Below are 56266 nucleotides of genomic sequence, written 5' to 3'. Positions count from 1 at the left end.
TTGTTCGTTAACTTGAACACGTAAACGAGTAATACAAGCATCTAAAGAAGCAATGTTTTCTTTACCACCAAGTGCTACTAATACTTCACGAGGAAGTTCGCCTGCTTCTGTTTTTCCTGCACCGTCATTTGCATTTGCCTCTTCACGACCAGGTGTTTTTAGATTCCATTTACGGATTGCAAAGCGGAATCCGAAGTAGTAAATAACTGCTAGTACAAGACCAACAATAATTACCCACCACCATGCTGTACGGCCTGGTAGTACACCGAATAATAAGAAGTCAATTAAACCACCAGAGAATGTCATACCAATTTTAACACCTAAAATTTGCATTGTCATAAATGATAGACCAGCAAATACAGCGTGAATTCCGAATAATACTGGCGCTACGAATAAGAATGAAAATTCAAGTGGCTCTGTAATACCTGTTAAGAAAGATGTTAATGCTGCAGAACCTAAAATACCTGCTGCTAATTTTTTATTTTCTGGACGTGCTTCATGGTACATTGCTAAAGCTGCTGCTGGAAGACCGAACATCATGAACGGATACTTACCAGTTGTAAATGTACCTGCTGTTAATTCTACACCGTCTTTCAACTGTGCCATAAAGATTTTTTGGTCACCACGGATTAATTCGCCAGCTGCATTTGTATACTGACCGAATTCGAACCAGAACGGTGAATAGAAAATGTGATGTAGTCCAAATGGAATTAATGAACGTTCAATTAAACCGAATATAAATGCTGCGATTGTTCTATTTGCATCAATCATTTGATGTGAGAACGTGTTTAAGCCACCTTGAATGTATGGCCAAACGAAGCACATGATAATACCTACTATTAAAGAGAATGTTGCAGTTGCGATCGGTACGAAACGCTTACCTGCAAAGAAACCTAAGTATGATGGTAATTCAATGTTGAAGTATTTATTATAGCAATATGCCGCTACTATACCGACGATAATACCACCAAATACCCCTGTTTGTAGCGTTGGAATACCTAATACGTTTGCATACGCTGGATCTGCAAATCCAATTTTTACTGGGTCTGCTCCAGAACTTGTTACTTTCACTAGCTTATCTACTTCTAAGAACACACTCATCGTTTTGTTCATAATTAAGTAGCCGACGAATGCTGCTAAACCAGCTACTCCATCTCCACCAGCTAAACCAATTGCTACCCCAACTGCGAATAATAATGCAAGGTTAGCGAAAATAATATCACCAGATTGTTCCATAATTTTTGCAACCATTACGAACCAATCTGCTTTTAAAGCAGGAATAACATTTGTTAACTGTGGATTTTGAAATGCATTACCAAATCCAAGTAAAATACCTGCCGCCGGTAAAATCGCTACTGGAAGCATTAACGCTTTTCCGACTTTTTGAAGAACACCAAAGATCTTCTTAAACATGGAAACCCTTCCTCTCTTATCTATATTGATACCTTCCGACAAACGCCAAAAAGACATGAGGAAAAAAAGATAGAACGATAGCTATACAAAGGGTAGTATATCCCTTTCTCTAGCTTACATTCCTTACTTTTCTCCACTCATGCCTGATCGAATCAGTAACACGTGTCAAAAATAGGTTTACGTATAAGTTCACTATAATTAAGGCAAACGTTTTCGTTACTCACCTTAATGTGTTTGTCGAAATTTGTATAACTTTGCAATAGTTATTATACATAACTATTGTAAGCGATTCAATCATTTTTTTTAACGTTTTCATTTTAGACAAAAATATATGACTTATTACACATGCTCTGCCTTTACTAAGCGTTGCAAGTGCATCGTTAAATAAATACTTTCAGCTTCATATACAGGTAGTTGCAACTCTTTTTGCATGACCTTGACTAGCTTCCAAGCTACGTTATAGCAAACTGGATACTCCACCTTTAGTAAATCAGCAAAACTTTGCGATTCTTCTACTTTTTCTCCTTTTTTCACCCTCTCAATAGCATATTGAAGATGACGAATAAGGCGTAAATAATGAATGCTCTCTTGATCTAATGTAATTTGTAAGTTTGTCTCAATTAAAGAGACAAGTTGTGCAATGAGACGGGAGTTTTGATTAACTGAAGATAAATCAGAATTTGTAAGCGAACTGTAAATGTGAAGTGCAATAAAACCAATTTCTCCTTCTGGCAATGTAATTTGCAAACGAGAATTTAAAAGTTCTACAACACCTTCCGCAATTTCATATTCCTCTGGATAGAGCATTTTTGTTTCAACTAAAAAAGGATTATCAATTGTAAGTCCTTGTTTTAACCTTTTAATTGCAAATGAAATATGATCTGTTAACGCAATATGAATATGTTCATTTAGTGGAGATTTCGCTTTTTCTTGAATGTACAGCATAATATCGTTCATCAATTCAATTAATTTTTCACTAACATGCGGCACTAATAATTTATATTGTTCACGATCACGTTCATTTTTTAAGACAAACATTTTTTCGATTTGTTCTTGCTCCAATACATCTTTCGCTTTTTTCCCAAATCCAATTCCTTTACCAATCACTACTACTTCCTCGTGTTCAGGATGGCTAGCAATGATGACATTATTATTTAAAACTTTTTTAATTTCTAGATAATTATTCATATAACACCACCCTCGTACTTAAATAGCCTACTTTTATGTTACAGAATATTCTTCTTTGTCGTCAATGTAAAACATCTGCCATTTAATAAAAATTCATTTTTTAGACATGTTTATATATGATGCGTATAATGTAAGAGCAACTGTACATAGAAAGGAGATAACAGCATGATTAAAATGTTTGTAAGTGATATCGATGGTACAATGATGCAACACGGAGGTCTTATTGATGAACAAGATGTTGCGGCACTACGCAGCCTCGCCGAGCAAAATGTTATTCTTTGCTTCGCTTCCGGAAGACTTGATAATGAAATTGCAGACTTAATGAAAGCTGTAAATACAAATTTTCATCGCATTAGTGTAAATGGTGTTTTTGTATATACACATGAAAATAAACAACTATTATCTGCAACTTTTGATTCCAGCATACTTCCCGATTTGTTAGCTATGACGAATGAAAATCCTTATTTCCGTTATGTAAGTGATGGGCATAATTATTACATTGAAGAGAAAACACCTTTTATTCAAGAACTTGAACAACAAGTAACTATGACTTCTGTTGAAGAACCAAACTTACTACAGAAGATTGATGATACAATTTTCCCAAATAAAATTTCTGTCGGTGGAACAAAGGAGAGCTTGCAACTCCTTCAGAAAAAAATTGATGAAAAATTCCACGGGAAAGTTAGTACTTTCATCTCAGCAGAACAATGTTTAGATGTAATGCCACCGAATGTTAGTAAAGGCTCTGCCATTTCTGTTTTATTAAATGAGTTTCAAATAAAACCTGAGGAAATTGCTTGTATAGGGGATTCTTACAATGATATTCCTATGTTTTCTTTAACTCCTCACAGTTTTGCTATGTCGCAAGCAGATGATGCAGTAAAAAAACACGCTCACTATGTAGTAAATCACGTCAAAGATGCTGTTAACCACGTAATTGCTCATAATAAAAATACGACTCATTCCTTATAAGGATGAGTCGTATTTTTATTTCTTTACATGTTATCCATTTTCATTTCCACTGTACTTCACAAACTGAAATATACTATTTGTTACGTGCGATATTCGTAATAAATTTATAACGATCTCCACGATAAATACATTTCACGTACTCTAGCGGTATCTCACCTTCTGAATATGACCATTGACGCATTACAAGTACAGGCGCCTTTTTAGGAATATGCAGATGTTCAGCTTCATTTTCCGTCGCAACAGAAGCTTCAATTGACTGAGTAGCGCTAACAAGTTTAAAGCCCAGTTTTTTCTCTAAATGTTCATATAAAGATTGTTGCAATATCTCTTCGTTAATATCTTTTACAAGAGCTGGCGACAAATATGTCGTCTCAAAAGCAATCGGTTCATCATCAGCTAAGCGAATACGCCTCACTTCATAAACCGATTCCCCCTCCTGTATTCTCAACCGGTCTGCTATTTTAGCAGTAGCTGGAACTAGGCGGAAACTAAGTAATTGACTACTTGGGTTCATTCCACGAGAAATCATATCTTCTGTGAATCCCGTCATTCCTTGCAATTTTTGTTCCACTTTCGGAAGTTGGACAAATGTTCCAATTCCACGCTTCCGATATAAATAGCCTTGTTCCACTAAATTATTAATCGCCTGTCTGATTGTCATACGACTCACTTCGAACTTATCACAAAGTTCATTCTCAGATGGGATTTTATCTCCCGGCTTCCATTCGCCGTCCTCAATTAGCTGTTTCACCCACTCTTGAATCTGATAATAGATCGGAAATGGTGAATACTTGTCGATGTTCATCAGCAATCGCCTCACTGCATAAAGATAGAGCTTCTTGATCTGCGATTACGGTTACATTCGGATGACGTTGTAAAACTGTTGCCGGACACTCTTCACTATATTCACCTTGCAATAATTCTTTAACAGCTTCTGCCTTTTTAGCACCCATAGCTACAAGTAGAACTTGTTTCGCTTTCATAATGCTTCCAATTCCCATTGTAATCGCATGAGTTGGCACATCTTCTTCTTTTTCGAAGAAGCGAAGGTTTGCTTGGCGTGTAGATTCTGTTAATTCAACAATGTTCGTTGGAGAATTAAACGGTGTTCCTGGCTCGTTAAATCCGATGTGACCGTTTTCACCGATTCCAAGAATCTGTAGGTCAACTGGGTTAGCAGTTAGAATGCCCTCGTAACGTTTGCACTCTTCCTCTAAATCACTTGCCATCCCGTTTGGTACATAAGTTTGTTTAAATGGAAGATGATCAAACAACTGTTCTTGCATGAAATAGTGATAGCTGTTTTTATCTTCATGTGGTAAATTTACGTACTCATCTAAGTTTACAGTGGTTACACGGCTTGTATCAAGTTTATTTTTTCGCATTTCTGCATAAATACCTAATGGAGAGCTTCCTGTAGCCATTCCTAATGTTGGATTTTCTTTTGTTTTTACAACTTCTTCGATTAATTTATAACCTGCTTCTGCTAGTTCTTCTGGAGTTTTTACAACAAGAATATTCATTTAATTACTTCCCTTCCTTCATATGAATTCCTAAACGAACCGTATCATATACATGTAAATCTTCATTCATCACAACAAAGTCTGCATCTTTTCCTACCGATAATGCACCTTTATTATTTAATCCAAACTCTTCTGCTTGGTTAACTGATGTCATCAGTACTGCATCTTCGATTGAACAACCTGTAAATTCAATTACATTTCGGAAAGCTTGATCCATTTTTAGAATACTACCAGCTAACGTTCCATCTTCTAATCGAGCACTACCATCTTTTACATGTACTGGCTGTCCGCCAAGCTCATATAATCCATCTTCAAGACCTTTTGCGCGCATTGCGTCAGTAATAACACTTACTTTTTTCGGTCCTTTTAACTTATATGCTAATTTCACCATATCAGGGTGAATATGAATACCATCTGTAATTACTTCAACCATTACATCTGGATTTAATAACACATGACCAACAACTCCTGGCTCACGGTGATGTAATCCACGCATTTGATTGTATAAATGTGTCGCATGTGTAATCTTTCTATTTTTTAGTTGCGCATCAATTGCATCTGTATGCCCCATTGTGCCAACTACACCAGTTTCAGCAAGATATTGTTCAAACTCTAATGCTCCCTCTTCTTCTGGTGCATATGTTACTAATTTAATTAAATTCCCACTTGCTTCTTGCCATTGTTTAAATTGCTCAATATTTGCAGGAACGATATGTTCAAGTGGTTGTGCACCTGCACGTTTCTTTGAAACATAAGGTCCTTCTAAGTGAATATATTCGAAATGTGCTCCTTTTTCTTTTGCTTCTTTCGCAGCGGTTAGCGCTGCTTCAATTGCCTCTGGAGCTTGTGTCATTGTTGTTGGGAAGTAAGTTGTAACCCCTTCTTTTAACATTTCTTTACCTAGAGTTACTAACCCATCGCTATTTGCATCCATCGCATCAATATCGTATCCACCATGAATATGAACATCGATCATACCTGGAATTACAATCTTCCCTGTAGCATCAAAAACAGTTTCATTTTCTTGTGGTACATATTGAGCCATCAAACCAATTTCTTTAATGGTTTCTGCGTAACGGATAAATCCGTTTTCCACTATTTCTTGACCTGTGTAAATTTTGGCATTGATGACAATTTGCGTTTTCATTTTCATCGATCCTTTCCCATGAAATACCTACTTGTTATTATTACCTTATTCGCCTAGTTCCATCTTAATATATGCACGAGTAGTTGTCTATACATTCTAATGAAATTTCCTTTTTATTCAACGAAAAAGGAAATTTCTTACGTCCCTTATAATTATAATATATATTATTCATTTTTCCAAAAAGGGACAGTATCCACCCCTAATATAGAAATCACTTCAACAATGGCATTAACCCGCTAGACTCTAACATAACATGTTCACCATCTGTTTCTATTTCTACTGTACGTTTATTCGTTCTATATACCATTATACCGTGCCTTTTTAAGCGTTTTACTACACTTTGGTGAGGATGTCCATACGGATTACTACTCCCGTAAGACAGAATAGCAAACTGCGGCTCCACTTTTTTTATAAACGTTTCACTTGTTGAAGTATACGAGCCGTGATGCCCCACTTTTAAAACATCTGCATGTACATCAAATTGTTTTAATATTTCATGTTCTGTCCTTACATCCGCGTCACCCATTAATAAAAAATCCGCTTTTCCATATCGTACCTTTAAAACAATTGAGGATTCATTATTTTCATCTTTTGATTTCCCATTGTTTAATACCTGTATAGAAACATGTGGATCCAGCGGTATATATTGCCCTTCCTTTACTGAAACGAAAGGTATCCCTCTTTTTTTAATATTATTCCGATATGTATGATAAGTAAGAGAACTATATGTTTTTCCGCTATCTAATATAAGCGCTACCGGCATTTGCTCTACAATTGGAATTAACCCCCCTATATGATCCATATCGGGATGCGTACTGACAATTACATCTAAATGATTAATCCCTTTCTCAATTAATTTCTGAATAATAACCTCTCCTGCTTCATAAGGTCCACCATCAATTAACATTGTTTGTCCGTTTGGCATTATGATAAGTGTTGCATCACCTTGTCCCACTTTTAAAAAGCTCACTTTCATTTTACTAAGATGTTGCCGATGCATATGTAAAGGAGACGTAGTATGGATGGACATCATATACCTTTTAGCTGATGCGCTATTTAAAGAAAAACATAATAAAACAGAAACTAATAATAGAATAATCCGCATACCTCTCATAACTCGTCTCCTTTTTTCATTTAGTATGGCACTGTAAATAATTGATATACAAAAAAAGCTTAGCAAAATGCTAAGCTTTTATTTCGATATCTCTTGTAAGGAACCGAAGAATAAATCCGCTTCATTCATTTGTTCATTCTCTTCAGAAAGCGGCGGTAAATCATCTAATGTTTTCAATCCAAATGTGTCCAAAAATTCTTTTGTTGTTCCGTATAAAATAGGACGCCCTGGTCCTTCTGCTCTTCCCATTTCTTTTATAAGTAAATGTGAAACCAACGTTTGTAACGCCTTATCGGTTTTAACTCCTCTAATCTCTTCCATTTCAGTCCTTGTGATTGGTTGACGATATGCAACAATCGCTAACGTTTCGAGGGCAGCTTGTGAGAGCGAAGCAGCTGTTGGTGTATCTATCAATTTTTGATAATATGAAGCATGTTCTTTCTTTGTAGCAAAACGATATACTTTTGCATACTGTACAATTTGCAAACCACGGTTTGCACCTTCACATTCTTGTTGCATTTCTTCTAAAATATTAATTACTTCATTCATTTCAATTTCAAGAACTTTCGCTATTTGTTCTGGATAAATCCCTTCATCACCAGAAACAAATAAAAGGCCTTCAATAATTGACTTTTGTTCTTTCCTATCCATTTCACGAGCTCCTTCCTTCTATTTTCCCATAAAAATACACATCAAAAAACCGAATCACAATCAATGCGTTCGGTTCAATATTTTCTCTCTTGTTCCAAACGATACATTAAAACATAGCATGAAATAAAGTGTTTCTATCCCAATTTCACATACTTGCTCTATGCAGATTTATTAGAGCTTGATACGAAAATTTCATCAAAATTATGTTCTTGCTCAATTATGATTTGTTGATTTTTCATAAGTTCCAGAACTGCTAAAAATGTTACAACCATTATTTCACGTTCATCATCAACAAACAAATCATAAAAACTTTGGCGACCACCCTTTATTTTTAACTGCTTTAAAATATCAGTCATTCGCTGTTCAATTGGTATTTCTTGACGAGTAATACGTGTTGTTACAGGTTTCTTTGCCTTTTTACGGCGCATTAATTTTTGAAATGCCGCTAGCATATCATATAACGTAACATCAAGAGGCAAGTTTGTCTCTTCTTCTTGTTGCAACGATGTAAAGTCAATTGGTGGACGTGTATATAGCTGTGCTCTTTCTTGTTCTCTTTCTTTTAACTCAGTAGCAACTTGCTTATATTTCTTATATTCAATTAACCTCTCCATCAATTCTTGACGAGGATCATCTATAAAATCATCACCGTTATCAAGTACATCTTCTTCATGTTTCGGCAACAACATTTTACTTTTAATTTGTAATAACGTTGCGGCCATTACTAAATACTCACTTGCAACATCTAATTGAAGTTCTTTCATCGTATGCACATAAGATAAATATTGCTCTGTAATATCCGCTACAGGAATATTATATATATCAATTTCATAACGATGTATTAAATGTAACAATAGATCTAAAGGCCCTTCAAAAGCCTCTACTTTAAAATTATATTGCACAAAGCATCCCACCACATTTTTTCTATAACAACATAAGTATAGAGCATACTCATGTTCTATCCAACCTTTTTAAGAAATTTAATTAAAAATAGACCGATGCCTATGTCATCATGCCCACCACTTCATATGATAACAGTGTAGTAAGAACAATGTAGGAGGTCAAAAAACTATGGGTCACGTTGATTGTGGTTTTAGCGGTGGGTTCGCATTACTTGTTGTACTGTTTATTTTACTAATTATTGTAGGAGCAGCTTGCTTCTGCTAATATGAACAATAACGGCTAGGGGGAAATCTCCTAGTCGTTTATTGTTCATATTTCTATGATACACTTATATGTATAACCATTAGATAGGGGCGAGAAAACATGTATCCTACCGAATACATACAATTTTTAATTCATTTCCAAGGAGATTACGACTATTTTGAATGCCACGAAATACTAGAAGAGTACTGGAAGACAAAACCAAGAGGAAATCGTGACCATTACTTAGTAGGTCTCATTCAAATTGCAGTTTCTTTGTACCACCAAAGGCGTGCTAACTGGAATGGCTCCACAAAAATGATGAAAAGCGCAATCACAATTTTAGAAAAAAGCAGTGTGCCTTTACAACGTTTAGGAATTAATCAAGTACAACTTCTTTTCTTGCTCAATGAAAGATTGCAATCTATCCATAAAAAAGAACGTTTTGTACCTTTATTTTTACCCTTATCAGATCCATCGTTAGAGAAGCAGTGTATAGAGTTATGTCAAAAACAAAACCTCTCTTGGAAAGACTTGAATGCTATCCCAGGTGAATATATTATACACAAGCATACTTTGCGTGATCGCACAGAGGTCATTACTGAACGAAACGAACAATTACAAAAAAGAAAGCAGAGATAATAAACTACTTATCCCTGCTCTCACGAATGTATATTTTGTTCTAGCCCTTTACATTTTTCGCAAAAACTTGCTGTTTGCTCATTTCCGCAAATTGTAAACTCAAGAAATTTACTCTTTAACTCTTGAACCATCTTCGTTCCAATCCCCACATGACGATGAGACGGATTTACACTTAAATGCTGAATTTCTAATACTTGATTCTCTTTTTTTACAATCCCCATTATTCCAACAAAATCTTCATTTTGTTTCCACAAATACAATTGCCAATCATCTTTTGCTTCATATTCTTTCATTGTCAATTGTAATGTTTTTACATCTTTTTCAGTTGGCATAAACGAAAGAAGCCCCATTGCAATTTTTTCATAACTTTTTTTAAAACGAATTAACATAACCCTTATCCCTTCTTACAAAAGTTACAAACTAGTAATCCCCTCAATCACTCTTTTCATATCACATTCATTTTACAATATTTTCAACAGAGTGAGAAGAGTCTAAAACAACTTGATAATCATACAAAGCGAAAAGAAGAAAGTCAAATCTATGTTTCAGCACTATTCCTTTAATAAATAGAGTTAAAAAAATAAAATTTTATATGGAATGAAAAGAAACATATCATTCAACATCACTTCATTAATAGTTACCCTAAAACAGCACAATTCTAGCACAATTAATATAACAAAAAATATTTGTTGAAACATATAATGTATTGTATTCTATGTAATTTGTTAAAGGTTTGTTCTCACAAGCAATATATTTTAGCAACAATACTACTTGTATGATGCTGTTGAAGAAGTACTCAATCTCATTAAAAATAAAAAAGAGAGCAAAAGCTCTCTTTTTCCTTACCTTATTCTTCCCAAACTTTAACTTCTTTCATTACATCGCCTTGACGCATTTTTAATACTGTTTCAATACCGCTTGTTGCTTTACCAAATACAGTATGAACGCCATCTAAATGTGGCTGTGGCTCATGAACAACAAAGAATTGGCTACCGCCTGTGTTACGGCCAGCGTGAGCCATAGAAAGTGATCCTACAAGGTGTCTATGAGGGTTTCCATCAGTTTCACATGGAATAGAGTAACCTGGACCACCAGCACCTGTACCTGTTGGGTCTCCACCTTGGCTTACGAAGCCAGGAATAACACGGTGGAATGTAACACCGTCATAAAATCCTTGCTCTGCTAATTTTTTAAAGTTTTCTACTGTTTTTGGCGCTTCTTCTGGGAAAAATTCCAATTCGATTTTTTCACCGTTTTCCATTAATATGTATCCTAAAGTTTTCATATGTATATGTCTCCTTTCAACTATCTCAGCACTATATTACCACATTCATGACTAGAAACAAAAAGAATCCGACAATCTAGATACTTCTTTTTTGAAATGTGGAAAAAGCTAGGTGACAAATAAGAAATATATACTATAATAACTTTGTTGCCCGAAAATTTTAGAAAGAGAAAGGGAGCGGTTTTTCGTGAAAACGAAATTATTAGCTCTGCTATTAGCTGTAACGGTATTTATGATGCCAACAGCTTCATTTGCAGACATCATCGAGGGAGAATCAATTGTTACACTAGGAGAGAACTTATCCGAACAACAAAAACAAGATCTGTTAAAAGAAATGAAAGCACCGAAAGATGCTACAATTATTACTGTATCTAATGCGGAAGAACATAAATTTCTAGAAGGCATTGTTCCAAAAGCACAAATTGGTACGAGAGCAATTTCTTCTTCTATGATTACATACACAAAACCAGGATCTGGTCTTATTGTACGATCAAAGAACATTAACTGGGTAACAGATGCAATGTACACTAACGCTTTGATTACAGCAGGTGTAAAAGATGCAGAAATTCAAATTACTGCACCTTTTAAAGTTTCAGGAACTGCAGCTTTAACTGGATTAATGAAAGCATATGAAACAGCTTCCAATAAACCAATTCCGGAAGAAGTTAAAAAAGTAGCGAATGAAGAAATGGTACAAACAGCCCAGCTTGGTGATAAAATTGGTGAAGAAAAAGCAGTTCAACTTGTTGCAAAAATTAAAGAAGAAATTGCAAAAGAACAGCCAAAAACAACAGAAGATTTACGTTCATTAATAAAGAAAATTGCGGATCAACTCGGCATTACATTAACAGATGAACAGTTAGATAACTTAGTAGCGTTATTTGATAAAATGAAAAATCTTAATATCGATTGGAATCAAGTTGGTAGTCAATTAAACAAAGCAAAAGAACACGTTTCTGCCTTTTTAGGATCTGAAGAAGGACAAAGTTTTCTAGATAAAGTGAAAGATTTCTTCTCAAGTATCATTGATTTTGTTAAATCTTTATTCAAGTAAAAAAGAAGCCCGCCAGTGACGGGCTTCTTTTTTATACAAGTAACGGTAATTTCATAACAGCCTCTTCAACCGAACGCACTATATGATTTGCTTTCTCCTTTACATATGGATGGGCATGATGAAGAGTAAATGAATGCGGGGTTACTTCAAACATAGAAATATCATTGAAAGAATCTCCAATACAAGCAACTTCATTTGCTTCAATTTGCAAATGGTCCATTAGTCGCTTTAGAGCACTCCCCTTACTCACGCCTCTTGGCATAATATCAACATAGCGTTTACCTGATATAAAAACTTCCGCTTCGCCTTGAAACGTATCTCGTAGCTCTTGATCTAGCGTCACAATTTTCTCTTCTTCTCCAAAAACAAACAATTTTGCAGGGTGTACAGTCTTACCAAACTCTTCTTCTAACGCTTCAATTTCAGCGATATGCACGCCCATATACGCTTCAAAATTATGGTGATGCTCATTTTTCCTTTTTGTATATCGCTGCTCATTTGCACAAACAATATCCGCTAGTCCTTTTTTATGTATATATCGATATATTTCCTGGGCAACCGTATTTTCAAAACTCGATTCATGAAATAAATTCCCATCCGGAAGTAACATTGTTGCTCCATTTAAGCCAGTTGTGTAATACGGGAATGAAAACCTTTTTACAACTTCATCAATTCTGTGTGTAAAGCGGCCAGAGGCAAAACAAATATTCGTCCCTTTCTCAGCTAACCAACACAGCGCACGCTCATCTTCTTTTTGCATATGATTCACATCGTAAACGAGCGTGTCATCTAAATCACTTACAAATAATTTAATCATGTCCTCTTCCCCTTCCATACACAATATCTACTCTAAGTGTACACAAAAAATGTTTGATTTTTGTTAAAAAACAATAAATTTTTACTAAAAAAAAAATAAACGGGTGTATAATCCCGTTTATTTTTGTCTTTTTACATTTTGAGGTCTTACAATACTTGGTCGTACTTTTAAACTAGACATTGTTGGACGGAGTAAAATTTTTGTTAATGCGCCCCAATCAAATGGTAAAAACGGCCATAAATAAGGTGTTTGTAAACTTTTTATAGACGTTAAAAATAAAATTAATATCGTCATACCAATTACAAATCCCATCTCATGGAAGAGACCTGTTAAAATAATAACAAACAATTTCCCAACCTTATTCCCTAATCCTAATTCATAACTCGGTGTTGCATATGCACCGATCATCGAAACCGCTACATACAAAATTACTTCTGGCACAAACAAACCTACATCAATTGCAATTTGACCAATTAATATAGCGGAAATCAATCCTGCTGCAGATGATAGCGGCGTTGGAGTATGAATGGCTGCCATCCTTAAAAACTCAAGTCCGACCTCTGCCATTAACACCTGTAATAAAATTGGTAAATGCGTCATCTTAGTCGGTCCAATAAAAGCAAGATTTGCTGGCAAAAGAGTTGGATCAAATACAAACACTAACCAAAATGGTAATAAAAATAACGAGAATATAACACCTAAAAAGCGCACCCAGCGTAAAAATGTACCGACAGCTGGATTTTGCCTAAACTCTTCTGCATGCTGTAAATGATGAAAATATGTTGTCGGTGTAATCATAGCACTTGGTGATGTGTCAACGAGTACTAACACATGTCCTTCTAGTAGATGATTTGCTGCTACATCTGGTCTTTCTGTGTATCGAATAAGCGGGAAGGGATTGTAACCTTGTTTCACTACAAATTCCTCTACCGTTTTATCCGCCATCGTAATCCCATCTACTTCAATGTTATTTAATTCTTGTTTTATAATCTTTACTAAATCTGGATTTGCAACATCTTGAACGTATGTAATACAAATATCCGTTTGCGATCTATCTCCTACTCGAACCATTTCATTTCGAAGTCGTGGATCTCGAATTCTCCTACGAATTAACGCTGTATTTACAACGATATTTTCAACAAATCCATCCCTCGCACCGCGTACTACCTTTTCGGTATCTGGTTCTGTCGGTGTTCGCCCTGGATAACTACGAACATCGATCGCGAACGCTTCCGTTTCACCTTCCACAAATATCACGATGAGTCCTGATAATACTTGGAGCATTACCTCATCCATCGTTTTCACTTTACTTACTTGTTGATGGATTAAACGATTCTCTAAAAGCTTCACTGTATCTTCTTCTACATCCCTTATCTCATTTGTATCCACAGCTTCTTCTAAAATAGGGATAATATAATTTGTATCACAAAGTCCGTTTACAAATAACACACCGATTTCTTTATTCAAAATTTGAAATTTACGAATGCCAACATCGTATGTAACACCTAGTCCAACTGTCTGCTTTAAATAATTTTCATTGTCACTTATGAAAGTTGATATAGGGATATCCACTTTTTTAGGCTTCGTCATAAAAACCACTCCTTTCCAAAATTAATTGAATCGCTTTTCTAGTAATAGGTGATCCCCTCTCCCATTCATCATTCCCACACATCTTACCAATGTCACCTACTCCAACGATGACAGGAACATTCAAGTCATCTAAACAATAAATTGTATCTCCGCTAATTCTGCCAATTTCACCATCTGGAAGTCCAAATTTATCAACACCGTATTCGGTTAAATTCCCGTTCCGATCTACACTTACATCTACACGTGCCCATTCCCAATGATGCGTATTAGACGCTACCGCTAAAATACCGAGCACATCAATTTGTTTATGGGTAGCTACATATTTTAAAGCCTTTTCACCAGATCCTTCTCCAATAAATCCACTGTCATCAAACATGACAAATACAGGGTCATATGGCGTTTGCATAATAAGCTCAACAACTTTTTTCCCTGTCAATTTGGTTGGATTACTTTGTGATGCTGAAATACACCTTCCCCCAAATTCCTTCGTTAAAAGCTCAATTGTCCGCTTTGCATATTCATCTCCATCTGTGACCAAAACAACCCTTCGTCTCATTTAATTTATCCTTTCGGTTTACATATAAGTGCTATAAAAAATGAAAACAATATCGCTGCGGAAATGCCCGCAGACGTTAAACTAAACATGCCAATACCAATTCCTAAATATCCATGTTTTTCTGCCGCATGCATTGCTCCGTGCAATAGTGAATGTCCAAAACTTGTAATAGGGACTGTTGCTCCAGCACCTGCAAACTTTATTAGTTTATCGTACAATCCAAATCCATCTAAAATTGCTCCGATGACTACAAAAGTTGCCATTAAATGAGCTGGTGTTAACTTTGCGAAATCTAACAATAGTTGCCCAATTACACAAATAGCTCCACCTACAAGAAATGCATATATAAAATCCACAATTCACTCTCCTTTAACTCTCTCAAATACGACACCATGTGCAATTGTTGGAATCGTTTCTTTCTGTTGCATCATTATCGGGCTTAATAATGCGCCAGTGGCAACGACAAAAATTCGTTGTAAATTCCCTTTTTGCATCTCGTGTAATAAATGGCCATATGTGACAACTGCTGAACAAGCGCAACCACTACCACCTGCAAACACTTCTTCTTGACTTGATTCATAAATCATTAATCCGCAATCATTGTATATATGTCCAAGATCGTAACCTTCCTCAAGTAAAAGTTGTTTTGCAATCGGCGTCCCAACAGCTGATAAATCACCCGTAACAATCAAATCATAGTCATCGGCACTTCTTCTTAAATCTTCAAAATGCTGTTGAATTGTATGAGCTGCTGCCGGAGCCATCGCTGCCCCCATATCCAAAGGATTTGTGATTCCTAAATCTTGCACTTTCCCGATTGTAGCCGCCGTAATTTTAATTGTGCTTTTTTCATTGCTAATTAATATAGATCCTGCACCAGTCACAGTTGAATTTGCTGTCCCTGGTTTTTGCCCACCGTACTCTGTTGGATAACGAAATTGTCTTTCAGCCGTTGCATTATGACTACTTACTGTAGCTAAGACACGATTTGCAAATCCACCGTCTATAAAAGCTGATCCAACTGCTAAAGTCTCCATAGACGTCGCACAGGCGCTAAACATTCCTAAAAAAGGAATGCCCCACTTACGCGCAACATAATTTGCGGTCACTGTCTGATTTAATAAATCTCCGGCTAAAAAGAAATCAATTTGCGATGTTTTTATATTCCCTTTTTGCACTGCTTGTTGAATTGAGTCTGACATTAATCTTCGTTCGGCGAGCTCCCAATTTTCCTCTCCACAATGCAAGTCGTCATATGAAATATCAAAATCTTTTCCAAGAGGGCCCTCAGCTTCTTTAGGACCGACAGCAGTACCCGTTGCATTCACATATATATCATTTTGAAATACCCACGTTTGTTTTCCGGTCAACCTCATACTAGTCCTCCTTTAAGACATAAAAATTTTAAAGGTATACCTTATTAACCCAATGATATATGCACCAACAACCCCAAATACAATCACACTTCCTGCCAGTTTAAACATATTTGTAGCAATCCCTAGAACAATCCCTTCACTCTTATGTTCTAAGGCAGCGCTCGCCATAGAATTTGCAAATCCTGTCACCGGCACCGCTGATCCTGCTCCAGCAAATTGACCGATTTTATCATATACACCACATCCTGTTAAAATCGCGGATAATAAAACAAGCGTTGCAACAGTTGGGTTTCCTGCCTCTTGTTCACTGAAGTGAAAATAATGTATATAAAATTTCATCATTACTTCTCCAACTGTACAAATGAGTCCACCTACAAGAAATGCTTTGATACAATTTAGTAAATAGTTTGGCTTTGGATGATACTCCTTCACTTTATTTATGTAATCATCCTTCAATTTCTGACTTGTCATTTATATACTGCCTCCTACTTTACGAAATAAATCCAGTGAAACAACGAGCCTATTACTTTCCCAAGTACAAGAGCAACGAGTAAAACAATAATCTTCCCCTCTACACCTACTCGTTTCGCTAAAATAGGTAGAACATTTAACACCTCTGTTAATGCCGCAGCAAGCATTCCAATGAACGTGCCACAAAATATCCCTAATATAACGAGCCAATATTGCGACGTTTGAAATGTAATGTTTTTCAAACTGCACCAAGCCCCTGTTAAAGTACCTGCAATGACTGCCCACTCAAAATATTGAATATGCTTTCCACTTCTAGTTAATTGAGCTAAACGGGGGATTATACCAAGTACAGCTAAAAATGCGACATATCCGCTACCTACCGCTATCCCTCCAGCTAAACCAATTAAAATAACAAATCCAGACTCAATCATCGGCAAGTTGTTTCATATTATCCTTGTTTTCATTAACGATTACATACTGATCAAGTGACTGTTGGTATTGAAACATCTCAACTTCTAACGGACTCGGCTCTTCATTAATTCGTTTTTGAAATACATGATTAAAGAATAAAACCATCCCTAAGCCAAGACCTACAGAATAAGGAATTTGAAATAAAAGTGGCTGTGCATTAAATTCTCCAGTAATCATGTAATATAACCGTTGATGTACTTGTTGCATACTTACATCTTCATGGAAATAAATGATCGCAAGGGCCGCTCCAATGAAAAGTAACAGCCATACAAGCCCGAAAAAAACTGGATGCGCCTTCTTTTTTTCGTATATAATTTCAACAAGAGTTTGTCCAGAACCAAGTAAATTAATTTGTACATGAGATGCTTTCTGTTGAATAATCTCGATTACTTTCATGACATCAATTACAACATGCGTCTTATCATGCGCTGTTATTTTGTAAACTATCTCATTTTGTAACAACTCAACTACGGAAGAATCTCCGGCAAGTTGAGCAACATCGCCCAGCTTTACTTCATAAGTAGGAGAAACTTTTAAACGATTGCGCATTTTAATATAAATCGTTTGTTCCAAATTTCATTCACCCCTTCACTCTTCCTCGTAGTTGTAGTATGGTTATTGAATTTTTTTCTAATACAATTTTTTCATAAAAAAACATCTGCACCATTTTGGTACAGATGTTTTTTACTTATGCCTTTTTCTTAAATAAGTTTGCAATACTTAATGCAAGCCCTCCCCAAATGACTACTATTCCAATAACCATCATCATAATAGCTGATCCACTCATTATGAAACACCTCGATCTTTCCATTCTTTTTCAAGCTTAGCAGAATCCGAATGAATTTGTGCATCCCATTTTTTTAGGCCAATGATTATTGCAACTATGAGGAATGCTGCTGCTATCGACCAACCATACGTTACAACAAACTCAGTCGGATAATCTCCGTAGTTCTTTTTAATATTTTGGATTGTACCATCAATTAGCATATACCCTAACATAAGCGGAGTAATAACGAGTAAACTCACTCTCCAAAACGTTCCTAATTTAATATCAGATACAAAGTTTGCATGATTTTGATAAACTGGTAAGCGACGTAAAATGAGCCCTATCGTAACTACTTCCGCAAGTGCAATTGTAATTAATCCGAAATTATTAGCGAAATAGTCGACAACATCTAAGAACATAAGTCCACCACGTGTTGCAAAAACAAGAGAAACTAACACGAGAAGGGTTCCCATAATTCCAATAGTTTTTTCCCGACTTAAACTGAATTTTTCAGATACAGCGGCAAAGCATACTTCCGCGAGTGAAATAAGTGATGTAATTCCAGCAACCGTTAACGATAAGAAAAATAAAACACCAAACAACGGTGACATCGGCAATTCATTAATAATTTGTGGAAATACTACGAACGCAAGCCCAACGCCAGCACTTGCTACTTTATCAACCGGTACTCCCATATTATTTGCCATAAATCCAAGAGCTGCAAAGACCCCAATACCTGCTAATAATTCAAATCCTGAGTTTGCAAATCCAGTAATAAAGGCATTATTTGTTGTATCCGAGTTTTTCGGTAAATAACTAGAATACGTAATCATAATTCCAAATGCTAAAGATAAACTAAAGAATATTTGACCATAAGCAGCAAGCCATACTTTCCCATCAAAAATACGACTCCAATCTGGTTTAAAGAATGCATCTAGTCCTTGCATAGCACCTTCCATCGTCACTGCACGAACAACGATAATAAGGAACATAACAACTAATAAAGGAATAAATATACGGTTAACAACTTCGATTCCTTTTTTAACTCCTTTAAATGCAACGCCCAGCACAATAATCCAAACGAGAGCTAACGGAATTAATACTTCTGGTACAAGTCCTCCAAATTGTCCTGGCTTATCTGCAACATGTAAGTACTCTTTAAATAAAAATGATTGCGTGTCTTTTCCCCATGCTCCAGTAATTGCAAAGTATGTATACGATATAGACCAAGCAATAATCACTGCATAATATGTTGAAACGATAAATGTTACGCACATTTGCCACCATCCAATAAATTCGGCACGCGGGCTAATACGGAAAAATGTAAGTGGTGCTGAGCCACGATGACGATGACCAAGGGCAAACTCAAACGCTAACAATGAAATACCAGTCGTTAATAATGCAAATAAGTACGGTAAAAAGAATGCTCCTCCTCCATTTTCATACGCTGTATAAGGAAAACGCCATATGTTTCCTAATCCAACGGCAGATCCGACCGCTGCGAAAATAAATCCAGCTCTCGTTCCCCATTGTTGCCTCGTTTCCATGTTTCCTTCCCCCTTTATGACAAGTTCATACTTGGATTATATTTTAAATTGACTAAATTATCAATAAATTCTGTTAATTTTACGAAAATTAACATCTCTCTCCTATTAACGGCATAAAAAAATCGAATAGACAATTATTCGTCTATTCGATCTTTCATCTGTTTTAATATTTTCTTTTCAAGTCTTGAAACTTGTACTTGCGAAATGCCTATGCGCTCTGCTACTTCTGACTGTGTTTGATCTTTATAGTAACGCAAGTATACAATTAAGCGCTCTCGTTCATCTAGTTCTCTAATCGCTTCTTTTAAAGCAATTTTATCGAACCATTTCGTTTCAGATTGATCTGCAATTTGATCTAAAATAGTGATTGGATCTCCATCGTTTTCATATACAGTTTCATGTATAGATGAAGGTGCCCGGCTCGCTTCTTGTGCTAGAACAACTTCCTCTGGCGTTAGTTCTAGTGCCTCTGCCACTTCATTAATCGTTGGAGCCCTTCCGAACTCTTTCGAAAGCTCATCTCTCATCTTTCGAATTTTGTTTCCTGTTTCTTTTAAAGACCTACTAACTTTCACTGATCCATCATCACGTAAGAAACGTTGTATTTCACCAATAATCATTGGAACTGCATATGTTGAAAATTTCACGTCGAAAGATAAATCAAATTTATCTACCGATTTCAAGAGCCCAATACATCCAATTTGAAATAGGTCGTCTGGTTCGTATCCTCGATTAAGAAACCGCTGTACAACCGACCAAACGAGGCGCATATTACTTTGAACGATTGTATCTCTCGCTTGTTGATCTCCATCTTGACTTTTTTGAATTAACGCTTTTAGCTCGTGGTCCTTTAACTGAGGTTTCTTCTTCTCATTTTTGACCTCTATGTCCATAGGCTATTCTCCTTAATTGCATAGAGCGTTACTATTTGATAAGTATTTTGTCAAATGGATTGTTGTCCCGAAAGATTCGTTTGAAATAACTTCTACTTCATCCATAAAATTTTCCATGATAGTAAATCCCATTCCGGAACGCTCTAATTCAGGTTTAGTTGTAAAAAGGGGTTGTCTCGCTTCATCTAAGTTAAAGATTCCAATCCCTTCATCTCGAATCGTGAGTTTCACCATTGCTTCTTCCAAAATTACAGAAATATAAACAATACCTTCTGCATTTCCTTCGTATCCATGAATAATTGCATTTGTAACCGCTTCTGACACAACTGTTTTAATCTCCGTTAATTCTTCCATCGTTGGATCTAGTTGTGCAATGAAAGCCGCCACTGTAACGCGAGCGAATGATTCATTTTGACTTAATGCTGAAAATTGAAGGTTCATTTCATTTCTCATCTATGCCACCCCCAACGTCGCGAGCGCGTGCGCTTCACTTTCTTCTAAGCGAACGATTTTGAATAAGCCCGACATTTCAAATAAACGCTTAACAGGGGGTGAAATTGCACAAACAACCATTTCTCCACCTAATCCCTTTACGTGTTTATATCGGCCTAATATAACACCTAGACCAGAACTATCCATAAACGATAAGTTCTCTAGGCTCAAAACAATATGATGAACACCATGTGTCTCAATCATATCTGTTACTTTCGTTCGCAACTCTTCAGCCGTATGATGATCTAATTCACCCTCTAGTCTCACACATAGGACGTTACGTTTTACTTCTAATTGCATGGAAAGACTCACACGATTTCCTCCTTATGCTCAAACTTTACTTATTCACATACATAAAGATTTTCGTGATACAAAATAAGAATCCTTCCTGCTGACAAAAGAAGAACTATTTCGTCATAAAGTGAAACCTTTCAGCATTATTCACTTACATACGAATAGAAAAGCGGCAAAATATTTGCCGCTATTTTGATGTTGAAAACATCCCAAAACTTCTTTTAAATAACTCCCACCAGCTCGCTGCAGCAACATCTTCTTTTGCTACAATTGTTTGTTTTAATAAAACATCTTTATCTTTTTTAATAACAAGGGTGCCAAGCGCGTCACCTTTTTTAATCGGTGCTTTTACTTTCTTTTCAGCAATTACTTCTTGTTTTACCTTGTCCATATTCTCGCCCTTCTTCATAAGAAGAGAAACATTATCTGACGCAACTAAATCTACTTTTTCTTTTTTCCCTTTTCCTACTTGAACTGTCTTAATTTTTTCGCCGCGCGTATACAATTTCTTTGTCATATATTGTCCAAATGCATAGTCAAGAAGCTTTGTCACTTGGTTGTTCCGTTCTTTTGATGTTGGTGCTCCCATGACAACTGAAATGACACGCATACCATTTTTTTCAGCCGATGCTGTTAAGCAATATTTCGCTTCTGTCGTAAAACCTGTTTTTACTCCATCTACGCCAGGATAAAAACGTACTAGCTTATTCGTATTAACGAGCCAAAACTTTTTATCCGTATCTTCACGTAAATAATCTTCGTACTTACCTGTGTATTTACGAATAAGTGGATACTTCATCAATTCTCTCGCCATTATAGCCATATCATTTGCTGTCGAATAATGGTCTTTGGCTGGAAGACCTGTTGGGTTTTGAAAATGTGTATTTTTCAGCCCTAAATCTTTCGCCTTTTTGTTCATCATATTTACAAATCCTTCTTCTGAACCTGCGATATGCTCGGCTACTGCAACAGATGCGTCATTTCCAGATGCAATTGCAATACCCTTTAACATCTCATTTACAGTCATCTCTTCCCCAGGTTCTAAAAAGATTTGCGATCCACCCATTGAAGCTGCATGTTCGCTCGCTCTAACTTTATCGGTCAGTTTTAGTTTTCCTTTTTCAACTTGTTCCATAATTAAAAGCATTGTCATAATCTTTGTCATACTAGCAGGTGGTAATTTTTCATTTGGGTTTTTATCAAATAAAACTTTACCTGTATCTTGCTCAATTACGATTGCTGACGACGCTTGTTCCGCTAACTTCGGCGTTGTTTCTTCTGTTTTCTCCTGCTTCGTTTTCTCAGATTGCGCAAAACTCACTGAAGTTCCAGAAAGCAATAACATGAAACAAACAAGTATTCCAAAAACTCGCTTCATGACTAACCCTCCATTCTATATCAGACCTATTTTTTCCAATTTACCTTTTTTTAATACCAATTTTTTCTATTATTTTCAGTTGACAAATACATTCGTCCCCTATATTGTATTAAGTGTATTACACACAGTAGTACACTTAATACATATGAGGAAGGAGACATTGCTCTTGCATATTCAACTTGACCCAAGAAGCAACACTCCGATATGGGAACAAATTGTTCAAAATATAAAAGAACTCGTATTGAAAAACATGTTGGCTCCAAGTGATAAACTTCCTTCTGTACGCGAGCTCGCTTCTTTACTCGTTATAAATCCAAATACAGTGAGTAAAGCGTATCAAGAGTTAGAGCGACAAGGAATTATTGAAACGTTACGAGGAAAAGGAACATTTGTATCCCAATCGATTACCCCAACATTAGACGAAAGGAAAATCGCTATGGTTGAAAAGCAATTTCATCAATTACTATTAGAAGCCTCTTATCTTGGTATTACGAAAGATAAAATTCATGATTGGATAGATTCATACTATAAAGAGATTGGAGGGAATACGGATGTTGAAAGTGACAAGCTTGAAGAAAACAATTGATAATCAAACAATTTTAGACGATGTTTCTTTCACATTACAAAGAGCTAGTATCGTCGGATTACTTGGAAGAAATGGTGCGGGGAAAACAACTTTATTACGAACGATAGTCGGCATTTTAGACCCAGATGAGGGAACTGTTACATATGAGGATATCGACATTCATAAAAATCCTGAAACGAAACAAAAAATCGTATATGTTCCGGATTCTACTAACATCCTGAACGGTTATACAGTAAAAGAAATCGTGAAGTTTTATAAAGCAGTTTATACCGCATTTGATGAACCATATTTCTACGAACTACTAGAACGTTTTAACTTACCAAACAAACGAATTCGTAATTATTCAAAAGGAATGAAGGCACTGCTTGCCATCATTTTAGCTGTTGCTGCACAGGCAGAATATATTATTTTAGATGAACCGACAAATGGACTTGATCCTATCGTTAAAAGACAGATTTTACAGTTTCTCGTTGGAGAAGTTGCAGAAAAAGAGATTACCATTTTCATATCTACCCATCATTTAGATGAAGTTGAACAAATTGCAGATACAATCATTATGTTAAAAGGACATACTGTATCTTCTATTACATCGCTAGACGATGCAAAATCACAATTTGCTAAAATCCAAGTTGCTTATGAACGATCATTACCTCAAAAACTAGAAAACTTAAGCAATATTAAAATATTAAATCAAACAGGAAAAGTATATACAATCTTAATTGAGGGAAATGTAGCTACAACACTGGAAAAGTTTTATAAAGAGCAACCTATACTCATTGAAGAATTAACAATGTCACTTGAAGATGTCTTTGTTACGACACTGGAGGAGGATGGGTATGTTTCATAAAGCGTTGTGGATGTGGAATTGGAAGCGCGGGAAATATGCTGCTTTAATGTTTTTCTTTAGTACACTTTATTATTTATCCTTCAAATACTATAGAGATGCTCAACTACAACTAGCTAAGTATTATACCTTAAAAGAAAAAGGAAGATTCGATTATAGTTACACATTTTGGTCAAATGATAATAGCCTTTGGTTAACTATTCTTATTATTTCTTTAGCATGTCTATTATTGGGATGGGAACGTAGCAATCAATCTATTACTTTACTTATGGGAATGCCTTTTAAGCGAAAAGATATTTTCTTATCTAAATGGGTTTTTGGTTCGTTCTGTATTGTATGCTCATTTCTTTTAAATTGGTTTTTTATGTATTTTATTTATAGAACTACAATTCATTTTGATTATCAATCATTTGGACCATTTCATCGATACTTTCTGTATGCAATCGTTTCATATGTCGCTGTATATACAGCTGCTTTATGTATCGGTACTTTTACTGGAGGAATCGTTTCACAAGTCGTTTTTTGTATTCCTTGGTTACTAATGGGTCTTACATTTATTTCATTACTATACAATTTCACAATTAATTCTCTAGATATTACATATCAAAAAGACCGAAACTTATATGTAAGCCTATCGGAATTAATAGAAAAACAAATATCGCTGCACCGATAAATTACTTTTCTATTAATTACTACTATAATCAGGAAAAAGATACGGAAGCACCCGATTCATCGCTTCTAAAAGGACCAGAGTTCCATAGTTATTATTCGGCTAAATCAATGCTAGTTCCTATTTTTTATACAATTTTCTATTTATTAATTGGCACATATTTATATACGCGGTCACCACTAGAAAACAGTCAAAAGATATTTATTTCACTAAAGCATTTACGAATATGGATATGGATAGCGACAATTTATTTTGCATTACTAGGTAGCTATAGATTACCTCTATTTAATTTCTTATTTAATCAGTATACCGGTATGTGTTTTGCTGGAATCATCGCTTATTTCTTACTAAAACGCCTTACAAATTATAAAGCCTTTTAAAGGAGAGATCCTATGTTTCAAAAAGCATTATGGCTAAGGACTTATCAACAAAGTAAATATATGGTCTGGTTATTTTGGTTCATCAGCTTCTACAATTTATCATGCAAATATTATATGACATCAATTCAACAACAACACCTTCTAAACATGCCGAAAGAAGAAAACCATGTATATTATTACCATTTTGATTTATCACTTATGGATCCTGTCATGTTTCAAGGTGGTGCACTTATTATTCTCGCCTGCACTTTGATCGGTTGGGAAAGACAAAGTAGTTCCATTGATTTTCTTTGGTCTATGCCTTTTAAACGTTCACATCTTTTTATGACAAAATGGTTGTTTGGCATTTGTAACATTGTAGCAGTTGTCAGTATAAACTGGGGGCTATTTGCTATTATGAAAAATATGACTGTTCATAATAAATACCAAGTATTTTCTCCATTCCATTCTTATTATATATATCTGTTAATTGTATTAATTGCTATTTATACACTTGCCTTATGTATAGGAACAATCACTGGAAATATTATCTCGCAGGGACTTCTCACTGCAGCTATATTCATGTTCCCATTGTTACTTCCATCTCTTATCTCAGGAGTCATGGCTATTCACTCAAATATAGATTTTCATGAAAACAATGGAATTATGCACCGTTTTTTGGAAAACATCCGTATTTCTGGTCCAGCAGAAGATTTTCGTATTAGATTTGATTATAATCCACAAAGTGCCTATACCGATCCTGATGGAGTGCGTCATAACGAACCAAACTTTACAAAAATCCCTTCAGCAAAATTATTGATCGCGCCTATTATACATACCATTATTTTATTACCCTTGGGTATGTATTTATATGTTCGTTCAGTCAATGAGCGAAACGGTAGCTTCTTACTTTATCCGAAGTTACAAAAAATAGTTATAGGCCTTGTTGTTTTCTTTATAGGAATCGTTGCTGGTTTAGTCTTAAGGGGAGATAAATCATTACTTAATTTTTACATTGGATTTTTTGGCGCAAGCACAATGAGCTATTTTCTTCTATCCAAACTATTGAAATGGAAGTTCTCTTGGAACGCTAAATAAACTCATCATTATCACAATTTTGTACTGGAGGGATTACATGTTTCATAAAGCTTTATGGATCCATCATTACAAGCAAAGTAAGTACATTCTTTTACTCTTTGCTTGTAGTAGTTTTTGGTTTTTACCTATTAACTATTTTAGGGATTTACAGGTTCAACCAAACGAAGATGGCTATTTCTTTTATAGTTTAAATGGGGATACTCTTATTATCCCCTTCATTCCAATCTTCATATTACTTGCCTGTTCATTAATCAGTTGGGAAAGACATAATCAAACAGACTATCTGTTATTTGCAATGCCATTCACAAGAAAAGAGCTTTTTCTTTCTAAGTGGCTGTTTGGGACAACCGCAATTATATTCATAATAGGTATTAATGCCGTCTTATTGTATTTCATCCTAAAAATTAATCTTTTTAACCAACACCAATCTTTTGGGCCAATGGGTACATTATTATGTTATGTTACCATTACATGGATGGCAATTTTTACAATAGCTATCTTTATCGGAACAATTGCTGGAAATGTCATTTCGCATAGTATATTAAGCTTAATTTTCATTATATTACCATCTGGAATAGGCATGTTACTGTTTCATTTTGCTTGGATTCACACAAATGTATCTACAACTGAATTTTTCCTTAAGAAAGTGAATTATACATCATATATAGAGAACGTTGAAGTTTTTGTACCTACTAATAATACTTATATATCTTATGCATTTAATCCAAAAATAAAGGAAGTAGACATAAATAATTTAAAAGAATCGGTTAAGGAGCACCATCAATTTCAGCCTATCTGGAAGCTTATCACTCCGATTCTATATATTCTCATCCTTTTACCATTAGGAGTATTTTTATATAATCGGACCCCAAATGAAAATAACGGTAAAATATTATTATTCACTAAACTAAATGGTTTATTTATACCATGTGTTACAATATGTTTTGCTCTATTAGGAGGCCGGATAACAGGTGGGAAAAGTGATCCGCTATTAAGTTATTACGCTGGGTTCATAATAATAGGACTATTTAGCTATATAATACTTCACTATTTGATAAATAAAAAATTTTTACTTCCTACGAAATAACCTCCTCTTAAAGAGGAGGTTATTTTACATTCTCTCTCCTATCCCCATACACCATCTCTTCTTTCATCCCAAATCCATCACCATTTTGCACAATTTGCTCTGTCGGTGCAACTACACTTTCGGCAATTTTCCATTCCCCACGCTCTTTTACGAATACTTGTAGAAAATAGTTCATGCCATCTAATTGATATGCATTTTCTTTTTTCACATTATAGTGAATCGCAATGTAGTACACTTGAATGTTTTCTTTCCCTATTTTTGATACGTATTGCGATAGTCTCGGTATATAAAGTGCTGCTTTCTGAAAAGATAGTTGCTTCGCTTTAACAAGCGATGAACTTGTTACATTACGTAATGTGTCCCGATTACGAATATTATCGCTATGGTGGAATAACACTGCGTTTTGCATAGAACGAACCCATAATTTCGAATATAAAACTGTATTATCAGTTTCAATGTACTTCACTTCTTTTCGCACCACTTGGATAGGCGTATCTGCGTACGTGAATGTTTGAAAACAGAAAAAACTACCAAATAAAATGGTAAGTGCAGCAATATATTTCATAATCTTTCCTCCGATCTTTTAATTAAAGTATCGGAGTTTCAAAATATTTTTATTCAAAAGAAAAAGGATAGGAGTGCTTTCGCTTCCTATCCTCATTTATTATAATACGCGGCCAAATAGTTCTAAGACCATTTCTATTTCTTGGTCGCTCCAACCTTTAAATCTCTCTTTATAATATTCTTTACGCACAGCTTCAAGTTTTTCAGTTACTTCTCTTCCGTGCTCTGTAATTTCTAAGTACACGATTCGACGATCTGAATTAGAACGTTTTCTTTCTACTAATCCTTTTCGTACGAGACGATCTGTAACAGCTGTAATATGACTGGAGGTTACGTTTACTTCACTCGCAATTTGCGAAGCCATCTGTGGACTGTTTAAAAATAACGCACGTAATACAGAAAATTCATTATATGGCATATGTTCTGCAAAACGTGTATTAATATCATTTTGTAATAAACGTATCATTTTTCGAAATGATGCAGATAAATCTAAAATCAGCGTTTCTCTTTTTTCGTTCAATAGCCTCGTCCCTTTTTTATCATATTTACACATATTATAATCTATAAATACCTATGTTGTATATGCTTTCTTTCCTCAACATTCTCATTTATGTAACTTTTTTCATATAAATTTCTTTTTTGTTCACACATATACATATAAAAAGGATGGTGATGGAAAATGCAGGGTGGAATGAATCCTTATTTACACAACGTACGCACTGCTAATACTGGTAAAGAAGCTACTATTACTGTACAAGGAGAAGGTGTTGTAAAAGCAAAACCGAATGTTGTTATATTAACACTCGGCATTCGAACAGATGATAAAAATGTAAAACAGGCTCAAGAAGAAAATGCAGTGCAATCCAAACAATTGCTGGATGCACTTAAACAGCTTGGTATTGCCGATAAAGATATAGAGACGATTTCTTATACAATTACTCCTCAATACGAATATGTAAATGATAAAGCATTGCTGCAAGGATACCGTGTAGAGCATTTGTATGAAATTACCGTTTTAAATGTACAAAAAGCTGGGGAAGTATATGATATAGCCGTTTCAAATGGCGCAAATGTAGCAAAAGGTTTACGTTTCCGAGTATCTCATCCAAATAAATATTATGAGCAAGCTCTCATTCAAGCTCTGCACCAGGCAGTAGAAAAAGCTCGTGCTATTGCGAGTACATATAATTTAAATATTAATCCCGTTCCCCTCTCATTCGTTGAAGAATCTGCCCAATTACCAAGGGAGGTTACGTCTTATGCTACTTTACATGCGCAAGCAGCCCCGCCCATTCAATCGGGAGAGTTAGAAATTATTTCAACAATACGGGCAATTTTTACGTATTTATAAATAATTTCATTTATAAGTAAACGTTATCATTTTCCTTGTTGTAAAAACATGATGTTCTGATATAATAAAGGACGGTGAGCTCTTACGAAAGAGATATCACGGGTGGGAGAGGGATATGAAAAAGAAGGTTTAACATGAAAGGAATACTTGAAAGAACATTTAAATTAGGTTTACACGAAACATCACCAAAACAAGAAGTTTTAGCTGGAGTTACGTCATTTTTCACGATCGTATATATTATGATTGTAAATGCGTCAATTTTATCCGATGCTGGCATTCCTCTTGAAGCTGGAATTTTAGCAACTGTTTTCAGCTCATTTGTCGGATGTCTACTCATGGCATTTTGGGCAAATGCACCTGCTATTCTTGTCCCTGGTATGGGTGTAAATGCATTCTTCACGTACACAGCTGTGCATACGCTTGGACTAACTTGGCAAGAAGCATTGGCTGCTGTCTTTATCTCTGGTATTATTTTTGCAATTGCCGCTTTTACACCAATCGCTCGCGTGCTATCAGTATCAATTCCAAAGTCATTAAAAGAAGCAATTACTGTCGGCATCGGATTATTTTTAGCGTTTATCGGATTGCAAAAAGGTGGTTTAGTCGTTTCGAACCCAAATACTGCTGTTGCAATGGGTAAATTAAGTAACCCTGTCGTTCTTGCGACCGTGCTTACTCTTATCGTTGCACTTGTACTATTTATTCGTAACGTACGTGGAAACTTTTTATGGACGATTGCAATAGGAACTGGTATTGCATGGCTATTTGGCCTTGTTGATACAAGTCAAATCGGAAATAGTTCATTCTCATTCGCTAATTACGGCGATGTGTTTGGAGCTATGTCATTTGGCAAACTTTCTTCCTTACCGTTTTGGATTGCAACATTCTCCTTAAGCATGGTGCTTATTTTTGAGAACATGGGACTTCTGCACGGTTTATTAGAAGATGACCGTAAATTCCCACGTGCTTACCAAGCCAATGCAATTTCAGCAATGACATGTGGTCTATTTGGCACAAGCCCTACCGTATCAACAGTAGAGAGTGCCGCAGGTATTACTGCAGGCGGAAAGACAGGTCTGACGTCTATCGTTACGGGGTTGTTATTCTTTGCATCATTGTTTGCACTTCCGTTTGTCAAACTAATTCCTGATAGTGCCATTGCACCAATCTTAATTATTATTGGCGGCCTGATGATTACAAGCATTCAGCAAATTCCTCTGAACGATTTTTCAGAAGGATTTCCAGCGTTCTTAATTATCGTCATGATCCCGCTCACATATAGTATCGCTGATGGCATTGCGTTCGGATTTATTGCTTACCCTATCTTAAAAGTTGCTCTTGGAAAGCGTAAAGAAGTCGCACCATCTATGTATATCATTACATGCTTATTCTTAGCTATGTTTGTATTACATGCTATTGGTTAAGAAAAAACACCGGGGAAATCCTCGGTGTTTTTTTACTTAAACCATCCTTTTTTATAAAACCAGGCCATCATTCCGCCGCCAATTAATGCCATTAGAAGAAGACAAATAAAATAACTATATTGTCCACCAAGCTCTGGCATATGCGTAAAGTTCATTCCATATACTCCCGCAATAAATGTTAATGGCATGAAAATAGTCGAGAATACAGTTAATGTTTTCATAATGTTATTCATATGATGTGAGTTTAATGAAAAATAACTATCCCGAATATCCGCCGTTAACTCTCGACTTGCCTCAATCATTTCCGTAAGTTTAAGTAAATGATCATGTATATCTTTAAAATAAATCTCATGATCACTTATACCGTAAAAACGAGTGGAATTCAAAATACGATACAATAAATCACGCATTGGAATAATTGTACGTCTTAACTTAGATAAATCTGCCCTAATATCAAATACTTCTTCTAGCACGGCTCCTGCTGTCTCACCTGTTAAATTATCATCGATCGCATTTAAATGATCTTCAATGTAATATACAGGTGCGAAATAATCATCTACAATTTGATCAGTGATCGTATGTGCTACATGTAAAGGCCCTTTCTTAATCCGCCTCTTCTCACCAAGTGTTTTCCATACTCTTTCAATTGCATTATTATGAGAAAAATGGAAAGAAACAATATAGCGATCACTAACAAACAAATCAATTTCATGTGGTTCTAGCCCATCTTCTCCAAACGCGTGAAGAACTAAAAAGTTATATCCATCATAAAAATCAACTTTTGGCCTCTGTACATATTCTAGACAGTCTTCAATTGCAAGGGGATGGAACTTAAAATGGTCTTGCAGAATATATGTATACTCTTCTTTCGTTGGCTTATATAAATCTAGCCAATACCATACAATATGGTCTTTCTTTGTTTCTTCTAGAGAAACATCATATAATACTTCATCTGTTTTTGTTACTGCACAAATTCTAATCATAATTTCACCCATTATTATTATAAACAAAAAATAGTAAAAAAAGCCAAGGAGAAATCTCCTCAGCTTTTTTTTATTACTTCGTTACGATACCGTGTACTAAAGTTGGTGCATCTACGTGTTCTTTAGAGATCTTCATGTTCTCATAAATTTTCGCTTTTACATCTTCAACATTTTCGCGGTTTGCGTAAATTGTAACAAGGGATTCACCTTGCTTCACGCCATCGCCTACTTTTTTGCGCAGCATTAGACCAACTGCTAAATCAATTTCAGACTCTTTCGTTGCACGTCCTGCTCCTAAAAGCATTGCTGCTGTTCCGATTTCGTCTGCAACGATTTCTGATACATATCCGTCTTCTTTCGCTTCCACTTCAATTTTAAATTGTGCTTGTGGCAATTTAGAAGGGTCATCAACAACAGATGCGTCGCCGCCTTGCGCTGATAAGAACGTTTTAAATGATTCTAGCGCTTTTCCGTTGTTCATTACTTCAATTAGCTTTTTACGTGCATCTTCTAAAGATGAAGCTTGTCCAGCAAGGTACACCATTTGACTTCCAAGTGTTAAACATAGCTCTTCTAAATCTTTCGGCCCTTTACCTTGTAATGTATCAATTGCTTCTTGTACTTCTAATGCGTTACCGATAGCTTCACCGAGTGGTTGACTCATATCAGAAATAACTGCCATCGTATTACGACCAACGTTATTACCGATGCGTACCATTGCTTCTGCTAAACGTTTTGCATCTTCATCCGTTTTCATAAATGCACCTGCTCCAGTTTTTACATCAAGAACAATTGCATCTGCACCAGCAGCAATTTTTTTACTCATAATCGAACTTGCAATAAGCGGAATTGAGTTTACTGTTGCTGTTACATCACGAAGTGCATATAACTTTTTATCAGCAGGTGTTAAGTTACCACTTTGGCCGATAACAGCGATTTTATTTTCATTTACAAGACGCATGAATTCATCGTTTTCAATTTCCACATGGAATCCTGGAACTGCTTCTAATTTATCAATTGTACCACCAGTATGTCCTAAACCGCGTCCAGACATTTTCGCTACTGGTACACCTAAAGCAGCTACTAATGGACCTAATACAAGTGTCGTTGTATCACCAACACCACCTGTCGAATGCTTATCTACTTTTACACCTTCAATAGCTGATAAGTCGATTGTATCACCGCTATTTACCATTGCCATCGTTAAATCAGCACGCTCTTGATCGTTCATATCTTGGAAGAAAATTGCCATTGCAAGTGAACTTACTTGATAATCAGGAATATCACCATTTGTATATCCTTCAACAATAAAGTTAATTTCTTCTGTCGTTAATGCATGTCCGTCACGTTTTTTTGCAATTAGGTCCACCATTCTCATTGTGAAGTCACCCCTTCATTTGTTTTACGATTGCTTTTACTAATGCTAAGAAGTTAGCTTTAACACGTTCTGTCGTTTCAATTACTTCATCGTGGTGAAGTGGCTGATCTAAAATACCAGCTGCCATATTTGAAATACAAGAAATACCTAATACTTTCATACCAGCGTGACGCGCTACAATTACTTCAGGTACTGTTGACATACCAACTGCATCTCCGCCAAGTGTACGAAGCATACGAATTTCAGCAGGTGTTTCATATACAGGACCTGTCATTCCTACGTATACACCTTCTTGTACTTTAATATTTAAGTCTGCTGCAACTTGTTTCGCCATTTCGCGAAGTTCTACTGTATATGATGTAGACATATCAGGGAAACGTACGCCCATTTCAGAATCATTCGGTCCGATTAATGGATTCGTACCCATGAAGTTAATGTGGTCTGAAATTAACATAAGATCGCCTGGCTCAAATGATGTATTTACACCACCAGCTGCGTTTGTTACAACTACTGTTTCTACACCTAGTTCTTTCATAACACGAACTGGGAATGTTACTTTTTGCATGTCGTATCCTTCATAGAAGTGGAAACGTCCTTGCATTGCTACTACTGTTACACCTTGAAGTGTACCAAATACTAGTTGACCTGCATGGCCTTCTACAGTTGATACTGGGAATTCAGGGATTTCACTGTAAGGTACTGTTACTGCGTTCTCAATTTCATCTGCTAATACACCTAGTCCTGATCCAAGGATTAGTCCTACTTGTGGTGTCTCTTGAAATTTCTCTTTTAAGTATGAAGCTGATTTTGTAATAAGTTCACGATTCATTTGTTTATCCCCCTATTTCTTTAGCTCGTTTAAGAAGCTTGTTCCGTATTCTGGCATTTTCACACCGAAGTTTTCTGCTACTGTTGCACCAATATCAGCAAATGTTTGACGAAGTGGTAACTCTTGTCCGCCTTCTTTCATGCTTGGGCTATATGCTAATAATGGTACATATTCACGTGTATGGTCAGTACCAGGGTGAATTGGATCATTACCGTGGTCTGCTGTAATTAATAATAGATCATCTTCTTTTAGTTTTGCGAATACTTCTGGAAGACGTGCATCATATTCTTGCAGAGCTTCTCCGTATCCTTGTGGATCACGGCGGTGGCCGAATAATGCATCAAAGTCAACTAAGTTTAAGAAACTAAGACCTGTAAAGTCCATATTTAATGTATCTACAAGCTTATCCATTCCATCCATGTTAGACTTCGTACGAAGTGATTCCGTTACCCCTTCGCCATCATAAATATCAGAGATTTTACCGATAGCAATTACATCGTAGTCACTATCTTTTAATTCATTCATTACTGTACGGCCGAATGGTTTTAATGCATAGTCATGACGGTTTGGTGTACGTGTAAAGTTTCCAGGTTTACCAACGAATGGACGAGCAATAACACGACCTACCATGTACTTCTCATCTAATGTTAATTCACGTGCAATTTTACAGATTTTATATAACTCATCAAGTGGCACTACTTCTTCGTGTGCTGCAATTTGCAATACGCTATCAGCAGAAGTATAAACGATTAAAGAACCTGTTTCCATTTGCTCTTGACCAAGTTCATCAAGAATCTCAGTTCCAGAAGCTGGCTTATTACCGATAATTTTACGGCCTGTTTTTTCTTCTAATTCATCAAGTAATTCTTTCGGGAATCCTTCCGGGAACACTTGGAATGGTGTATCAATGTAAAGACCCATGATTTCCCAGTGACCTGTCATTGTATCTTTACCAGTAGATTTCTCTTGCATTTTTGTGTAATATCCAAGTGGTTTCTCTACTTTAGAGATACCTTTCATTTCACGAATGTTACCAAGACCTAATTTCACCATGTTAGGCATTTGTAAACCATTCATATGTTCAGCAATGTGACCAATTGTGTCAGATCCTAAATCACCAAATTGCTCAGCATCTGGTGCTTCACCGATTCCCACAGAGTCCATTACGACTAGGAATATACGTTTATATTTATTCATAACTGCGACCTCCTATAAGTTCAGTTCTACTTCTTGTAGTATGTTCAAAACGCTATAAAGTGAAACTGTTATCCATAAGAATTCTCATTGTCAAACAGTACTTCTTTAAACCATTCTCTAACCTATTTCGTTTTACTTGAAACGACTCAAAAACATTTCTAGTTTTTTCTAAGTCAGATGTCAGACATCTGATACTGATATCATAACATGTTTACGCTTTCTTTTTAATACATTTTCGTAGAATTTCTCATTTTCTTCACACTTCTATTGTAATCCATTCTGCAACGAAGTGCTAATTATTTTATGATTTATTTCTTCATAACAAAAATAAAAAGTAGCTCTAAAGAGCTACTTTTTATTTTACTTCTATCGTTTCTTCTTTATGTTCATGCAATTCGCCTTTTCTTACATGCACTTTCACTTTGTAAGAGCCGTTCTCTTTGAAAGTATGTTTCGTTTCATACTCTCCTTTATTTCCTTCTTTCGCTGGAATAAATTCGTGTTTTTCAACACCATCTTTCCAAATCTCTAGTTGTACTTCAGCACCAGTTAATGCTTCTTCTTTTTGCTTTAAATGAACTTTCATTGTAGATTCAGCATTTGCCTTTATGTCTCCAGCCATAAGATGGATCATTGTGTCACTTTTATGATCTCCATGTCCTGCACTGTGGTCACTATTTTCTTTTTTCGCATCTTCTACTTTCGCATTTCCTACAGCAACTTTATGTTCTGGCATAACGTGCATATCACGTGCATTTGTATGAGGAATAATATGATATACTCCGTCAGTTTCAAATGTTTTCTCTACTGCATAAACACCTTTTCCTTTATGCTTACCATCTAACATCTCGTGCTTCTCGTCGCCATCTTTCCAAATTTCAAACTTTACATCATCGGCATCGGTTACTCTTTCTTTTCCTTGTGTAACAAGTGCTTGTACTTCTGTTTTTTCACCAGGTTTAATTTCTTTCGGATTCGTTTGAATTGCTACGTTTACACTTTCAAGTTTCTTTTCTTTTTTCGGTTCTTCTTTGTTTGTATTACAGCCAGCCAACGCTAGCATCGCGATAAATAAAGTTATAATCAGTTTTTTCATCATCATTTCCTCCTTTATACTTTATTTAGTATAGAGGAAATACATTGTAATATTCCAGTCTTCTGCTGAAAACAATATACGAAATGTTTGTGAAGTTTCTGTGAAACGGTCTTCCTCTCTTAATCTATGAAAAAAAGAGCATAGTAACTATGCTCTTGGATGAAACTGTTTATATACATCTTTTAATCTAGTTTTTGAAACGTGCGTATAGATTTGCGTCGTTGAAATATCTGCATGTCCAAGCATTTCTTGTACAGCACGTAAATCTGCTCCATTTTCTAATAAGTGCGTAGCAAACGAATGACGCAACGTATGAGGTGTAAGCTCTTTTTCAATATTTGCTTCTTTCGCTAATCGTTTTAATATTTTCCAAAATCCTTGTCTTGATAATCGATTACCATGATGGTTTAAAAAGAGTGCATCTACTACTTTTTTCCCCATTAATTCTCTTCTTCCTTTTTCAATATACTTTTGAATCGCTTCCGTTGCTAAACTTCCTAGTGGAATAATTCTTTCTTTATTCCCTTTCCCTATACAACGAACAAATCCCATCGTTAAATGTACATCTTCTAAATTGAGTGCAATCAATTCTGAAACACGAAGTCCTGTTGCATAAAGTAACTCTAGCATCGCCTTGTCACGAATCCCAAAAGCACTTGTCATTTTTGGTGTTTGAAGTAACGCCTCTACTTCATCAACTGATAATACTTTTGGCAATTTCCGTTCCCCTTGCGGCGTTTCAATATGTACGGATGGGTCGTGTTCTACCGCTCGTTCACGAAGTAAAAATTGGTGGAACGAACGAATTGATGCAATATGACGCGCCAATGTTTTCGAAGATTTTCCGTTTTCTTTTAAATACTGCAAAAAGTTAACAATGTGTAAACGGGTCACTTCATGAAAAGTTTTCGTCTGTTCCACATTTTGCAAATACTTTACGTAGCTTTTTAAATCCCGTTCATAAGATACTACTGTATTCTTTGCTAATCCTTTTTCGACAACCATATAATGAATAAAATCTTTTAATTGATCTTCCACTCTACACTACTCCCCATTTTCATAGAAAAACATCATTCTATTTACGAAAGCATCCTTTGCCGGTTCTTCATTCCCTGATACTTTTTCTACAGTCTCTTCTTTAGGTTTTTCATAACGATGATAGCTTTCATATTCTTCATTTATCCATAGTATAGCGAAATAAAACAAAATCGTACAACTTGTAAATAATAAAAATACTTTTATTCCATCAAAAGTTAATTTTAAAGCTCGGCGCATTGTAAATTCCTCCAAAATATAAGTTATTACAACATATGCCAAGCTTTCATCAATTTATACCTTATTCAAATAAAAAACCTCTTCCTAGATAAATAGGAAAAGGTTATTTTTCATCCGTTTCATTTTCTTGACAGTTTTTACAAATCCCATGGAATGTTAAACGATGATCTTTCACCTTAAAGCTCCAGTCTCGCTCTACTTTCCTTTCCACTTCACCAAGTAAATCTTCTTGTATTTCTTGTACAGCACCACATTGTGTACAAATCAAATGATGGTGGAAACGCTGCGCACCTTCTTGGCGTAAGTCATAGCGTGAAACACCGTCTCCAAAGTTAATCTTATCGACAACTTTTAACTCAGATAATAGTTCTAAAGTTCGGTAGACGGTTGCTAATCCGATCTCTGGCGACTTTTCTTTTACAAGGAGGTAAACATCTTCTGCGCTTAAATGATCTTCTTCATTTTCTAGCAGCACACGAACTGTTGCTTCACGTTGCGGTGTTAATTTGTAGCTCGCTGCATGTAATTGCTTCTTAATTCGTTCAATTCTTTCTTCCATTCGGTACTACTCCCTCCTCGCCACTCTTACACCATTATATCAGAAGAAGGGCTTCTGTCAAAAGAAAAACAATAAAAACAAATTGATAATTATTCTCAAAAAGTATTTATTTTTTATTAATAGCCTCAACAACTTCTTTCATTAAAACTGGTGATGCGTAAGCCTCCACACTAGAAGCAAGTGCTAACACCACTCCAATTACAAGAAAGAAGCATGTATACCGGATTAATAATGGTAACAGTGGCTCGGTTATTTTTCTAATAAATTGATGCCTAATCATCCGTAAAGAAAAACTTGCAGCAATGGTTGTCATAACGAGAAAGACTGGAATGATAATTAAATTTTGTGGCAAAACAGATACAAATGCTAATAATAGTCCATTCCATCCATGCTGACTTACTAAAAAACCAACTGTAAATCCAACAACAACTCCTTTTACAAATAATAAAATAAAAATAAGTGGTAATCCAACAATTGAAATCCCTAAAATCCAAATAAATCCGATGTATTTTAATTGCGAAAAGTAACTTTCTCGAAACATTTCGCCCGCAATGGCAAATTCTCCTTTAGAGACTTGTCCAAAAAAACGTTGTAAATAAAATGATAAATCTTGTTTTTGATTGATTTGTAAACTATTCACAAGAATGGCTCCGAATATTACTCCCATCAATAATAAAACAGCATTAAATATATATAATGAAGAGTTTTCCTGTATGTGAGACATTACACGGTCTTGCCAATTTTTTCGCCACATTTTTCTTCCCTCCGTTCACACTCTTATTAAAAATGTATGAAAGAAAGAAAAAAGTATGACGAATTAACATTGAAATTCCGCTCTACTTTGCTAAACTAAAAAGTAGAGAATAGGAGGGATTTCTCTTGAAACCATTATTATTAGATTTTCCAACATTATTTCAAACTGAACGCTTGCAAGTTCGTAAACCATTTCCAGGTGATGGTGCAGAAGTATATGAAGCAATCCAAGCTTCTCTAGAAGACTTAGTACCGTGGATACCAATTAACGCTGAAACAGAAGAGAGTGCTGAAGAAATTGTTCGCGAAGCTCACGGACAGTTTTTACTTCGTGAAACACTTGATTTTCACTTATACGATAAAGTATCTGGTACATTCATCGGAGCAATTACACTAAAGCCTGAAAACTGGGATATTCCAAAGTTTTCACTTCACTTCTGGCTACATAGTGCCTATACAAAACAAGGCTATATGACCGAAGCTGTTAAAGGTGCAATTCAGTTCGCCTTTGATAAACTAGGCGCTAGAAGGATTGAAATTCGTACTGATGCAACAAATATAAATGCATGTAGCTTAGCAGAACGTCTAGAATTCATTCTAGAAGGTACAATGGAAAATGATTTCCTAGCACCAGATGGTAGCTTACGTGATGCACGTGTATATGCAAAAATCAATTAAAAAACACTCGCCTTTGGCGAGTGTTTATTTTTGTAATTGTAAATATTGTACTGCAAACATCGTCTTCGCATCATGAATACGAAGATCTTTCATAAGAGTAATCGCTTCTTCTAATGATACTTCCATCAATTCCACAAACTCATCTTCATCTAACTCAGCTTTATTTTCTTTTTTTGTCAAACCTGTCGCCTTATATACATATAAAATTTCATCTGCGAATCCTGGAGATGTATAGAAAGAAGTAATGAGCTCCATATTTTCACATACATATCCTGTTTCCTCTTCTAATTCACGAACTGCTGTCACCTCTGGTTTTTCACCGGGTTCTAACTTGCCGGCTGGAATTTCTATAATTGCCTTTTCAAGCGCTTTACGATACTGCTCAACAAGCACAATTTTCCCCTCATCCGTAATAGCAATAATCGCAACTGCACCAGGGTGATTTACAATTTCACGTTTACTCATTTCTCCATTTGGTAATACTACATCATCAACACGAACTTTTATAACTCTACCATCAAAAATCGGCTCAGTTTTTACTGTTCTCTCTGTAAGATTACTCATACTACTTCATCTCCCTGTTCTATTTCCTATTCTTTCTTCATACATTTTACCACATTGAAAGGAGCGTGATAGAAATGAAAGTTTATATTTTACCAAATCGCATCACGTTAGTCGGAAAAGCATGGCAAATTCGCCATAAGCTAAAGCAATATAGCAAAGAGTATACAACTGTACAAGAGTGGATTACAGCAAATAAAGTGAAACATTAATCATGCTTTTACGGGCAGTTAATGCGAAGCGAAAAGGAAACGTTTGTCAACCTCTTTTCCCTCTCGTACAATAAAGGTAAGGAGGTTGACCTATGAAAAAACGTCAATTAGGAAACTCAGATTTGTTTGTTACAGAAATGGGCCTTGGCTGTATGTCTCTCGGTACATCTGAAACAGAAGCTATGCGTATTATCGATGAAGCGATCGATTTAGGAATTAATTTTTTTGATACAGCAGATTTATATGATTACGGATTAAATGAAGAATTTGTTGGAAAAGCCTTGAAGGGGAAAAGAGACCAAATTGTTCTTTCAACGAAGGTTGGAAATCGTTGGACAGAAGAAAAAAATGGCTGGTCTTGGGATCCTTCTAAAGCTTACATAAAAACTGAAGTAAAGGAAAGTTTACGTAGACTTCAAACTGATTATATTGATCTTTACCAACTTCATGGCGGAACGAATGAAGACCCAATCGATGAAACAATTGAAGCTTTTGAAGAATTGAAAAAAGAAGGTATTATTCGCCATTACGGTATTTCTTCTATACGCCCAAATGTCGTTCGTGAGTATGCAAAACGCTCAAACATCGTTAGTGTACTAATGGAATATAGCCTTTTAAATCGTCGTCCAGAAGAATGGTTCCCCCTTCTGAATGAACACCAAATTAGTGTCATTGCTCGCGGGCCACTTGCAAAAGGAATTTTAACTGACAACAATGCAAGAAAAGTAGAAAGAGTAAAGGAAAAGGATTATCTCTCTTATTCTTACGATGAATTACATACAACTCTAGCGAGTGTAAAAGAAACGATTGGAGAAAGCTCTTTAACAGGAACAGCTATTCAATATTGCTTACATAATAAGACTGTTGCAGCTGTTATACCTGGTGCAAGCTCGCTTCAACAATTGCAGGAAAATATACGAGCTAGCCAACAGTTACCTTTAACTAAAGAAGAATACGTACAACTTCAAAAGATTGTTAAATATGACACATATGCTTTGCATCGTTAAAAATATCGAATTACCGATAAACAGAAGACTGTCTCCAGTATTAGGAGACAGTCTTTTTTATAACGTATCATATTTATCAGGATTCGTTCCTACATGTAAATCACGATTCAACGTGTTAATTTGACGTATCTCTTCTTCAGTTAGTGCAAAATCAAAAATAGTAAAGTTTTCTTTAATACGAGATGGTGTAACAGATTTAGGAATTGTAACAATCCCGCTTTGAATATCCCACCTTAATATAACTTGTGCAGGTGTTTTTTCATATTTGTTAGCAATAGCCTGAATGATTGGATGCTGGAATACTTCTCCGCCCCTCATTAACGGACTCCATGCTTCCATTTGAATTTGCTCATCTTGACAATAATTACGCAATTCAAATTGCGTCAACATCGGATGAAGTTCCACTTGGTTTACCATCGGCTTCACTTTGCAATTTGGTAATAATAGTTCTAAATGATGTTTATGAAAATTAGAAACACCAATCGCACGCACTTTACCTTCTTCATACAATTTCTCTAAAGCTCGGTACGTATCAACATACTTCCCTCTTACCGGCCAATGTATTAAATATAAATCTACATAGTCCATTTGTAATTTTTTTAAACTCTTTTCAAACGCCTCGAGTGTCTCTTCATATCCTTGATCGTCGTTCCATACTTTTGTTGTAATAAATATATCTTCTCTTGGAATTCCTGATTCAAGTATCGCCTCTCCGACACCGCTTTCATTTTCATACACAGTTGCTGTATCAATTGAACGGTATCCAACTTCTAACGCTGTTTTTACTGCTTGTTTTACTTCGTCGCCTTCTTTCGCTTTATATACGCCTAGACCAATCATCGGCATTTTCACGCCATTATGAAGTGTAGTTGTTGGAATATGCACAGTCGTCTCCCTTTCATTGTTACATTTTTTATAAGCCATAACTTTATTTCAACAAGATTCATCCAAAAAGTCAAAACATACGTACAGTTTACATAACACTTTTATATAGCTAAAAAATAACGTGAACTCATTCATTCACGTTATTTTCTCTCCATTCTTTCGCTTTTTCATCCACATTGCGCACAAACTCATTTTTCCCTTCCGTATATAACGTGCCATCATATGTATACTTTTCGGCTAATTCTTTCTTTAAGGTTGCATATGCCTCTGCTTCTTCACAATGAGCCATCATATAATCACGAAACGCTAAATGCCTTACTATCTCTGGATTTCCTTTTTCAAACACGTGTAAATGATACGAACGTTTTTCCTCAGTTCCATGAATAAAATATCGGCGTCTTGAAATACCATTTTCCCCTTTTACGATGTAACCAAGCTCTATAAATCGTTCATTCCACCCATCTACTCTTTCGATATTTTCTACTTCCATGATCATATCAATAATAGGTTTAGCTGCCAGTCCGGGCACTGACGTACTTCCAATATGATGCATTTTCACCGTTTCTGGCATCGCTGATTTTAATCTTTCAGCCTCCATTTGAAATTTTTCAATCCAATGGTTTTCATGCGGAACAACGACAATTTTTCTCATTCTAACTCCCCTTTTCTTACAAGCTCGTCAAAAAATGATCAGTGGTATTTCACTGATCATTTTTTTATTATTTAAAGTCTTTCCAAGTAAGGTTACTTTCACTTAGCAGTTCTTCAAATGATTTATTCTTTTCACGTTCTTTTTGTTCTTGGCGCTTTCTTTCCAGTTCAGCTGCCTCTTTTTCCTCTTCTCTCACTTGCAACTCTTTCTTCTTACTCTTTAATTGTTGCATGAGTGAATCATTTAATTGATCGCCTAATGTAAGTGTTTCTTTCTTTGGTTGATTCACTTGCGATTGTCTTTGCATTTGTCTTTGTTTCTTTTTCTTCATGCTACTCACCTTTTACTTTTTTCTCCATTATAGTAGATACACGATGAAATCGACAATAAAAAAGGGTCTTTACTCTATTATTCACTTTTTGTAAATATGTTAATTTTTCGAAAAGACTAAATTTTTATGTAGCTATAATCCTATGAATCTATTAAAATTATGTCGTATGATGTCAGATTATAAAAAAAAGGAGAATTATATTATGTGGAAAAAAATTATTCCTGCCGTTGCTGTTTTAAGCACTATTACTTTTTCAAGCGTATTTGCCGCTCCCCCATCTCAGAATCCAGCTGAACAAAACCGCTACATAGACGTACAAATGCTTGGTATTAATGATCTCCATGGACAACTAGATACTGTTAAAAAAATCAATAATAAAGAAGCTGGTGGCGCTGATTACTTAGCTACTTATTTAAAAGAACGTAAAAAACAAAACCCTAATACCCTTCTCGTACATGCTGGTGATATCGTCGGAGCTAGTCCACCAGTTTCAGCATTATTACAAGATGAACCGACGATTGAATTTTTAAATGACTTAAAATTTGATGTTGGTACAATCGGGAACCATGAATTTGATGAAGGCATTGATGAAATGAAACGCCTCATTTACGGTGGATATCATGAAAAAACAGGGAATTTCAAAGGGGCTAACTTCCCCTATGTAGCTGCTAACTTCTATAACAAATCAACTGGCCGCTTATTTTTACCACCATTTACTGTAAAAATGGTAGATGGTGTTCCTGTCGGATTCATTGGTGTTGTTACAACTGATACACCAAATGTTGTTATGCCTACGATGCTTAAAAATGTACAGATTACTGATGAAGTAGAAGCAATTAATAAATCAACACAACAATTAAAACGCCTCGGCGTTAAATCAATCGTCGTTCTTGCTCATGTCGGTGGAACAACCGATGAATCTGGGGTAACAAATGGCGACCTTACTCGAATTGCAAATGAAACAGACCCAGAAGTTGATGTTATTTTCGGTGGACATAGTCATACGTATGTAAATGGTACAGTAAATAATAAACTAATTGTCCAAGCAAATTCATACGGAACGGCTTTCTCAGACGTGGATGTAACAATTGATCGTAAAACAAAGGATATTGTAAAGAAAAAAGCTGAAGTTGTTACAACGTATCATGAAGGTGTAGAACCTGATAAACAAGTAAAGAAAAAACTAGATCAATATAAAGAAAAAATCGCACCACTTGTAAATGAAGTGGTCGGAAAATCTACAGCACCTATCGACCGTAAACAAAATGATGCTGGTGAGTCCACTCTTGGAAATTTAGTTGCCGATGCTCAGCGTCAAACGATGCAAACTCAAATCGCCCTCATGAATCCTGGTGGCATTCGTAATGACTTAGATGCTGGTGATATTACGTGGGGTGAGTTATACGGCATTCAACCTTTTGGAAATCAATTGATTAAAGTAGATTTAACAGGTCAAGACATTCGCGATATTTTAAATCAGCAATGGCAAAAAGGAACAACAAGAATGCTTCAAATTTCAGGTATTCAATATACGTGGGATGTAAATAAACCAAACGGTGAAAAAGTTACAAATATACGTTTAACAAACGGAGAAGAATTATCTCCATCTACAACGTATAGCGTAGTTGCAAATGCCTTCTTAGCTTCTGGCGGTGACGGATTCGTATCATTTAAAAATGGTAAAAATGCAGAAACTGGTCCAAACGACTTTGAAGCGTTAGTCGATTACGTAAAACAATTAAAAGAACCAATTCAGCCAGTTATTGATGGAAGAATTCAAAAAGTAAATTAAGTGTTTCTCTAATAATAAATTTCATTTTTCACGCCATAAAGGATTTGTACTGATCCTCTATTTTATACGTAATATACATCATAAAAAGGATACTCGTTCTTCCAATGAACATAGTATCCTTTTCTTTAGTTATCAAAATGTGATGTTTTATCAACTTCATATTGCTGTAAAAATTGTTGCAACGCCTCTTCTACAAGTTTAGACTTTTGAATTCCTTTCGATTCTGATATAAGGTCCAATCTTGCTAATATTTCTGTATTAATAGAAAAGGTTCGTCTCTTTTTCTCTGTACTCTTACTCATAATTGGTGCAATTACTTCGTCTCTTTTTCTTAGTAACTCATAAATGCTTTGTAATTGCTCGTAAATTAATAATTGATAATCTGTTTTCTCATATTGAAGGGCGGTCGCTTCTTGGAGTTGTAAGTGACGTGGTTCTTCTCCATCTCCTACAAAAATACGTTTCTTCTGCTCTCCATCATATTCATATCCAATCAATCTTAATTTCTTCGATAATGTATACGGGCTTATTTCAAGACGTTTTGCTATAATAGCGATGGATTCACGTCTATTTAAACCATCTATAATTTCTCCAATCGTCACAATTTCCCTCCTCCCGTGTTGAAATGACACTAGTATGGTATGTTACAATGATTTTCTAACAGTATATGCAAAATGAATAGCCTGTGCGATTCATACGATTTCACAAAAGGAGGTTTTCAATATGCTTTTTCGTAGCTACACCCCTCAGTTCTATAACGAAAACAAACAACTCATTCCTAATAGTATCGCTACGATAGAAAGCGTTATGATAAATAATCGAAAACAAACTCTCCTTATGCGTGGACAAAACGTAGAGCAACCTATTTTATTATGCTGTCACGGCGGACCTGGGATGGCACAAATCGGATTTATTCGCCATTTTCAAAAAGAATTAGAGAAGCAATTTATTGTTATTAATTGGGATCAGCGCGGGGCTGGTAAATCCTTTTCAATGAAAGATTTCGGAGCAAATTTCACAATCGAACAATTCGTTTCCGATGCAAAAGAAGTGATTCAATATGTACTTAAAAGGTTCAACAAACAAAAACTATTTCTCGCTGGTCATTCTTGGGGAAGTATTATTGGGCTTAACATAGCACATCAATACCCAAAGTATATCGAGGCTTACATCGGTATTGGGCAAATTGTACATATGAAACAAAATGAAGAATTGCTATATCAACATTTAATTCATTCTGCAAAAAAACATAATCATAAAAAAGCATTAGCTTCCCTTTTAAAATTAGGCAAACCACCATTTTTAGATACGAGACGTCTCATTATTCAAAGAAAGTGGCTTGGCACATTTGGAGGCGCAATCCAAAACGGATCTTCCTTTTCTTTCATACGAAAAGGTTTCTTTTCTCCTGAGTATACGCTATTAGATTGGTTCAAGTTTCTCGCAGGAAATTTAAAATCTGGCGTTTTATGGGAAGAAATGCTGACAATCGATTTCTTTTCTTCTATCTCAAGTTTATCTATTCCAGTTTATTTTTGTTCTGGTCGCTATGATTATCAAACTCCTTATGCACTCGTTCAGGAATATTGCGATATTATTGAAGCGCCTATAAAAAAGATGATTTGGTTCCCAAATTCAGCACATTCTCCTGATTTAGAAGAACCAGAATTATTCGCCAATTCTTTGCGATCAATTAAACAAGAGCTAGCTTTTCAGCATTAGTAACAAAAGGCTCTTTTACATTTCATAGAAAACATTTTATAATAATATGTCGCAAGTATGTATAAACATAGCAAAATGTTTCATATTTACTTGTCTTAACAGAATAAAAATTTAGGGAGATTACATTTATTATGAACGCTGTACTCGTCGCAGTAGCAATTATGCTATTGCTTAGTTTGTTACGTGTCCAGGTCATTGTCGCCATCATTGTTGGAGCTTTAACAGGCGGAATTATCGGCGGACTCGGTATTTCAGAAACGATTAACACTTTTACAACTGGTCTTGGAAACAGTGCTCCAATCGCTTTAAGTTATGCAATGCTTGGTGGTTTCGCTATTTCCCTTTCCAAAACAGGACTTCCAGATGCTATGATTCAAACTGCATTAAAATGGATTGGCAATGAACAAGACACGAAAAAACAAGTTTATTCTAAAATACTTATTTTATTCATTATTTTAACGATGGCTTGTTTCTCACAAAATGTGATTCCTGTTCACATTGCTTTCATCCCCATCTTAATTCCAGCACTTTTAAAAGTATTAAATGAGCTGAAAGTGGATCGCAGACTTGTCACATGTATTATTACATTTGGATTGATTACTCCTTATATGTGGATCCCTGCAGGATTCGGAAAAATTTATCATGACGTATTACAAACCAACGCTGCGCAAAGCGGCCTTACATTTGATGTCACACTTATTCCAAAAGCAATGACTATTCCAGCAATTGGTATGATTATTGGATTATGTGTAGCGGTATTCATTACGTACCGAAAACCTCGTACGTATGAAACAGAACAAATTCATACTACCGAAAATGAAATCGTTCCCTATACAAAACGTAGCATTACTTTCGGGTTATTATCTATCATTGCTACATTAACTGTTCAATTAACAACAGAATCAATGATTTTCGGTGCTTTAGCAGGTATTATCGTCTTATCAGTTAGTGGCAGTCTACCACTTAAAGAAGCAGATGCGATATTAACAAGCGGAATGCGTATGATGTCCTTTATTGGCTTTGTTATGATTGCTGCCGCTGGATTCGGCACTGTCCTTCGAAAAACAGGACATGTTGAATCACTGGTGCAAACGAGTGCACATATAATTGGAAATAACAAACCACTCGCTGCATTTCTTATGCTCGTTATTGGACTTCTCGTTACGATGGGAATTGGTTCATCCTTTTCAACCATCCCTATCTTAACAACCATTTTTGTACCTCTTTGCATTCAGCTTGGATTTAGTCCAATGGCCACAATTGCAATTATCGGTACAGCCGGAGCACTAGGTGACGCAGGATCTCCAGCATCAGATAGTACCCTTGGACCAACATCCGGTTTAAATGCTGATGGTCAGCACCATCATATATGGGATACATGTGTACCCACTTTTCTACATTACAATATACCGTTACTTATATTTGGCTTTATTGCCGCAATTACATTATAAAAAGGTGCGTATAAAACGCACCTTTTACTTTTTTATTTTTCCTTTTAATTGTTGAAAAGCTACTTTTCCATTATCTTTGACATAGCTTTCAATTGCCGGTAGTGATGAGCCTATCCATTCACACTCTATGCTCCCATTCGGTCCAACAATTTTTAATTTATCTGGTATATGTATATTTAGAAATCTCGCTGACCGAATTAACTCAATAGCAATCTGATCACTTGAGGTTACAATTCCATCTATATAAGGATTATTTTGCAATAATGTAATAAATTGTTTATTTGTATACCCTTGTACACATTCTTCTCGATAAGAGATTCCTTCATCCCAAACAGCGTCTAAAAACCCTGCTATATGATCTTCCATTTCTTCACTTTCTTCTCCCTCACCGAAATATGCAAGAAAGTGACACCCTTTCTCTTTTAATAAAGAAACAGCTCTCTGCCCACTTTCATAATAATTTGCATGTGATTGTTGCTCATCAATCACAACAAACGGAAATGGAATTTCTCCTATACTTTTAAAAACTGCCCTTGTCAAAATAACACCTGCAATGTTATTTTGCTTCAGCATATGTATGTATCTATCTTTATTCTCTATATTACAAATAATGATTTGATAGCCTTCTTTATATGCTATTTCCTCAATACAATGTAGCAAAGTGATGTTTGATGGGTTACATAAATTATCTACAAGTAATGCAATTATCGTTGAATTCTCTTTAAATAGTGGCTTCGCTGCACTGTTTGGCCTATAACGTAATTCTTCAATTGCTTCCTTTACTTGTTTTACTGTGTCCTCATGAACGTATCCTTTTTCATTAATAACTCGTGAAACGGTTGCGACTGAAACACCTGCCAATTTTGCAACATCACGTATAGTTGCCACATCGTCACCCCTTAATATGGTAATAGATTACAATTTTACGGTAACCTAAATTACACTATCCGTCAAGATTAATAACTCATATTTCTGAAAATTGTTACATCATTTGACTAAATGATACTCCAACTGAATTTCATGTAAAATTGGGATATTATCATATCCAATACGTGGAATTTCTTTCTTTATTTTTCGTGCCTCCTCTACCGCATTCACATATAAATTAGTCATTACAAAATTACGTTTTTGGTAAAATCGTAACGCATTCATATTATCATTTGTTGTAATAAGCCAAACCTGTCTGCACCGCTCTTCTTCTGCAACTTGTAATACACAATCTACAAGTTTCGTCCCTATTCCTTTTCTTTCTTCAAAGCTATCTAGCGATACAATTTCACACATATTTCCGGTCATTTCATACGTTATAATTCCGATTATTCTGTCATCTGAGAGCGCAACAAATCCTGGCAACTCTTCTAACTGATGTCCCTTACCACGTGAAACCATCAATGAACTTCCCCAGTTCTTACACATGAACATTCGGATTGTTTCTTTCATCGCTGGCGTAATTTTTTGTATATGCAGCATTTCCTATTTCTCCCCTTTTATATCATTGTGATACAATATAAGTGTATCACATGTAACGGTATTTGGAGGATGAGGTAAAGTATGAAACGTTTTTTTGCAGCATTGTTTACTATACTAGGTGCAATAACTGCCCTTGGGATTTTCTTTACAAATAAAGTGATGTACTTAAAGAAAAAAACAGAGGAAGAAGTACTCGAAAGAGAAACGAAAAAACATTTTCGTATAGAGGATTTTGATGCTCTTCATAAAGAAGAAATTCATATCCCTTCACAATTCGGATACGACCTTCACGGATATTACATTCCTGCTGGTCATTCCAATAAGTTTATGGTTTTTTGCCACGGTGTAACTGTAAATAAAATAAACTCTGTAAAATATGCAAACTTATTCTTAAAAAGGGGATATAATGTCCTCATTTACGATCATCGTCGTCATGGTAAAACTGGCGGAAAAACAACAAGCTATGGATACTATGAAAAGCATGATTTGAAATCCGTAGTTGACTGGCTAAAAAGCCGTTTTGGAACCAATATTACACTTGGTATTCATGGTGAATCTATGGGAGCTGCAACAATTCTTCAATACGCAGGACTTGTAGAAGATGGTGCTGATTTCTATATTGCAGATTGTCCTTTCTCTGATTTTCACGGACAATTACAGCACCGTTTAAAGGTTGAATTCCATTTACCAAAATGGCCTTTATTACCTTTAGCAAACGCATTTTTAAAAGTTCGTGACGGTTATACAATTCGTGAAGTTTCACCAATCGACTGTATAAAAAACATTAACAATCCCGTTCTCTTTATTCATAGTAAAGATGACGACTATATTTTAGCTGATATGACAAAAGCGTTATATGAAGCGAAAGAAAATAATAAGCAACTTTATATTGCAGAACACGGTGCACACGCTTGCTCTTATAACGAAAATAAAGAAGAGTACGAAGCAGCCATCGATCAATTTTTAAACACATATGTGAAAGAAACAAAAAACAGGCTTGCATAAGCCTGTTTTTTTATTGCGCTAAAACGTCTGTAACTTGTTCCATATTTTCAGAAATCCATTGCATTGCATCATCTAACGTTGGAAATTCTGTCGTTTGAAATGTTACTTCATCTTGAAGTAACCAAACATCCTTTGCCTCTTGCCCTACACCTGCAATGGACCAATGTAACAAACTATATGGATGATTATCATTCAAAAATGATGCCCACGTGCGCTCATTTGCAATGTTTCGTAATGTATGTAATTGTTTATCCATCTCTCGTCACCTTACTCTAGTCAGTTATGAAAACTATTATAACACTCTCTTCTTTCTCAAACAAAGTGCTCTTTTTTCCCCGCTATTTGCGGGCAGTAAAACTCCCACCTCAAAATTCGGCTGAAACAAAGAAGTTAGGTGGGAGATTAACTGCCCCTAAAAGCCCGATTGGTTCAACTAATAATTAGTGGGGGATGCCTCCCCCACTAATTAAAGTTTCACTTTATATTGCCAAGCACTTCCCTTGATTATATGATGAAATTAAGCGTTTGGGAAGGAGGGATAACGTTGGCAAAAGTACAAATTAAAGTAAATGATAATGGCTCTTTTCGCGTTACAGGGGACGTGGAATTAGTCGACTCACAAGGGAATGTATTCCCAGCAAAACCGGCATTTTCTTTATGCCGTTGTGGCTTATCAAAAAATATGCCTTATTGCGACGCTTCGCATAAAGGTAAATTCGAGTCCGTTGTTAGAGCACCCGAGGCAGAATAATTTTACATGTGACATGCACATTTTTTTGTGCATGTTTTTTTCTTTTTAGCAACTCCGTTATATCCCTTCTCCTTACAACATTTCTAATACTTTTATTTCCATTCCAGCCCACATATATTTTCACACAATTCTTCACATTCGAATATTTTTTACTAGCCTTTTATTTTTTTTGTGCTATAATTTGAGCAAACAGCATCCTTCGGGGTCGGGTGAAATTCCCAACCGGCGGTGATGAAGTGAAAACTTCTAAGTCCGTGACCCGTTTTCAACTCGAAAACGGTGGATCTAGTGAAACTCTAGGGCCGACAGTATAGTCTGGATGGGAGAAGGATATGTTTCTAGTTTTTATATAGTGAATACACTTTTATTTCAGTATGCATATTTTTAAAGATTCATTTTGATTCTTTATATATGTTTAATTTTCTATACTTATTTTTTATACTGAAATAAAAAGAGACAACTAGCGTTTAAAAATTCGATATTTTGCTAGGTTTTTTCCTTATGCAGAAATATCAATTATCGTTAGGTTTCTTTCCTATGCTTTCGTATTCAAACTATATTTCTAGAAATCACGTCTCCCAAACCCCAAGGATATTAAATCCTTGGGGTTTTTTGATTTTTTTAGGAGAGGTGAAGAAAATGACAGATCAAGAATATATGAGGATTGCCCTGCAGTTAGCAGAAGGAACATCAGGACAAACAAGTCCAAATCCTATGGTTGGTGCTGTTGTTGTAAAAGATGGAAACATCGTTGGTATGGGGGCTCATTTACGAGCTGGTGAAGAACACGCAGAAGTTCATGCCCTTCAAATGGCTGGTCAGAACGCCAAAGACGCTACCGTTTATGTAACACTGGAACCGTGTAGCCACTTTGGAAAAACACCACCTTGTTGTGAATTGCTCATCGAAAAAGGAGTTAAGCGTGTTGTAATTGCTACTCTCGATTGTAATCCGCTCGTTTCTGGTAACGGAAAAAGAAGATTAGAGGAAGCTAGAATTGAAGTAACTACCGGTGTTCTTGAAGCGGAAGCAGTTTTATTAAATCGCTACTTTTTTCACTACATGAAAACAAAACGCCCTTTTGTAACAATAAAAACAGCGATGAGCTTAGATGGAAAAACAGCAACTGTAACTGGTGAAAGTAAGTGGATTACAGGTGAAGAAGCACGTGCTGATGTTCACCAATATCGCCATACACATGATGCAATTCTTGTTGGAGTAAATACAGTTATAGCTGATAACCCACATTTAACAACAAGAATTCCAAATGGTGGGAAACACCCTATTCGCGTTGTTTTAGATACCCATTTACGAACACCACCATCTTCTCATGTCATAACAGATGGTTTAGCACCGACATGGATTATTGTCGGTAAGGATGTAAAGAAAGAGAAGATATCTTCTTATGAATCTAAAAATATAGCTATATTCCAAATGGAAACGAAGCATATAGAAATTGAGGACCTTCTTTCCTTTCTTGGAGAAAAACAAATTCTTTCTCTATTCGTTGAAGGTGGCCAATCGATTCATGCAAGTTTCTTAAAAACAAACAATTTTAATGAAATTGTAACCTATATAAGCCCGAAATTAATTGGTGGGAAAGATGCTCCTACTTTATTTGGAGGAAATGGTTTTTCAAAATTACAAGATGCGCTTTCCTTGAAAATTCAAGAGATGAAACAAATTGGTGATGATATAAAAATTGTTGCGAATGCCCGAAACGAGGTGACGGAATGTTTACAGGAATTGTAGACGAATTAGGAACGATAGCAAACATGCAACAAAGCGGAGAAGCGATGAAATTAACGATTCATGCAAAGAAAATTTTATCAGATGTTCACTTAGGTGATAGTATCGCGGTTAACGGTATTTGCTTAACTGTAACAAGCTTTACAACTACTTCATTTACAGTTGATGCAATGCCTGAAACGATGCAGTCGACATCGCTTCGCATGCTTAAACCGCACTCTAAAGTAAATTTAGAGCGAGCAATGGCTGCAAACGGACGATTCGGTGGACATTTCGTTTCAGGACATATTGATGGAATCGGAACGATTTTAAATAAAAAACAACATTACAATGCCGTCTATTACAAAATAGCAATTTCTGATGAACTGCTGCGCTATTGTTTGCATAAAGGATCCATTGCTGTTGATGGAACGAGTTTAACGATATTTGATATAGACGAATCTTCCATAACGATTTCACTCATCCCGCACACAGTAAGCGAATCTGTCATTGGAGCAAAAAATGCCGGAGATATCGTAAACATTGAGTGTGACATGATTGGTAAATATATTGAACGCTTTATTACTAAACCTACAAAACGAGTAGGTTCAATGACCGAAAGCTTTTTACAAGAAAACGGATTTCTATAAGGGGGAAGCACAATGTTTCATCGTATTGAAGAAGCTCTAGAAGATTTAAAAAAAGGTAAAGTCGTTATCGTATGTGATGATGAAAACCGAGAAAATGAAGGCGATTTTATTGCTTTAGCAGAGTACATTACACCAGAAACAATTAATTTTATGATTACACATGGCCGTGGTCTCGTTTGTGTACCGATTACGGAAGGGTACGCAGAACGTCTACAATTAGAACCAATGGTATCTCATAATACAGATTCACATCATACTGCGTTTACAGTGAGCATTGACCATGTCTCTACAACAACAGGGATTAGCGCTCACGAACGTGCAACTACGATACAAGAATTGTTAAACCCCGCATCAAAAGGTGCTGATTTCAATCGACCTGGACATATCTTTCCATTAATTGCGAAAGAAGGCGGTGTCCTGCGTCGTGCAGGTCATACAGAAGCTGCTGTTGATTTAGCAAAGCTATGCGGTGCCGAACCAGCTGGAGTTATTTGCGAGATTATAAATGAGGACGGCACGATGGCACGTGTACCTGATTTACTAGAATGCGCAAAACAATTTGATATAAAAATGATTACAATAGAAGATTTAATTGCTTACCGCCGCCATCATGAAACACTTGTGACGAGAGAGGTGGAAATTACATTACCTACAGATTTCGGTACTTTCCACGCAATTGGCTATTCTAACTCATTAGATACGAAAGAACATATCGCACTTGTAAAAGGTGATATTTCAATAGGTGAACCGGTACTTGTGCGTGTTCATTCTGAATGCTTAACAGGAGATGTATTCGGTTCACATCGCTGCGATTGCGGACCACAACTCCATGCAGCACTTGCTCAAATTGAGCGTGAAGGAAAAGGTGTTCTTCTTTATATGAGGCAAGAAGGAAGAGGCATTGGGCTTCTTAATAAGCTTCGTGCTTATAAATTACAAGAAGAAGGATTCGATACTGTAGAAGCAAATGAAAAACTCGGCTTCCCTGCTGATCTTCGTGATTACGGTATCGGTGCTCAAATATTAAAAGATTTAGGTTTACAGAGTTTACGATTATTAACGAATAACCCAAGAAAAATTGCTGGCTTACAAGGTTACGATTTAGAAGTAGTCGAGCGTGTACCGTTGCAAATGCCAGCAAAAGAAGAGAATAAATCGTATTTACAAACGAAAGTAAACAAATTAGGACACTTACTAAACTTATAATTAAAGGAGAGATTTATTATGGTATTCGAAGGTCATTTAGTTGGTACAGGATTAAAAGTTGGAGTTGTTGTTGGACGTTTTAACGAATTTATTACAAGTAAGTTACTTGGCGGCGCTTTAGACGGATTAAAGCGTCACGGTGTAGAAGAAAATGATATTGATGTTGCTTGGGTTCCTGGTGCATTTGAAATTCCTTTAATCGCTAAAAAGATGGCTAGTAGCGGAAAGTATGATGCTGTTATTACATTAGGTACTGTAATCCGAGGTGCTACAACTCACTACGATTACGTTTGTAATGAAGTAGCAAAAGGAGTTGCGTCTTTATCACTACAAATGGACATCCCAGTTATTTTCGGCGTATTAACGACAGAAACAATTGAACAAGCGATTGAACGCGCAGGTACGAAAGCTGGTAATAAAGGATATGAATCAGCTGTTGCTGCAATTGAAATGGCTCACTTATCAAAACAATGGGCATAAAAAAAGAGGCTGCGGCCTCTTTTTATTTTTTTACCTTTTTTTGTACATCTTTTATTAATTCATTCATCGTTTTTCCTTCTGTTTTTATATGAAGAGCTTGTGCTGTTCTCCATACATTCTCTCTTTTTTTCGCTTCTTCTATAATAATAATTTCTTTTCTAACTTCCTTTAAATCTTTTCCTTCCGTTTTCAATCCAAAATGTTCAGCTTTCGTTCGAAAGTGTTGTTCGATTCTTTGTTGCATCTCTTTTTGTTCAGGATTTTCAGCAGCCTTAACTGGATCAGAACTTATTGCTTTTATTAAAATTAAACAAGTCATAATCGCTAATATGTATTTGTACATGTAAAATCCTCCAACCCAATATAAATTACATATTTACTATGTACAACTAAGGCTTGGAAAATTCGTCCACAAAAATTCTTTTTTTCGTTCAAAAACCAATAGTAACAGGCGTCCGCAACTATTTATTACATTTTATTTACAAAAAAAGCAAACCCTTTTACAAGTTTGCTTTTTCATCTATCTTATAATGCACACTCTTCAATCTCAAATCCTAAATCTGCAATCATACCCCAGTCTGCAGTCGGCTCTTGTCCAGCTGTCGTTAAGTAGTCCCCGACAAAAATAGAATTTGCTGCAAATAAACCGATTGGCTGTACAGAACGTAAATTGATTTCACGTCCTCCTGAAATACGAATTTCTTTTGTTGGGTTTACAAAACGCATCATTGCCAGTACTTTTAAACATTCTACTGGCGTTAACTCTTTTTGCCCTTCAAGAGGTGTTCCCTTTACAGCAACAAGGAAATTACAAGGGATAGAATCTGCATCTATACGTTGTAATTCAAA

General features: G+C 35.8%; 67 protein-coding genes, 1 pseudogene and 1 riboswitch (2 of these 69 cut by a window edge). Of the genes and pseudogenes, 23 read left to right on the top strand and 45 right to left on the bottom strand.

The genetic code is table 11. The features are described 5' to 3' along the window. On the bottom strand, positions 1 to 1413 hold the 5' portion of the coding sequence (gene ptsG / locus ACODS7_RS01025; protein WP_016080402.1) for a PTS glucose transporter subunit IIABC. 651 nt of this gene lie to the left of the window's left edge; the window shows 1413 of its 2064 coding nt (coding positions 1–1413); the start codon lies at positions 1411 to 1413; its stop codon lies beyond the left edge, outside the window. 339 nt (positions 1414 to 1752) lie between these two features. After that, complete coding sequence (glcT, locus tag ACODS7_RS01020) at positions 1753 to 2601, bottom strand: glucose PTS transporter transcription antiterminator GlcT (RefSeq protein ID WP_029443182.1); 849 nt, start codon at positions 2599 to 2601, stop codon at positions 1753 to 1755. 165 nt (positions 2602 to 2766) lie between these two features. Here glcT and ACODS7_RS01015 point away from each other — a divergent pair, with 165 nt between their 5' ends. Next, a complete protein-coding gene (locus ACODS7_RS01015) occupies positions 2767 to 3573 on the top strand; it encodes an HAD family hydrolase (RefSeq protein ID WP_243168063.1) in 807 nt (268 codons plus the stop codon). Positions 3574 to 3646: 73 nt separating this feature from the next. On the opposite strand, the gene ACODS7_RS01010 is transcribed toward ACODS7_RS01015, so the two are convergent. The 6 genes from ACODS7_RS01010 to ACODS7_RS00985 all read right to left on the bottom strand — a co-directional run bounded on the left by ACODS7_RS01010 (position 3647) and on the right by ACODS7_RS00985 (position 8910). Continuing rightward, positions 3647 to 4378, bottom strand: a complete 732-nt coding sequence (locus ACODS7_RS01010) for a GntR family transcriptional regulator (protein WP_014894892.1) — start codon at positions 4376 to 4378, stop codon at positions 3647 to 3649. After that, a complete protein-coding gene (gene nagB, locus ACODS7_RS01005) occupies positions 4308 to 5096 on the bottom strand; it encodes a glucosamine-6-phosphate deaminase (protein WP_016080401.1) in 789 nt (262 codons plus the stop codon). Before nagB ends, ACODS7_RS01010 begins: the two co-directional genes overlap by 71 nt. Before the next feature lie 4 nt (positions 5097 to 5100). Beyond that, the gene (gene nagA / locus ACODS7_RS01000; protein ID WP_016080400.1) at positions 5101 to 6243 is read right to left on the bottom strand and encodes an N-acetylglucosamine-6-phosphate deacetylase; all 1143 of its coding nucleotides are present in this window, start codon (positions 6241 to 6243) and stop codon (positions 5101 to 5103) included. A 211-nt stretch (positions 6244 to 6454) separates the two neighbouring features. Further along, positions 6455 to 7357, bottom strand: a complete 903-nt coding sequence (locus ACODS7_RS00995) for a ComEC/Rec2 family competence protein (RefSeq protein ID WP_243168064.1) — start codon at positions 7355 to 7357, stop codon at positions 6455 to 6457. A 78-nt stretch (positions 7358 to 7435) separates the two neighbouring features. Then, positions 7436 to 8008: a segregation/condensation protein ScpB gene (scpB, locus tag ACODS7_RS00990; RefSeq protein WP_000375171.1), complete on the bottom strand. Its 573-nt coding sequence runs from the start codon at positions 8006 to 8008 to the stop codon at positions 7436 to 7438. Between the two features lie 158 nt (positions 8009 to 8166). Further along, entirely contained in the window at positions 8167 to 8910 is a 744-nt protein-coding gene (locus tag ACODS7_RS00985) for a segregation/condensation protein A (protein WP_016080398.1), read from the bottom strand. A gap of 169 nt (positions 8911 to 9079) precedes the next feature. Between ACODS7_RS00985 and ACODS7_RS00980 the strand changes: the two genes are divergently transcribed. After that, on the top strand, positions 9080 to 9175 hold the full coding sequence (locus ACODS7_RS00980) for a YjcZ family sporulation protein (RefSeq protein WP_000510194.1): 96 nt from the start codon (positions 9080 to 9082) through the stop codon (positions 9173 to 9175). Between the two features lie 99 nt (positions 9176 to 9274). After that, on the top strand, positions 9275 to 9793 hold the full coding sequence (locus tag ACODS7_RS00975; protein ID WP_016080397.1) for a DUF309 domain-containing protein: 519 nt from the start codon (positions 9275 to 9277) through the stop codon (positions 9791 to 9793). A gap of 20 nt (positions 9794 to 9813) precedes the next feature. Here the strand turns inward: ACODS7_RS00975 and ribT are convergent, their stop codons facing one another. Together ribT and ACODS7_RS00965 are read right to left on the bottom strand one after the other, a co-directional pair. Beyond that, positions 9814 to 10182, bottom strand: coding sequence for a GNAT family N-acetyltransferase RibT (gene ribT / locus ACODS7_RS00970; protein ID WP_016080396.1), 369 nt, complete (start codon positions 10180 to 10182; stop codon positions 9814 to 9816). A 458-nt stretch (positions 10183 to 10640) separates the two neighbouring features. Beyond that, positions 10641 to 11078, bottom strand: a complete 438-nt coding sequence (locus ACODS7_RS00965) for a peptidylprolyl isomerase (RefSeq protein ID WP_016080395.1) — start codon at positions 11076 to 11078, stop codon at positions 10641 to 10643. A 187-nt stretch (positions 11079 to 11265) separates the two neighbouring features. On the opposite strand from ACODS7_RS00965, the gene ACODS7_RS00960 reads away from it, so the two are divergent. Further along, a complete protein-coding gene (locus tag ACODS7_RS00960; protein ID WP_000850513.1) occupies positions 11266 to 12132 on the top strand; it encodes a DUF1002 domain-containing protein in 867 nt (288 codons plus the stop codon). 31 nt (positions 12133 to 12163) lie between these two features. On the opposite strand, the gene ACODS7_RS00955 is transcribed toward ACODS7_RS00960, so the two are convergent. The 14 genes from ACODS7_RS00955 to dacF form a co-directional block, all read right to left on the bottom strand. Continuing rightward, the gene (locus tag ACODS7_RS00955) at positions 12164 to 12967 is read right to left on the bottom strand and encodes a Cof-type HAD-IIB family hydrolase (RefSeq protein WP_002101284.1); all 804 of its coding nucleotides are present in this window, start codon (positions 12965 to 12967) and stop codon (positions 12164 to 12166) included. A 99-nt stretch (positions 12968 to 13066) separates the two neighbouring features. Further along, positions 13067 to 14539: a spore germination protein SpoVAF gene (gene spoVAF / locus ACODS7_RS00950; protein WP_016080393.1), complete on the bottom strand. Its 1473-nt coding sequence runs from the start codon at positions 14537 to 14539 to the stop codon at positions 13067 to 13069. Continuing rightward, positions 14526 to 15095, bottom strand: coding sequence for a stage V sporulation protein SpoVABEA (gene spoVAEA, locus ACODS7_RS00945; RefSeq protein ID WP_001254416.1), 570 nt, complete (start codon positions 15093 to 15095; stop codon positions 14526 to 14528). The genes spoVAF and spoVAEA overlap by 14 nt, the downstream gene beginning before the upstream one ends. Positions 15096 to 15100: 5 nt before the next feature. Then, positions 15101 to 15451, bottom strand: coding sequence for a stage V sporulation protein AE (gene spoVAE, locus ACODS7_RS00940; protein WP_000345907.1), 351 nt, complete (start codon positions 15449 to 15451; stop codon positions 15101 to 15103). A 3-nt stretch (positions 15452 to 15454) separates the two neighbouring features. Continuing rightward, positions 15455 to 16471 (bottom strand): stage V sporulation protein AD, encoded by a 1017-nt coding sequence (spoVAD, locus tag ACODS7_RS00935; RefSeq protein WP_016080391.1) that lies wholly within the window; start codon positions 16469 to 16471, stop codon positions 15455 to 15457. Between the two features lie 12 nt (positions 16472 to 16483). Continuing rightward, a complete protein-coding gene (gene spoVAC, locus ACODS7_RS00930) occupies positions 16484 to 16942 on the bottom strand; it encodes a stage V sporulation protein AC (protein ID WP_016080390.1) in 459 nt (152 codons plus the stop codon). A gap of 14 nt (positions 16943 to 16956) precedes the next feature. Then, complete coding sequence (gene spoVAB, locus ACODS7_RS00925; protein ID WP_000572936.1) at positions 16957 to 17373, bottom strand: stage V sporulation protein SpoVAB; 417 nt, start codon at positions 17371 to 17373, stop codon at positions 16957 to 16959. Next, on the bottom strand, positions 17366 to 17986 hold the full coding sequence (locus ACODS7_RS00920) for a stage V sporulation protein AA (protein WP_016080389.1): 621 nt from the start codon (positions 17984 to 17986) through the stop codon (positions 17366 to 17368). Before ACODS7_RS00920 ends, spoVAB begins: the two co-directional genes overlap by 8 nt. 115 nt (positions 17987 to 18101) lie before the next feature. Continuing rightward, positions 18102 to 18200 (bottom strand): methionine/alanine import family NSS transporter small subunit, encoded by a 99-nt coding sequence (locus ACODS7_RS00915; protein WP_000016826.1) that lies wholly within the window; start codon positions 18198 to 18200, stop codon positions 18102 to 18104. Continuing rightward, positions 18200 to 19726, bottom strand: a complete 1527-nt coding sequence (locus ACODS7_RS00910; RefSeq protein ID WP_000450088.1) for a sodium-dependent transporter — start codon at positions 19724 to 19726, stop codon at positions 18200 to 18202. Before ACODS7_RS00910 ends, ACODS7_RS00915 begins: the two co-directional genes overlap by 1 nt. A 134-nt stretch (positions 19727 to 19860) precedes the next feature. Then, positions 19861 to 20619: an RNA polymerase sporulation sigma factor SigF gene (sigF, locus tag ACODS7_RS00905; protein ID WP_000350729.1), complete on the bottom strand. Its 759-nt coding sequence runs from the start codon at positions 20617 to 20619 to the stop codon at positions 19861 to 19863. 12 nt (positions 20620 to 20631) lie between these two features. Beyond that, the gene (spoIIAB, locus tag ACODS7_RS00900; protein ID WP_001243398.1) at positions 20632 to 21072 is read right to left on the bottom strand and encodes an anti-sigma F factor; all 441 of its coding nucleotides are present in this window, start codon (positions 21070 to 21072) and stop codon (positions 20632 to 20634) included. After that, positions 21073 to 21423 carry an anti-sigma F factor antagonist gene (gene spoIIAA, locus ACODS7_RS00895; RefSeq protein ID WP_243168065.1) on the bottom strand — a complete coding sequence of 117 codons (351 nt, stop codon included), beginning with the start codon at positions 21421 to 21423 and terminating at the stop codon, positions 21073 to 21075. A 169-nt stretch (positions 21424 to 21592) separates the two neighbouring features. Then, positions 21593 to 22783 (bottom strand): serine-type D-Ala-D-Ala carboxypeptidase DacF, encoded by a 1191-nt coding sequence (gene dacF / locus ACODS7_RS00890; protein WP_000831998.1) that lies wholly within the window; start codon positions 22781 to 22783, stop codon positions 21593 to 21595. A gap of 166 nt (positions 22784 to 22949) precedes the next feature. Here dacF and ACODS7_RS00885 point away from each other — a divergent pair, with 166 nt between their 5' ends. The 5 genes and pseudogenes from ACODS7_RS00885 to ACODS7_RS00865 all read left to right on the top strand — a co-directional run bounded on the left by ACODS7_RS00885 (position 22950) and on the right by ACODS7_RS00865 (position 27427). Then, on the top strand, positions 22950 to 23369 hold the full coding sequence (locus tag ACODS7_RS00885) for a GntR family transcriptional regulator (protein ID WP_000548027.1): 420 nt from the start codon (positions 22950 to 22952) through the stop codon (positions 23367 to 23369). Next, positions 23335 to 24216: an ABC transporter ATP-binding protein gene (locus ACODS7_RS00880; protein ID WP_088114601.1), complete on the top strand. Its 882-nt coding sequence runs from the start codon at positions 23335 to 23337 to the stop codon at positions 24214 to 24216. Before ACODS7_RS00885 ends, ACODS7_RS00880 begins: the two co-directional genes overlap by 35 nt. Beyond that, positions 24206 to 25263, top strand: a pseudogene (locus ACODS7_RS00875) (ABC transporter permease subunit). Before ACODS7_RS00880 ends, ACODS7_RS00875 begins: the two are co-directional and overlap by 11 nt. A 12-nt stretch (positions 25264 to 25275) precedes the next feature. After that, positions 25276 to 26340: an ABC transporter permease subunit gene (locus ACODS7_RS00870; RefSeq protein ID WP_016080386.1), complete on the top strand. Its 1065-nt coding sequence runs from the start codon at positions 25276 to 25278 to the stop codon at positions 26338 to 26340. A 37-nt stretch (positions 26341 to 26377) separates the two neighbouring features. Continuing rightward, positions 26378 to 27427 carry an ABC-2 transporter permease gene (locus tag ACODS7_RS00865; RefSeq protein WP_016080385.1) on the top strand — a complete coding sequence of 350 codons (1050 nt, stop codon included), beginning with the start codon at positions 26378 to 26380 and terminating at the stop codon, positions 27425 to 27427. Positions 27428 to 27446: 19 nt separating this feature from the next. On the opposite strand, the gene ACODS7_RS00860 is transcribed toward ACODS7_RS00865, so the two are convergent. Together ACODS7_RS00860 and ACODS7_RS00855 are read right to left on the bottom strand one after the other, a co-directional pair. Continuing rightward, positions 27447 to 27992 (bottom strand): hypothetical protein, encoded by a 546-nt coding sequence (locus ACODS7_RS00860; RefSeq protein WP_098015115.1) that lies wholly within the window; start codon positions 27990 to 27992, stop codon positions 27447 to 27449. Positions 27993 to 28091: 99 nt separating this feature from the next. Beyond that, a complete protein-coding gene (locus ACODS7_RS00855; RefSeq protein WP_001003307.1) occupies positions 28092 to 28511 on the bottom strand; it encodes a MarR family winged helix-turn-helix transcriptional regulator in 420 nt (139 codons plus the stop codon). 159 nt (positions 28512 to 28670) lie between these two features. Here ACODS7_RS00855 and ACODS7_RS00850 point away from each other — a divergent pair, with 159 nt between their 5' ends. Further along, positions 28671 to 29342, top strand: a complete 672-nt coding sequence (locus ACODS7_RS00850) for an SIMPL domain-containing protein (protein ID WP_001161449.1) — start codon at positions 28671 to 28673, stop codon at positions 29340 to 29342. Positions 29343 to 29476: 134 nt separating this feature from the next. Continuing rightward, a complete protein-coding gene (locus ACODS7_RS00845; protein WP_000676248.1) occupies positions 29477 to 30766 on the top strand; it encodes an NCS2 family permease in 1290 nt (429 codons plus the stop codon). 32 nt (positions 30767 to 30798) lie between these two features. Here ACODS7_RS00845 and corA read toward each other — a convergent pair whose 3' ends face one another. The 9 genes from corA to spoIIM form a co-directional block, all read right to left on the bottom strand. Further along, entirely contained in the window at positions 30799 to 31761 is a 963-nt protein-coding gene (gene corA / locus ACODS7_RS00840; RefSeq protein WP_002026281.1) for a magnesium/cobalt transporter CorA, read from the bottom strand. Positions 31762 to 31822: 61 nt separating this feature from the next. Next, positions 31823 to 33127, bottom strand: coding sequence for a pyrimidine-nucleoside phosphorylase (locus tag ACODS7_RS00835; RefSeq protein WP_029443250.1), 1305 nt, complete (start codon positions 33125 to 33127; stop codon positions 31823 to 31825). Between the two features lie 7 nt (positions 33128 to 33134). Further along, positions 33135 to 33956, bottom strand: a complete 822-nt coding sequence (locus tag ACODS7_RS00830) for a purine-nucleoside phosphorylase (protein ID WP_001078446.1) — start codon at positions 33954 to 33956, stop codon at positions 33135 to 33137. A gap of 12 nt (positions 33957 to 33968) precedes the next feature. Continuing rightward, entirely contained in the window at positions 33969 to 35153 is a 1185-nt protein-coding gene (gene deoB, locus ACODS7_RS00825; protein ID WP_016080381.1) for a phosphopentomutase, read from the bottom strand. Positions 35154 to 35508: 355 nt separating this feature from the next. Next, positions 35509 to 36252, bottom strand: a complete 744-nt coding sequence (locus ACODS7_RS00820; RefSeq protein ID WP_029443251.1) for a FixH family protein — start codon at positions 36250 to 36252, stop codon at positions 35509 to 35511. Positions 36253 to 36396: 144 nt separating this feature from the next. Continuing rightward, positions 36397 to 37287, bottom strand: a complete 891-nt coding sequence (xerD, locus tag ACODS7_RS00815) for a site-specific tyrosine recombinase XerD (protein ID WP_000390088.1) — start codon at positions 37285 to 37287, stop codon at positions 36397 to 36399. Positions 37288 to 37293: 6 nt separating this feature from the next. After that, the gene (locus tag ACODS7_RS00810) at positions 37294 to 37524 is read right to left on the bottom strand and encodes a YqzK family protein (protein WP_001250432.1); all 231 of its coding nucleotides are present in this window, start codon (positions 37522 to 37524) and stop codon (positions 37294 to 37296) included. 103 nt (positions 37525 to 37627) lie between these two features. After that, on the bottom strand, positions 37628 to 38083 hold the full coding sequence (fur, locus tag ACODS7_RS00805) for a ferric iron uptake transcriptional regulator (RefSeq protein ID WP_000392657.1): 456 nt from the start codon (positions 38081 to 38083) through the stop codon (positions 37628 to 37630). A 106-nt stretch (positions 38084 to 38189) separates the two neighbouring features. Next, positions 38190 to 38807 carry a stage II sporulation protein M gene (gene spoIIM, locus ACODS7_RS00800; RefSeq protein ID WP_224413400.1) on the bottom strand — a complete coding sequence of 206 codons (618 nt, stop codon included), beginning with the start codon at positions 38805 to 38807 and terminating at the stop codon, positions 38190 to 38192. 155 nt (positions 38808 to 38962) lie between these two features. On the opposite strand from spoIIM, the gene ACODS7_RS00795 reads away from it, so the two are divergent. Further along, a complete protein-coding gene (locus ACODS7_RS00795) occupies positions 38963 to 39514 on the top strand; it encodes a GNAT family N-acetyltransferase (protein WP_000803479.1) in 552 nt (183 codons plus the stop codon). A gap of 24 nt (positions 39515 to 39538) precedes the next feature. On the opposite strand, the gene ACODS7_RS00790 is transcribed toward ACODS7_RS00795, so the two are convergent. Continuing rightward, complete coding sequence (locus ACODS7_RS00790; protein WP_016080378.1) at positions 39539 to 40078, bottom strand: NUDIX domain-containing protein; 540 nt, start codon at positions 40076 to 40078, stop codon at positions 39539 to 39541. A gap of 74 nt (positions 40079 to 40152) precedes the next feature. On the opposite strand from ACODS7_RS00790, the gene mciZ reads away from it, so the two are divergent. Together mciZ and ACODS7_RS00780 are read left to right on the top strand one after the other, a co-directional pair. Beyond that, entirely contained in the window at positions 40153 to 40287 is a 135-nt protein-coding gene (mciZ, locus tag ACODS7_RS00785; protein ID WP_000870292.1) for a Z-ring formation inhibitor MciZ, read from the top strand. A 92-nt stretch (positions 40288 to 40379) separates the two neighbouring features. Continuing rightward, positions 40380 to 41294 carry an aldo/keto reductase gene (locus tag ACODS7_RS00780; protein WP_016080377.1) on the top strand — a complete coding sequence of 305 codons (915 nt, stop codon included), beginning with the start codon at positions 40380 to 40382 and terminating at the stop codon, positions 41292 to 41294. A gap of 57 nt (positions 41295 to 41351) precedes the next feature. Here ACODS7_RS00780 and ACODS7_RS00775 read toward each other — a convergent pair whose 3' ends face one another. From ACODS7_RS00775 to ACODS7_RS00765, 3 genes are all read right to left on the bottom strand, one after another. Beyond that, complete coding sequence (locus tag ACODS7_RS00775) at positions 41352 to 42179, bottom strand: aldo/keto reductase (RefSeq protein ID WP_016080376.1); 828 nt, start codon at positions 42177 to 42179, stop codon at positions 41352 to 41354. Positions 42180 to 42306: 127 nt separating this feature from the next. Further along, positions 42307 to 42831 (bottom strand): GrpB family protein, encoded by a 525-nt coding sequence (locus ACODS7_RS00770; RefSeq protein ID WP_016080375.1) that lies wholly within the window; start codon positions 42829 to 42831, stop codon positions 42307 to 42309. 67 nt (positions 42832 to 42898) lie between these two features. Beyond that, complete coding sequence (locus ACODS7_RS00765) at positions 42899 to 43162, bottom strand: YqkE family protein (RefSeq protein ID WP_000727561.1); 264 nt, start codon at positions 43160 to 43162, stop codon at positions 42899 to 42901. A 202-nt stretch (positions 43163 to 43364) separates the two neighbouring features. On the opposite strand from ACODS7_RS00765, the gene ACODS7_RS00760 reads away from it, so the two are divergent. Then, on the top strand, positions 43365 to 44954 hold the full coding sequence (locus ACODS7_RS00760) for a bifunctional metallophosphatase/5'-nucleotidase (protein WP_029443254.1): 1590 nt from the start codon (positions 43365 to 43367) through the stop codon (positions 44952 to 44954). A gap of 125 nt (positions 44955 to 45079) precedes the next feature. Here ACODS7_RS00760 and ACODS7_RS00755 read toward each other — a convergent pair whose 3' ends face one another. Beyond that, positions 45080 to 45556 (bottom strand): ribbon-helix-helix domain-containing protein, encoded by a 477-nt coding sequence (locus ACODS7_RS00755; protein WP_029443255.1) that lies wholly within the window; start codon positions 45554 to 45556, stop codon positions 45080 to 45082. A 121-nt stretch (positions 45557 to 45677) separates the two neighbouring features. Here ACODS7_RS00755 and ACODS7_RS00750 point away from each other — a divergent pair, with 121 nt between their 5' ends. Next, positions 45678 to 46676 (top strand): alpha/beta fold hydrolase, encoded by a 999-nt coding sequence (locus ACODS7_RS00750; RefSeq protein ID WP_029443256.1) that lies wholly within the window; start codon positions 45678 to 45680, stop codon positions 46674 to 46676. Positions 46677 to 46807: 131 nt separating this feature from the next. Continuing rightward, positions 46808 to 48127 carry a Na+/H+ antiporter family protein gene (locus tag ACODS7_RS00745; RefSeq protein WP_243168066.1) on the top strand — a complete coding sequence of 440 codons (1320 nt, stop codon included), beginning with the start codon at positions 46808 to 46810 and terminating at the stop codon, positions 48125 to 48127. Positions 48128 to 48151: 24 nt separating this feature from the next. Here the strand turns inward: ACODS7_RS00745 and ACODS7_RS00740 are convergent, their stop codons facing one another. Beyond that, positions 48152 to 49015, bottom strand: a complete 864-nt coding sequence (locus ACODS7_RS00740) for a LacI family DNA-binding transcriptional regulator (RefSeq protein WP_016080371.1) — start codon at positions 49013 to 49015, stop codon at positions 48152 to 48154. Between the two features lie 99 nt (positions 49016 to 49114). Then, positions 49115 to 49597: a GNAT family N-acetyltransferase gene (locus tag ACODS7_RS00735; RefSeq protein ID WP_243168067.1), complete on the bottom strand. Its 483-nt coding sequence runs from the start codon at positions 49595 to 49597 to the stop codon at positions 49115 to 49117. Between the two features lie 81 nt (positions 49598 to 49678). Between ACODS7_RS00735 and ACODS7_RS00730 the strand changes: the two genes are divergently transcribed. Continuing rightward, a complete protein-coding gene (locus ACODS7_RS00730) occupies positions 49679 to 50602 on the top strand; it encodes an alpha/beta hydrolase (protein ID WP_029443257.1) in 924 nt (307 codons plus the stop codon). Between the two features lie 10 nt (positions 50603 to 50612). Here the strand turns inward: ACODS7_RS00730 and ACODS7_RS00725 are convergent, their stop codons facing one another. Next, a complete protein-coding gene (locus tag ACODS7_RS00725; protein WP_000360793.1) occupies positions 50613 to 50858 on the bottom strand; it encodes a DUF2552 family protein in 246 nt (81 codons plus the stop codon). A 288-nt stretch (positions 50859 to 51146) separates the two neighbouring features. Here ACODS7_RS00725 and ACODS7_RS00720 point away from each other — a divergent pair, with 288 nt between their 5' ends. From ACODS7_RS00720 to ribH, 5 genes are all read left to right on the top strand, one after another. Continuing rightward, positions 51147 to 51353 (top strand): CDGSH iron-sulfur domain-containing protein, encoded by a 207-nt coding sequence (locus ACODS7_RS00720; RefSeq protein ID WP_001151582.1) that lies wholly within the window; start codon positions 51147 to 51149, stop codon positions 51351 to 51353. A 191-nt stretch (positions 51354 to 51544) separates the two neighbouring features. Beyond that, a riboswitch (FMN riboswitch) is annotated at positions 51545 to 51688 on the top strand. Between the two features lie 304 nt (positions 51689 to 51992). Further along, positions 51993 to 53105, top strand: a complete 1113-nt coding sequence (gene ribD, locus ACODS7_RS00715; protein WP_029443258.1) for a bifunctional diaminohydroxyphosphoribosylaminopyrimidine deaminase/5-amino-6-(5-phosphoribosylamino)uracil reductase RibD — start codon at positions 51993 to 51995, stop codon at positions 53103 to 53105. Then, positions 53087 to 53731 (top strand): riboflavin synthase subunit alpha, encoded by a 645-nt coding sequence (ribE, locus tag ACODS7_RS00710; protein ID WP_088114561.1) that lies wholly within the window; start codon positions 53087 to 53089, stop codon positions 53729 to 53731. The genes ribD and ribE overlap by 19 nt, the downstream gene beginning before the upstream one ends. Before the next feature lie 12 nt (positions 53732 to 53743). Further along, positions 53744 to 54937 (top strand): bifunctional 3,4-dihydroxy-2-butanone 4-phosphate synthase/GTP cyclohydrolase II, encoded by a 1194-nt coding sequence (gene ribBA, locus ACODS7_RS00705; protein ID WP_243168068.1) that lies wholly within the window; start codon positions 53744 to 53746, stop codon positions 54935 to 54937. 18 nt (positions 54938 to 54955) lie between these two features. Beyond that, entirely contained in the window at positions 54956 to 55417 is a 462-nt protein-coding gene (gene ribH, locus ACODS7_RS00700; RefSeq protein ID WP_000230895.1) for a 6,7-dimethyl-8-ribityllumazine synthase, read from the top strand. Positions 55418 to 55439: 22 nt separating this feature from the next. Here the strand turns inward: ribH and ACODS7_RS00695 are convergent, their stop codons facing one another. Both ACODS7_RS00695 and bioB read right to left on the bottom strand, forming a co-directional pair. Further along, on the bottom strand, positions 55440 to 55760 hold the full coding sequence (locus ACODS7_RS00695) for a hypothetical protein (protein WP_029443261.1): 321 nt from the start codon (positions 55758 to 55760) through the stop codon (positions 55440 to 55442). Between the two features lie 182 nt (positions 55761 to 55942). Next, a protein-coding gene (gene bioB, locus ACODS7_RS00690) for a biotin synthase (RefSeq protein ID WP_000815856.1) crosses the window boundary here: on the bottom strand, positions 55943 to 56266 show its final stretch. Its footprint extends 675 nt past the window's final position; 324 of the gene's 999 nt are visible here — the last part of the coding sequence; the start codon falls outside the window, past its right edge; it ends in the stop codon at positions 55943 to 55945.

Source organism: Bacillus sp. FG16 (assembly GCF_057809515.1).
Note: the sequence above shows the minus strand (reverse complement) of the source record. Positions and strands in the feature narration are given on the sequence as shown.

What these genes read in the sequence shown, in the direction of transcription:
- ACODS7_RS00880 (WP_088114601.1), top strand. Translation starts at nt 23,335, where the DNA reads ATGTTGAAAGTGACAAGCTTGAAGAAAACAATTGATAATCAAACAATT.
- spoVAD (WP_016080391.1), bottom strand. Translation starts at nt 16,471, where the DNA reads ATGAGGTTGACCGGAAAACAAACGTGGGTATTTCAAAATGATATATAT.
- ACODS7_RS00975 (WP_016080397.1), top strand. Translation starts at nt 9,275, where the DNA reads ATGTATCCTACCGAATACATACAATTTTTAATTCATTTCCAAGGAGAT.
- ACODS7_RS00780 (WP_016080377.1), top strand. Translation starts at nt 40,380, where the DNA reads ATGAAAAAACGTCAATTAGGAAACTCAGATTTGTTTGTTACAGAAATG.
- nagB (WP_016080401.1), bottom strand. Translation starts at nt 5,096, where the DNA reads ATGAATATTCTTGTTGTAAAAACTCCAGAAGAACTAGCAGAAGCAGGT.
- scpB (WP_000375171.1), bottom strand. Translation starts at nt 8,008, where the DNA reads ATGGATAGGAAAGAACAAAAGTCAATTATTGAAGGCCTTTTATTTGTT.
- ACODS7_RS00750 (WP_029443256.1), top strand. Translation starts at nt 45,678, where the DNA reads ATGCTTTTTCGTAGCTACACCCCTCAGTTCTATAACGAAAACAAACAA.
- spoIIM (WP_224413400.1), bottom strand. Translation starts at nt 38,807, where the DNA reads ATGTCTCACATACAGGAAAACTCTTCATTATATATATTTAATGCTGTT.
- ACODS7_RS00835 (WP_029443250.1), bottom strand. Translation starts at nt 33,127, where the DNA reads ATGAGAATGGTGGACCTAATTGCAAAAAAACGTGACGGACATGCATTA.
- ribE (WP_088114561.1), top strand. Translation starts at nt 53,087, where the DNA reads ATGTTTACAGGAATTGTAGACGAATTAGGAACGATAGCAAACATGCAA.
- ACODS7_RS00910 (WP_000450088.1), bottom strand. Translation starts at nt 19,726, where the DNA reads ATGGAAACGAGGCAACAATGGGGAACGAGAGCTGGATTTATTTTCGCA.
- ACODS7_RS00695 (WP_029443261.1), bottom strand. Translation starts at nt 55,760, where the DNA reads ATGTACAAATACATATTAGCGATTATGACTTGTTTAATTTTAATAAAA.
- ACODS7_RS00760 (WP_029443254.1), top strand. Translation starts at nt 43,365, where the DNA reads ATGTGGAAAAAAATTATTCCTGCCGTTGCTGTTTTAAGCACTATTACT.
- ACODS7_RS00850 (WP_001161449.1), top strand. Translation starts at nt 28,671, where the DNA reads ATGCAGGGTGGAATGAATCCTTATTTACACAACGTACGCACTGCTAAT.
- ACODS7_RS00830 (WP_001078446.1), bottom strand. Translation starts at nt 33,956, where the DNA reads ATGAATCGTGAACTTATTACAAAATCAGCTTCATACTTAAAAGAGAAA.
- ACODS7_RS00915 (WP_000016826.1), bottom strand. Translation starts at nt 18,200, where the DNA reads ATGAGTGGATCAGCTATTATGATGATGGTTATTGGAATAGTAGTCATT.
- ACODS7_RS00725 (WP_000360793.1), bottom strand. Translation starts at nt 50,858, where the DNA reads ATGGATAAACAATTACATACATTACGAAACATTGCAAATGAGCGCACG.
- ACODS7_RS00870 (WP_016080386.1), top strand. Translation starts at nt 25,276, where the DNA reads ATGTTTCAAAAAGCATTATGGCTAAGGACTTATCAACAAAGTAAATAT.
- corA (WP_002026281.1), bottom strand. Translation starts at nt 31,761, where the DNA reads ATGGGTGAAATTATGATTAGAATTTGTGCAGTAACAAAAACAGATGAA.
- dacF (WP_000831998.1), bottom strand. Translation starts at nt 22,783, where the DNA reads ATGAAGCGAGTTTTTGGAATACTTGTTTGTTTCATGTTATTGCTTTCT.
- spoIIAB (WP_001243398.1), bottom strand. Translation starts at nt 21,072, where the DNA reads ATGAGAAATGAAATGAACCTTCAATTTTCAGCATTAAGTCAAAATGAA.
- ACODS7_RS00745 (WP_243168066.1), top strand. Translation starts at nt 46,808, where the DNA reads ATGAACGCTGTACTCGTCGCAGTAGCAATTATGCTATTGCTTAGTTTG.
- spoVAEA (WP_001254416.1), bottom strand. Translation starts at nt 15,095, where the DNA reads ATGAGACGAAGGGTTGTTTTGGTCACAGATGGAGATGAATATGCAAAG.
- ACODS7_RS00770 (WP_016080375.1), bottom strand. Translation starts at nt 42,831, where the DNA reads ATGAGAAAAATTGTCGTTGTTCCGCATGAAAACCATTGGATTGAAAAA.
- ACODS7_RS00730 (WP_029443257.1), top strand. Translation starts at nt 49,679, where the DNA reads ATGAAACGTTTTTTTGCAGCATTGTTTACTATACTAGGTGCAATAACT.
- mciZ (WP_000870292.1), top strand. Translation starts at nt 40,153, where the DNA reads ATGAAAGTTTATATTTTACCAAATCGCATCACGTTAGTCGGAAAAGCA.
- ACODS7_RS00955 (WP_002101284.1), bottom strand. Translation starts at nt 12,967, where the DNA reads ATGGAAGGGGAAGAGGACATGATTAAATTATTTGTAAGTGATTTAGAT.
- ribBA (WP_243168068.1), top strand. Translation starts at nt 53,744, where the DNA reads ATGTTTCATCGTATTGAAGAAGCTCTAGAAGATTTAAAAAAAGGTAAA.
- glcT (WP_029443182.1), bottom strand. Translation starts at nt 2,601, where the DNA reads ATGAATAATTATCTAGAAATTAAAAAAGTTTTAAATAATAATGTCATC.
- spoVAC (WP_016080390.1), bottom strand. Translation starts at nt 16,942, where the DNA reads ATGACAAGTCAGAAATTGAAGGATGATTACATAAATAAAGTGAAGGAG.
- ACODS7_RS00790 (WP_016080378.1), bottom strand. Translation starts at nt 40,078, where the DNA reads ATGAGTAATCTTACAGAGAGAACAGTAAAAACTGAGCCGATTTTTGAT.
- ACODS7_RS00820 (WP_029443251.1), bottom strand. Translation starts at nt 36,252, where the DNA reads ATGATGAAAAAACTGATTATAACTTTATTTATCGCGATGCTAGCGTTG.
- ACODS7_RS00995 (WP_243168064.1), bottom strand. Translation starts at nt 7,357, where the DNA reads ATGAGAGGTATGCGGATTATTCTATTATTAGTTTCTGTTTTATTATGT.
- ACODS7_RS00765 (WP_000727561.1), bottom strand. Translation starts at nt 43,162, where the DNA reads ATGAAGAAAAAGAAACAAAGACAAATGCAAAGACAATCGCAAGTGAAT.
- ACODS7_RS00865 (WP_016080385.1), top strand. Translation starts at nt 26,378, where the DNA reads ATGTTTCATAAAGCTTTATGGATCCATCATTACAAGCAAAGTAAGTAC.
- ribT (WP_016080396.1), bottom strand. Translation starts at nt 10,182, where the DNA reads ATGTTAATTCGTTTTAAAAAAAGTTATGAAAAAATTGCAATGGGGCTT.
- ACODS7_RS00810 (WP_001250432.1), bottom strand. Translation starts at nt 37,524, where the DNA reads ATGCGCCGAGCTTTAAAATTAACTTTTGATGGAATAAAAGTATTTTTA.
- ACODS7_RS01015 (WP_243168063.1), top strand. Translation starts at nt 2,767, where the DNA reads ATGATTAAAATGTTTGTAAGTGATATCGATGGTACAATGATGCAACAC.
- ribD (WP_029443258.1), top strand. Translation starts at nt 51,993, where the DNA reads ATGACAGATCAAGAATATATGAGGATTGCCCTGCAGTTAGCAGAAGGA.
- fur (WP_000392657.1), bottom strand. Translation starts at nt 38,083, where the DNA reads ATGGAAGAAAGAATTGAACGAATTAAGAAGCAATTACATGCAGCGAGC.
- ACODS7_RS01010 (WP_014894892.1), bottom strand. Translation starts at nt 4,378, where the DNA reads ATGAACATCGACAAGTATTCACCATTTCCGATCTATTATCAGATTCAA.
- ACODS7_RS00845 (WP_000676248.1), top strand. Translation starts at nt 29,477, where the DNA reads ATGAAAGGAATACTTGAAAGAACATTTAAATTAGGTTTACACGAAACA.
- ACODS7_RS00965 (WP_016080395.1), bottom strand. Translation starts at nt 11,078, where the DNA reads ATGAAAACTTTAGGATACATATTAATGGAAAACGGTGAAAAAATCGAA.
- spoVAB (WP_000572936.1), bottom strand. Translation starts at nt 17,373, where the DNA reads ATGATTGAGTCTGGATTTGTTATTTTAATTGGTTTAGCTGGAGGGATA.
- sigF (WP_000350729.1), bottom strand. Translation starts at nt 20,619, where the DNA reads ATGGACATAGAGGTCAAAAATGAGAAGAAGAAACCTCAGTTAAAGGAC.
- deoB (WP_016080381.1), bottom strand. Translation starts at nt 35,153, where the DNA reads ATGAATAAATATAAACGTATATTCCTAGTCGTAATGGACTCTGTGGGA.
- ACODS7_RS00860 (WP_098015115.1), bottom strand. Translation starts at nt 27,992, where the DNA reads ATGAAATATATTGCTGCACTTACCATTTTATTTGGTAGTTTTTTCTGT.
- nagA (WP_016080400.1), bottom strand. Translation starts at nt 6,243, where the DNA reads ATGAAAACGCAAATTGTCATCAATGCCAAAATTTACACAGGTCAAGAA.
- ribH (WP_000230895.1), top strand. Translation starts at nt 54,956, where the DNA reads ATGGTATTCGAAGGTCATTTAGTTGGTACAGGATTAAAAGTTGGAGTT.
- ACODS7_RS00980 (WP_000510194.1), top strand. Translation starts at nt 9,080, where the DNA reads ATGGGTCACGTTGATTGTGGTTTTAGCGGTGGGTTCGCATTACTTGTT.
- spoVAF (WP_016080393.1), bottom strand. Translation starts at nt 14,539, where the DNA reads ATGACGAAGCCTAAAAAAGTGGATATCCCTATATCAACTTTCATAAGT.
- ACODS7_RS00735 (WP_243168067.1), bottom strand. Translation starts at nt 49,597, where the DNA reads ATGCTGCATATACAAAAAATTACGCCAGCGATGAAAGAAACAATCCGA.